At 65.0% G+C, this 46,092-nt stretch carries 43 protein-coding genes, 1 tRNA gene and 1 pseudogene; 33 read left to right on the top strand and 12 right to left on the bottom strand.

Annotated features, from left to right (window positions below; all coding sequences use genetic code 11):
• Nucleotides 1–1,634 (bottom strand): acetyl-CoA acetyltransferase (locus tag JO236_RS10715; RefSeq protein ID WP_293329469.1); only part of this gene is annotated, 1,634 nt, incomplete at its 3' end.
• Nucleotides 1,635–1,905: 271 nt separating this feature from the next.
• Nucleotides 1,906–2,793, bottom strand: coding sequence for an alpha/beta hydrolase family protein (locus JO236_RS10710; RefSeq protein WP_293329474.1), 888 nt, complete (start codon nt 2,791–2,793; stop codon nt 1,906–1,908).
• Nucleotides 2,794–3,129: 336 nt separating this feature from the next.
• Here JO236_RS10710 and JO236_RS10705 point away from each other — a divergent pair, with 336 nt between their 5' ends.
• The 12 genes from JO236_RS10705 to JO236_RS10650 all read left to right on the top strand — a co-directional run bounded on the left by JO236_RS10705 (nt 3,130) and on the right by JO236_RS10650 (nt 15,563).
• A complete protein-coding gene (locus JO236_RS10705; protein ID WP_293329473.1) occupies nt 3,130–3,567 on the top strand; it encodes a CAP domain-containing protein in 438 nt (145 codons plus the stop codon).
• A gap of 125 nt (nt 3,568–3,692) precedes the next feature.
• Complete coding sequence (locus tag JO236_RS10700; protein ID WP_293329468.1) at nt 3,693–4,172, top strand: DUF305 domain-containing protein; 480 nt, start codon at nt 3,693–3,695, stop codon at nt 4,170–4,172.
• A 419-nt stretch (nt 4,173–4,591) separates the two neighbouring features.
• The gene (locus JO236_RS10695; protein ID WP_293329467.1) at nt 4,592–5,362 is read left to right on the top strand and encodes an MlaE family ABC transporter permease; all 771 of its coding nucleotides are present in this window, start codon (nt 4,592–4,594) and stop codon (nt 5,360–5,362) included.
• The gene (locus tag JO236_RS10690) at nt 5,359–6,210 is read left to right on the top strand and encodes an ABC transporter permease (RefSeq protein WP_293329466.1); all 852 of its coding nucleotides are present in this window, start codon (nt 5,359–5,361) and stop codon (nt 6,208–6,210) included. Before JO236_RS10695 ends, JO236_RS10690 begins: the two co-directional genes overlap by 4 nt.
• A 3-nt stretch (nt 6,211–6,213) precedes the next feature.
• Complete coding sequence (locus JO236_RS10685) at nt 6,214–7,668, top strand: MCE family protein (protein WP_293329465.1); 1,455 nt, start codon at nt 6,214–6,216, stop codon at nt 7,666–7,668.
• Nucleotides 7,669–7,698: 30 nt separating this feature from the next.
• The gene (locus JO236_RS10680) at nt 7,699–8,727 is read left to right on the top strand and encodes an MCE family protein (protein ID WP_293329464.1); all 1,029 of its coding nucleotides are present in this window, start codon (nt 7,699–7,701) and stop codon (nt 8,725–8,727) included.
• Complete coding sequence (locus tag JO236_RS10675) at nt 8,724–10,115, top strand: MCE family protein (protein WP_293329463.1); 1,392 nt, start codon at nt 8,724–8,726, stop codon at nt 10,113–10,115. Before JO236_RS10680 ends, JO236_RS10675 begins: the two co-directional genes overlap by 4 nt.
• Nucleotides 10,116–10,117: 2 nt before the next feature.
• Nucleotides 10,118–11,530, top strand: coding sequence for a virulence factor Mce family protein (locus JO236_RS10670; RefSeq protein WP_293329462.1), 1,413 nt, complete (start codon nt 10,118–10,120; stop codon nt 11,528–11,530).
• Nucleotides 11,527–12,681 (top strand): virulence factor Mce family protein, encoded by a 1,155-nt coding sequence (locus JO236_RS10665; protein ID WP_416362212.1) that lies wholly within the window; start codon nt 11,527–11,529, stop codon nt 12,679–12,681. The genes JO236_RS10670 and JO236_RS10665 overlap by 4 nt, the downstream gene beginning before the upstream one ends.
• A 1-nt stretch (nt 12,682) precedes the next feature.
• Nucleotides 12,683–14,182, top strand: coding sequence for an MCE family protein (locus JO236_RS10660; protein ID WP_293329460.1), 1,500 nt, complete (start codon nt 12,683–12,685; stop codon nt 14,180–14,182).
• Nucleotides 14,146–14,841, top strand: a complete 696-nt coding sequence (locus JO236_RS10655; RefSeq protein WP_293329459.1) for an Mce protein — start codon at nt 14,146–14,148, stop codon at nt 14,839–14,841. The genes JO236_RS10660 and JO236_RS10655 overlap by 37 nt, the downstream gene beginning before the upstream one ends.
• A gap of 62 nt (nt 14,842–14,903) precedes the next feature.
• Nucleotides 14,904–15,563 carry a hypothetical protein gene (locus JO236_RS10650; RefSeq protein ID WP_293329458.1) on the top strand — a complete coding sequence of 220 codons (660 nt, stop codon included), beginning with the start codon at nt 14,904–14,906 and terminating at the stop codon, nt 15,561–15,563.
• Between the two features lie 30 nt (nt 15,564–15,593).
• Here JO236_RS10650 and JO236_RS10645 read toward each other — a convergent pair whose 3' ends face one another.
• The gene (locus JO236_RS10645) at nt 15,594–16,004 is read right to left on the bottom strand and encodes a hypothetical protein (protein ID WP_293329457.1); all 411 of its coding nucleotides are present in this window, start codon (nt 16,002–16,004) and stop codon (nt 15,594–15,596) included.
• Nucleotides 16,005–16,349: 345 nt separating this feature from the next.
• Between JO236_RS10645 and JO236_RS10640 the strand changes: the two genes are divergently transcribed.
• On the top strand, nt 16,350–16,787 hold the full coding sequence (locus tag JO236_RS10640) for a hypothetical protein (protein WP_293329456.1): 438 nt from the start codon (nt 16,350–16,352) through the stop codon (nt 16,785–16,787).
• Between the two features lie 68 nt (nt 16,788–16,855).
• Here JO236_RS10640 and JO236_RS10635 read toward each other — a convergent pair whose 3' ends face one another.
• Both JO236_RS10635 and JO236_RS10630 read right to left on the bottom strand, forming a co-directional pair.
• On the bottom strand, nt 16,856–17,242 hold the full coding sequence (locus tag JO236_RS10635; RefSeq protein WP_293329455.1) for a DUF732 domain-containing protein: 387 nt from the start codon (nt 17,240–17,242) through the stop codon (nt 16,856–16,858).
• Between the two features lie 428 nt (nt 17,243–17,670).
• Nucleotides 17,671–17,756 (bottom strand) — tRNA-Leu (locus JO236_RS10630).
• Nucleotides 17,757–17,841: 85 nt separating this feature from the next.
• On the opposite strand from JO236_RS10630, the gene JO236_RS10625 reads away from it, so the two are divergent.
• Genes JO236_RS10625 through JO236_RS10615 form a run of 3 tightly spaced genes read left to right on the top strand, consistent with a single transcriptional unit; the run spans nt 17,842 to nt 20,350 of the window.
• Nucleotides 17,842–19,170: a M20/M25/M40 family metallo-hydrolase gene (locus JO236_RS10625; RefSeq protein WP_293329454.1), complete on the top strand. Its 1,329-nt coding sequence runs from the start codon at nt 17,842–17,844 to the stop codon at nt 19,168–19,170.
• Between the two features lie 38 nt (nt 19,171–19,208).
• Nucleotides 19,209–19,742 (top strand): YbhB/YbcL family Raf kinase inhibitor-like protein, encoded by a 534-nt coding sequence (locus tag JO236_RS10620; RefSeq protein WP_293329453.1) that lies wholly within the window; start codon nt 19,209–19,211, stop codon nt 19,740–19,742.
• Between the two features lie 47 nt (nt 19,743–19,789).
• Nucleotides 19,790–20,350: an alpha/beta hydrolase gene (locus tag JO236_RS10615; RefSeq protein WP_293329452.1), complete on the top strand. Its 561-nt coding sequence runs from the start codon at nt 19,790–19,792 to the stop codon at nt 20,348–20,350.
• Here the strand turns inward: JO236_RS10615 and JO236_RS10610 are convergent.
• The 4 genes from JO236_RS10610 to JO236_RS10595 all read right to left on the bottom strand — a co-directional run bounded on the left by JO236_RS10610 (nt 20,347) and on the right by JO236_RS10595 (nt 24,632).
• Complete coding sequence (locus JO236_RS10610) at nt 20,347–22,119, bottom strand: PE family protein (protein WP_293329451.1); 1,773 nt, start codon at nt 22,117–22,119, stop codon at nt 20,347–20,349. The two genes, JO236_RS10615 and JO236_RS10610, sit on opposite strands and share 4 nt — an antisense overlap.
• 109 nt (nt 22,120–22,228) lie before the next feature.
• Entirely contained in the window at nt 22,229–23,314 is a 1,086-nt protein-coding gene (locus tag JO236_RS10605; RefSeq protein WP_293329450.1) for a quinone-dependent dihydroorotate dehydrogenase, read from the bottom strand.
• Nucleotides 23,314–23,520, bottom strand: coding sequence for a DUF5703 family protein (locus JO236_RS10600; protein ID WP_293329449.1), 207 nt, complete (start codon nt 23,518–23,520; stop codon nt 23,314–23,316). The genes JO236_RS10605 and JO236_RS10600 overlap by 1 nt, the downstream gene beginning before the upstream one ends.
• 53 nt (nt 23,521–23,573) lie before the next feature.
• Nucleotides 23,574–24,632: a YncE family protein gene (locus JO236_RS10595; RefSeq protein ID WP_416362211.1), complete on the bottom strand. Its 1,059-nt coding sequence runs from the start codon at nt 24,630–24,632 to the stop codon at nt 23,574–23,576.
• Between the two features lie 111 nt (nt 24,633–24,743).
• Here JO236_RS10595 and JO236_RS10590 point away from each other — a divergent pair, with 111 nt between their 5' ends.
• The 8 genes and pseudogenes from JO236_RS10590 to JO236_RS10555 all read left to right on the top strand — a co-directional run.
• Nucleotides 24,744–25,046, top strand: a complete 303-nt coding sequence (locus JO236_RS10590) for a hypothetical protein (protein ID WP_293329447.1) — start codon at nt 24,744–24,746, stop codon at nt 25,044–25,046.
• Between the two features lie 119 nt (nt 25,047–25,165).
• Nucleotides 25,166–25,870 (top strand): histidine phosphatase family protein, encoded by a 705-nt coding sequence (locus JO236_RS10585; RefSeq protein WP_293329446.1) that lies wholly within the window; start codon nt 25,166–25,168, stop codon nt 25,868–25,870.
• Nucleotides 25,871–26,008: 138 nt separating this feature from the next.
• The gene (locus JO236_RS10580; RefSeq protein WP_293329445.1) at nt 26,009–26,596 is read left to right on the top strand and encodes a DUF3090 domain-containing protein; all 588 of its coding nucleotides are present in this window, start codon (nt 26,009–26,011) and stop codon (nt 26,594–26,596) included.
• Nucleotides 26,580–27,395: an SCO1664 family protein gene (locus tag JO236_RS10575; protein WP_323802152.1), complete on the top strand. Its 816-nt coding sequence runs from the start codon at nt 26,580–26,582 to the stop codon at nt 27,393–27,395. The genes JO236_RS10580 and JO236_RS10575 overlap by 17 nt, the downstream gene beginning before the upstream one ends.
• A 176-nt stretch (nt 27,396–27,571) precedes the next feature.
• Nucleotides 27,572–28,372 carry a 3'(2'),5'-bisphosphate nucleotidase CysQ gene (locus tag JO236_RS10570; RefSeq protein WP_293329444.1) on the top strand — a complete coding sequence of 267 codons (801 nt, stop codon included), beginning with the start codon at nt 27,572–27,574 and terminating at the stop codon, nt 28,370–28,372.
• Between the two features lie 232 nt (nt 28,373–28,604).
• Nucleotides 28,605–30,542 (top strand): PE family protein, encoded by a 1,938-nt coding sequence (locus JO236_RS10565; RefSeq protein ID WP_293329443.1) that lies wholly within the window; start codon nt 28,605–28,607, stop codon nt 30,540–30,542.
• A 122-nt stretch (nt 30,543–30,664) separates the two neighbouring features.
• Nucleotides 30,665–31,903, top strand: a complete 1,239-nt coding sequence (gene mshC, locus JO236_RS10560) for a cysteine--1-D-myo-inosityl 2-amino-2-deoxy-alpha-D-glucopyranoside ligase (RefSeq protein ID WP_293329442.1) — start codon at nt 30,665–30,667, stop codon at nt 31,901–31,903.
• Nucleotides 31,900–32,040: pseudogene (locus JO236_RS10555) on the top strand (SDR family NAD(P)-dependent oxidoreductase); the annotation flags it as partial. The gene mshC and the pseudogene JO236_RS10555, both read left to right, overlap by 4 nt.
• Nucleotides 32,041–32,074: 34 nt before the next feature.
• Here the strand turns inward: JO236_RS10555 and JO236_RS10550 are convergent.
• The gene (locus tag JO236_RS10550; RefSeq protein ID WP_293329441.1) at nt 32,075–32,965 is read right to left on the bottom strand and encodes a PAC2 family protein; all 891 of its coding nucleotides are present in this window, start codon (nt 32,963–32,965) and stop codon (nt 32,075–32,077) included.
• A gap of 85 nt (nt 32,966–33,050) precedes the next feature.
• Between JO236_RS10550 and metH the strand changes: the two genes are divergently transcribed.
• The 8 genes from metH to JO236_RS10510 all read left to right on the top strand — a co-directional run bounded on the left by metH (nt 33,051) and on the right by JO236_RS10510 (nt 43,955).
• Nucleotides 33,051–36,644 (top strand): methionine synthase, encoded by a 3,594-nt coding sequence (gene metH / locus JO236_RS10545; RefSeq protein ID WP_293329440.1) that lies wholly within the window; start codon nt 33,051–33,053, stop codon nt 36,642–36,644.
• Between the two features lie 117 nt (nt 36,645–36,761).
• Complete coding sequence (locus JO236_RS10540; protein WP_293329439.1) at nt 36,762–37,043, top strand: phosphoribosyl-ATP diphosphatase; 282 nt, start codon at nt 36,762–36,764, stop codon at nt 37,041–37,043.
• Between the two features lie 2 nt (nt 37,044–37,045).
• Nucleotides 37,046–37,891 carry an ATP phosphoribosyltransferase gene (hisG, locus tag JO236_RS10535; protein ID WP_293329438.1) on the top strand — a complete coding sequence of 282 codons (846 nt, stop codon included), beginning with the start codon at nt 37,046–37,048 and terminating at the stop codon, nt 37,889–37,891.
• A gap of 105 nt (nt 37,892–37,996) precedes the next feature.
• On the top strand, nt 37,997–38,455 hold the full coding sequence (locus JO236_RS10530) for a DUF4126 domain-containing protein (protein WP_293329471.1): 459 nt from the start codon (nt 37,997–37,999) through the stop codon (nt 38,453–38,455).
• Complete coding sequence (locus JO236_RS10525; RefSeq protein WP_293329437.1) at nt 38,452–39,834, top strand: FAD-containing oxidoreductase; 1,383 nt, start codon at nt 38,452–38,454, stop codon at nt 39,832–39,834. The genes JO236_RS10530 and JO236_RS10525 overlap by 4 nt, the downstream gene beginning before the upstream one ends.
• A gap of 237 nt (nt 39,835–40,071) precedes the next feature.
• Nucleotides 40,072–41,502: an FAD-dependent oxidoreductase gene (locus JO236_RS10520; protein WP_416362213.1), complete on the top strand. Its 1,431-nt coding sequence runs from the start codon at nt 40,072–40,074 to the stop codon at nt 41,500–41,502.
• Nucleotides 41,503–41,539: 37 nt separating this feature from the next.
• Nucleotides 41,540–43,207 (top strand): FAD-dependent monooxygenase, encoded by a 1,668-nt coding sequence (locus tag JO236_RS10515; protein WP_293329435.1) that lies wholly within the window; start codon nt 41,540–41,542, stop codon nt 43,205–43,207.
• Nucleotides 43,208–43,307: 100 nt separating this feature from the next.
• Entirely contained in the window at nt 43,308–43,955 is a 648-nt protein-coding gene (locus JO236_RS10510; protein WP_293329434.1) for a heme oxygenase (biliverdin-producing), read from the top strand.
• Here the strand turns inward: JO236_RS10510 and JO236_RS10505 are convergent.
• Complete coding sequence (locus JO236_RS10505; RefSeq protein ID WP_293329433.1) at nt 43,943–44,845, bottom strand: PD-(D/E)XK nuclease family protein; 903 nt, start codon at nt 44,843–44,845, stop codon at nt 43,943–43,945. The two genes, JO236_RS10510 and JO236_RS10505, sit on opposite strands and share 13 nt — an antisense overlap.
• 73 nt (nt 44,846–44,918) lie before the next feature.
• Between JO236_RS10505 and trmI the strand changes: the two genes are divergently transcribed.
• Nucleotides 44,919–45,761 carry a tRNA (adenine(58)-N(1))-methyltransferase TrmI gene (gene trmI, locus JO236_RS10500; RefSeq protein ID WP_293329432.1) on the top strand — a complete coding sequence of 281 codons (843 nt, stop codon included), beginning with the start codon at nt 44,919–44,921 and terminating at the stop codon, nt 45,759–45,761.
• A gap of 6 nt (nt 45,762–45,767) precedes the next feature.
• On the opposite strand, the gene JO236_RS10495 is transcribed toward trmI, so the two are convergent.
• Complete coding sequence (locus JO236_RS10495; protein WP_293329470.1) at nt 45,768–46,061, bottom strand: DUF503 domain-containing protein; 294 nt, start codon at nt 46,059–46,061, stop codon at nt 45,768–45,770.
• Nucleotides 46,062–46,092 lie beyond the last annotated feature (31 nt).

Here is a 46,092-nt window from a genome sequence, read left to right as displayed (position 1 = left end):
GTGACCTCGAGCAAGTGCCCGTCACGGTTGACCGAAACGAATTGATAATCGTCGCGCAGCACCGCCGGACGATGCGAGAAGAGCTGCGCGGCTTTGGCCCCGGAGATCGTTGCGCGGTTGCCGGAATTCAACGCAGTCACGTAGAAGCGCTGGCCGATTGGCTCATCAGCATGCCTGAGTACATCCATGAGCTCGTTGTCACCGGAGGCGACCCGGGCGACGAACCGGCCGCCGCCGGATTCTAAGCGGCCGATGACTACCCCCGTCTTGCCGTTGCGTCCGTCCGTTACGGTGTAGGTCTCGACCTCCGCCCAACCCCTTGGCCGCGAGGCTCGCGGCGGGCTAGATGCCATATCGATATCCGCTTGCAGCTGCTCGCTGCAGTCCAGGCGCAAGGGGCTGGGAACAGTGCTGTATACGCCCACCGACGTCTTGGAAAGGACGCCGCCGTTTGCAGAGACCAATGCGTAGCTGCCCAGCTTGCAACGCACGCGGCTGACCGCCTCGGCGATGGCGTGCATCGAGTAGTTGTTACCCGCACCGCCGAAAAATGGAAGGCCACCGGTGAGCGTGAGGCCGCGGGGATCGTCGGGCGAGAGATCCAGAGGGTCGATCGCGTTGAAGACTGCGATCGGAAAGCACGAGTAGAAATCGAAGAAATCAACATTGTCGATGGTCAGCTTCGCAATTTCTAGCGCTCGACGCACCGCCAGCGCTGCGGATGGAGCCTCGCCGAAATGCTTACGCTCAAACAGATCTCGCTCTTGCAAGTTGGCCGCACCGTGTAGGTAGACCCATTTTCCCTGCTCGATGCCAAGTTCCCGAGCCTTGCGCTGCGATGTCAACAGCACTGCAGCGCCCTGATTGACCTGATCGCGCGCCACGACGAACCGAGGGTAGGGATCGGCAATCAGGCGGTTGCGATCGGTAACCGTCACAAGTTCCTCAGCCGAACGCTGTTCTGGTGCAGCCGAATAAGGATTTGCTGCGGCGACCGCGCTGAACGGCGCGAACATGTCGCCCATCGCCTTCGCATACTCGTGGCGGCTCATGCCCTTGGCCGCTCGGCGCGCATTCTCTAGGAGCGCGTACTGCGCAAGAGCTCCGTTGAGTCCATGGTTTGCTTGCTCCCGAGACACCAGCCCCCGAAGTCCAAAACCGCGGTCTTCATAGACGCCTTGGGGATCGCTCGGGGTGTCGGAGAAGTCGGGTTTGATTTCGCTTTGGGCGAGGTGACGGATGGTCGACATCGCCTCCGCCCCGACCAACAGCACGATTTCGGCTGATCCCGAGTATATTTCGTGACTGAACTCCGTAACCAGATGCTGCGGATACTGCCCACCGGACACCTCGAGGACCGCACGACGTGGCGATGCTCCGAGTCGATTTGCCACGGAGAGCGGAAACATCGTCGATTTTCCTAGGGGGGCCGAGGCGCGCGGCGACGAATTCTCAAACTGGGGCGTAGCGGCGACGGTGTCGATCATCGAGATAAGCGAGCGCGGGTCCACGCCGGCGTCGGCAATCGCGTCACGTGCGGCTGCGACCGCCAGGTCAATCGGTGAAAGGCCCCGATAGCCGACGTCGTCGATGCGTTCGGCGGCTTGTCCGACGCCGACAATGACGGGGGTCATCTGATCGTGTCCCGAATCTGTCTCCATCCAATCCTTCCGGTCCCCGGGGTGTGTTGGACACGTCGCCGACATCGGGCGACGGGGTCGGGGCCGCCGTTCACTCACGCTAATCCCCGCACAACGGTCTCAGAACTGGCGAAACCGGAAATGAGACTTTCGCTTACCAGTCGCCGACGCGTCGCTCAACACTGCAAGGCGTGACGACACGCCGACTCGAAAACGCTTGAGTCGTCAGGTTGTGAAATGGATTGTCAAGCGATCCAAGGTCGCGCTAGCGAATCGTGTTCGCCAGATCGCTCGACATCGCACCAAGCTGAGAGGCCCACGTTGGCCAACCGTTGTCACCGCCTGCTGGGAAGTCGAAATGCCCATTGCTGCCACTGACTTGTCGGTACTGGGCGTAGAACTGCCGACTTGTTCCTTGCGCAATTTCCGCGTACCCGAGCATTGCCGCTGGATCGCTCGCCGCATCGCCTTGTGGACTGAAAACCCACAACCTTATGTTGTTGTCGGCCAAAAGCTGGATATGCGCATACGGGGAATGCCACTTCCACCGGCCCAGCTGAGGAAGGCCCCACATGTTCCGGGTATCGACACCGCCATACTGCTGCAGGCCAGCAGTGATCGCACCGTCAACGCCGGTACGTTCCGGAGCCAGGAATCCCGACATCGACCCTGCGTAACGGAACCGCTCCGGGTGGAACGTGGCCAGCGCCAGGGCAGCATAACCGCCTTGCGCGGCCCCCACTACGGCATGGCCCCCAGGGGCGAGGCCCTTGTTGGCGGCGAGCCAGCCGGGTAGTTCGGCCGACAGAAATGTGTCCCATTGCTTGCTGCCGTCTTGCTCCCAGTCGGTGTACATGCTGTAAGCGCCGCCAGCCGGTGCTGCAACCGAAATGCCTTTGCCAGCAAGTGTGTTCATCGCATTGCCCGAGGTAACCCAGTTGCTAACGTCAGGGCCGGCGTCAAACGGGTCCAGCAGGTACACGGCGTGTGGGCCGCCGGCAAGGAATGCCACCGGGATGTCGCGGCCCATGGCCGCAGACGGCACCATCAAAGTCTCGTAGCTTGCGGCGCGCGCGGCGATGGTGCTCATGCACAAGTCGGCCGTCAGCACGACAACACTTAACAGCCGCAGCAGCGCGGAGGCTCCGCTCATCACCACCCCAATCGTCACCAACCCAATCGTCGCTGTAGCTCATTTTCGGAGATTCGTTCCGAAATGAGTTGATGTCTGGCGCGTAGTGAACCACGCCGAAGGTGTTCAAGCGGTCTTCGTGGGCCAGCGAAAACGCGCTTTTCGGGTATTAAGGAGCGATCCGTGCGACGGGAGTGCACGGGCCGGGACAACGCGTGCGGCCGACCGAGTGAAAGTCGGGTTTGCGCTGACGAGTCGACCGCCGCCGCAGACTTTGTGCGACCATGTCACGCCATGAAAACCATTACTAGGGCGGGGCCTCAGAGCGTAGCGACGATCGGAGCACTGCTCGCCGCTATGGGCGCGGTAACCGTTACGCCGACGGCTAACGCAGACAACGCCCGGCTCAACAATGGTGTTGTTGCGAACGTCTACACCATCCAACACCAGGCCGGCTGCACCGCCGACCTCAAGATCAACCCCCAGTTGCGGTTGGCCGCTCAGTGGCATACCAACGACGTGCTCAACAATCGTGACCTCGACGCAGACATCGGTTCGGACGGGTCGACGGTCCAAGAACGTGCCCATGCGGCGGGTTACAACGGAACCGTCGCTGAGACTGTCGCGATCCAGCCATCACTGGCCATCAACAATCTCGACATCCTGGCCAACTGGTACTACCGGCCCGACTACTACGCAATCATGTCCAACTGCGCCTACACGCAAATCGGTGTGTGGTCGGCAAATAGCACCAACCGCAGTGTCGCAGTAGCGGTCTACGGACATCCCGCATAGAGCCGTCGCCGGCAATGAGGATCCTCAACCTACTGGCCTCGGTCGCGCTTCCGGTCGTCTTATCGGCTTGCGGCACAACAACTCCAGGACGCGAGGCAGCTACCTCCGCGCAGGACGCTCCGGTCGTGACCGGCGAACCGGCTGGCTACAACGCCACGGACGAGGCCTTCGCCAATGGCATGCTCGCACTCGACCAGCAAGGAGTCGATATTGCAGCGCTAGTCGCTACCCGGTCAACAAACCCTGACCTCGGCGCACTTGCTAGCAAGAGTGCCGCGGCGCGCCAGTCAGACATGGCGATCCTGCGGCCTCTACACGTGCAATGGGTCGAAAATTCCGATACCCGGAGCGGCGATAGCGAGCCCGTCACCACACCGAGCGGGGCGCTCGACAAGACCGCTCTCGCGCCTCTAGAGACCTTGCACGCCAGAGCATTTGACGTATCATGGCTGCAATCGAGCATCAAAATTGACCAGGCCGCGATCGACTTGGGCCAGAGCGAGGTCGCGCACGGGAAAAATGTTGACGCCATCGGCATCGCCAAGACGCTTATCGTGTCCCGCCAGGCCGAAATCGACCAGATGAAGCACATGCTCGACAACTGATGTGCCGCGGTTGGAGTGGCGCGGCGCGGCCCAAGAGGTTGCGTACAGGTCCTTTAGCCATAGCTGTGACGGATACGCCCTCGGTTGCTTCGGACGCCGCGCAACTCGCTCTAGAAATAGGGTGGCAGCACTAGAAAGCGCGGGCGATCTTGATGTGGATTCGTGCGTGGGATCGCCCCGCGCTGAACTCATTCCAATTACGGGTGGGCAGAGACCACCAGCACTTATTCTGCCGGTACTCGGTGAAAACCCCGTTCCGTTGATGGTGATGCCAATGTTGCTTGCGGTTTGGCGTCGAGTGGTGTGGCATGAGTCACGGACATCTCACCGTGATGAGTCAACGGCCGGAAAAGAGCACAGACGAAGGGTTAAGCGCAGAGCATGGGCAGACCGCCTAAAGGGGCTACGGCGGAGCGCTGATGGTCGCCAGTACCGCTTTCTCCAAGCCGGTCCGTGAGATCGGCGAGTTCCTTGTCCTGGCGTGGGACACATTTGTACAGCTTTTCACTGCACGGTTTGCCTGGCGCGAATTCCTCGTGATGAGTTGGTTCGTCGCCCGCGTGTCGGCAGGTCCCGCAATCATGCTGACGATCCCCTTCAATGTGTTGGTCCAGTTCGTTTTCGAGGTGCTGCTGTTTGAGATTGGTGCCCCCGACCTCTCTGGCACCGGCGCCGCGCTCGCCGTGCTGACCCAGACCGGCCCGGCGACCACGGTGCTGACCATCGGCGGCGCCGGTGCAACCGCGATGTGTGCTGACCTTGGTGCCCGCACGATCCGCGAAGAGATCGATGCCATGACAGTGATGGGCATCAATCCCATACAGCGGTTGGTGGTGCCCAGGGTGGCGGCGTTGACCCTCAACGGGTTTCTGCTCAATGGCATTGTCACCATGTTCGGATTCATCGGCACCTACGTCTTTGCGATTTACGTCATGAACGTCACGCCGGGCGCCTTCGCCGGCAGCCTGACGCTTCTCACGAGCGTTGCCGACCCCATCATCGCTTCCGCCAAAGCCACCCTGTTCGGCCTGACCGCGGGGCTGGTCGCCTGCTACAAGGGCCTCACCGTGGACGGTGGTGCGCAGGGCGTCGGCAACGCCGTCAACGAGACGGTGGTCTATACGTTCATGGCGCTACTGGCCATCAACTCGCTGCTGACAGCCGTCCTGCAACCGTTTGTGATGCCATGAGCCAGGTTTCGAGCGCACTCTTTCCGCGGTGGCGGCGCACCGGACGCAACTGGGCAAGTGCGTGGAATCGCGCCGGCGAGCAGATCGGCTTCCACATCATCACCCTGCGCTACATGCCGGCCGCTATCTTCCGCTACAGGGACGAGACGCTGCGCGTCATCGCCCAAATGAGCCTCGGCGTCGGAGCGCTCGCCCTGGTAGGCGGCGCGGTCGTCATCGTCTTGTTCCTCACCAGTAACACCGGGGTCCTCGTCGCCGTCGTCGGCTACAGCGATCTGAGCAGTATCGGTATCGAGGCGCTCGAAGGCTTCTTCTCCGCTTACATCAACCCACGCCTTACAGCGCCCTTGATCACTGCTATCGGTCTGGCCGCGACCGTCGGCGCCGGCGCCACCGCACAGCTGGGGGCAATGCGGATCAACGAGGAGATCGATGCCCTCGAGGTCATGGGCGTCCAGTCGATCGCCTATCTTGTTTCAACCCGCGTGGTGGCGAGCATCGTCATCGGACTGCCGCTGTTCTGCGTGGGCTTGATCGGTGGTGTCGAGACGACCCGGGTCCTCGTTCTGCTTGCCTACGAGCAGTCAAGCGGCGTCTACGAGCACTATTTCAATACCTTCCTGCGGCCCACCGACATCGTGTGGGCGTTCATCCAAGTGACGTTGCAGGGGCTGACCATCATGTTGATCCACACCTACTACGGCTTCACCGCCTCAGGCGGTCCCGCCGGTGTCGGTGAGGCAACGGGACGTGCGGTGCGCAGCTCATTGATCGCAGCAACCTTCGTGACTCTGGTCGCCGGGCTGATCTTGTATGGGCGCTCCGGCGGCTTCCACCTATCGGGATAGCTAATGGATTCGAAACGACGCGTGGCGCGCCTACATCCCGCCTGGTGGACGTTGATCCTTGTCGTGGTCATGGTTACGACTTCTGTGTTGACTCTGCTGGCCTTCAACCGAGACCTTCAGCCCTACGCCAGGGTGACCCTGATGTCGGATCGCGCGGGCCTGGTGATGGAGCCGTATGCAAAAGTGAAGTTCCGCGGCGTCCAAGTCGGCCGAGTCTCGGCGATTCAGCCGGACAGCCCGGTGAGATTGCAGTTGGAGCTGTATCCGACTCAGCTGCAATACATTCCGGCCAACGTGCAAGCCCAGATCACCGCTCCGACCGTGTTCGGGGCCAAGTTCGTTGAGCTGATTTCCCCCGAGGACCCAAGCTCGAAAACCCTTGCGTCCGGCGCAGTTCTGACGTCACGCAACGTCACCGTCGAAGTCAACACGGTATTCGAGAACTTGGTGAGCCTGCTCAAGCAGATTGACCCGGCCAAACTCAACGCGGTTCTGTCGGCGCTAGCAGAAGGATTCCGTGGCAAGGGTGAAAAGATTGGCGAAGCCATTACCGATGCCGATCAGGTGCTGAAGGCAATCAACCCTCGAAGCACCACGATCCGCGCTGACTTTCGATCACTCAAGGGCTTCGCCGACTCCTACAGCGTCGCCGCGCCCGATCTGATCAAGGTACTGGACGCCGCGAGCACCACCAGTTCCACGATCACCGCGAACAGCGAACAACTCGACTCCCTGCTCATCGACGTTACGGGCTTGTCGCGCAGTGGTATCCAGTTGCTCGGCCCCAGCAAGGACAACTTCATCCGTGCTATCAACGTGCTCGAATCGACTACCCGACTGCTGATGAAGTACAACCCGGTTCTCACCTGCACGCTGGTCGGAGGGAAGATCGTGCTCGATAGCGGCCTGCTCGATGCCACCGGCGGCCACAACGGCAAGTCCCTCGTCTCGGACGCGGGCGTCTATCTCGGCGGCGACGTCTACCGATATCCCGAAAATCTGCCCATCGTCGGTATGAAGGGTGGGCCCGGAGGAGCTCCCAGCTGTGGGTCGCTCCCAGACGTTGCCAACAACTGGCCGGTGCGCTACGTCGTCACCGACTCCGGATGGGGGACCGGTATGGATGTTCGCCCCAATCCCGGCATCGGATTCCCGGGCTGGGTCAACTACTTCCCGACGACCCGAGGCGTACCGGAGCCGCCAAGCCTTCGCTACCAAGGCGGCCCAGCGCCGGGGCCCGTTCCGTATCCCGGTGCGCCACCCTATGGTGCGACGTTGTACGGTCCCGATGGCACACCGCTGTATCCCGGTCTGCCCCCGGCGCCCCCGCCCGGCCGTCCGCGTGAACCCGGACCGCCACCTGCGGGCTCGGAACCGTTCACGCCGGCCCATCCCGGGCAGGTGCAACCTACTCCGCTACCGCCGCCACCACCGCAGCAAGACCCACCGGCACCCTGATCACCCAGTAGCGACACAGAAAGAGCAAAGATGCGCGAGAACCTGGCAGGCACCATTTGGCGTCTGTGCATCTACTGCGTCGTCTGCCTTGTCGGAGTTGGGTTGGTATTCCTCGTCTTCGGTCAGTTTCGCTTCCAGAAGGAACAGACCTATTATGCCGAATTCGCGAACGTGTCTGGCTTGAAGGACAGGAATTTCGTCCGCATCGCCGGCGTCGAGGTCGGTCAGGTCAAGTCCGTCGACGTTCAACCCGACTCGACTGTGCGCGTGGAGTTCTCGACGGACGACTCGGTGGTGCTCACCGAAGGCACACGGGCGGTTATCCGCTATGACGACCTAATCGGTGGAAGATACCTGACCCTCGAGGAGGGGGCCGGGGGATTGAAACGCCTCCCTCCAGGCGCCACCATTCCGGTCAGCCGTACGCAGCCAGCGCTCGACCTCGACGCGTTGATCGGTGGATTTCGTCCGCTGTTTCGCGCGCTTAATCCCGACCAGATCAACGCATTGAGTGGTCAGCTGATAACTGCCTTCCAGGGGGAAGGCTCCACTATCGGGTCGGTGCTGTCCCAGACCGCGGCACTCACCAGCACGCTGGCTGACCGGGATCAGCTGATCGGACAGGTCATCACGAATTTGAACACTCTGCTCGGATCCCTCGGCGACCAGGGGCAACAGTTCGCGAAGACGGTCGACTCGCTTTCGCAGCTTGTTGAGGGCCTCGCGAACCGCAAGCAAGACATAAGCAATGCGGTCGCGTACGCCAACGCCGCCGCCGGATCGATCGCCGATTTACTTACTCAAGCCCGGCCGCCCTTGCAGAAGGTGGTGTACGAGGCAGACCGGACCGCTGGAATCGTGGCCGACGACCACGACTACGTTGACAACCTGCTCAACACCTTGCCCGATGCCTACCAAGTCATCGGACGTCAGGGTTTGTATGGGGACTTCTTCAGCTTCTACATCTGCGACATCATCGTGAAGGTCAATGGCAAAGGCGGCCAACCTGTTTACGTCAAGCTGGCCGGCCAGGACACCGGACGGTGTACACCGCGATGAATGCCACCAAAGACAATCGTCTCGTCATCGGGGCCGTCGGCATTGGCGTGGCGCTGGTTGCTATCTTGCTGTCTCTCAGTCTCAGCAAGCTGCCGTTTATCGACCGCGACAAGAACTATTCGGCGTACTTCGCCGAGGCGGGCGGCCTAGCGGCAGGGAGCGTGGTCGAGGTCTCGGGTGCCCGAGTCGGGTCGGTATCCAGCGTGACGCTCGATGGTGCGCGAGTGCTGGTCAACTTTAAAGTATCTCCGGGCATCCGGCTCGGTGACCGCACCGAGGCCGCGATTAAGTTGAAGACGCTGTTGGGCACCAAGCTACTTGCGGTCACACCCCGTGGGGAAGGGCAGCTCTCTGGACCCATACCACTCGACCGAACCACGCCCGCTTACCAGCTGCCCGACGCTCTGGGCGATCTTGCGTCAACTATCAACGGGCTAAACACCGATCAACTGTCGAATTCGTTGGCAGTGCTGGCCAATGAATTCTCTGATATACCAGCGGATCTCAAGGCGGCGGTGCAGGGTGTGGCGCGGTTCTCTCAGACATTGGACAATCGCGATAAGCAGCTGCGGGACTTGTTGAGTAACGCCCGCAAAGTGACGGGGATCCTGGCTGAACGCAGCGACCAGGTCGTCAGTCTGGTGCGTGACACCAATGCACTACTGGTGCAGCTGAATATCCAGAGCAGTGCGCTGAGCCACATTGCCGGAAATATCTCCGCCCTTGCGCAGCAGGTGAAGGGATTCATCGCCGAGAATCGCCAGACTCTCAAACCCACACTGGATAAGCTCAACACCGTATTGGCGATCGTCGACAACCGAAAAGAACGAGTTCAGAAGGCGCTCAAGGGTCTAACCGCTTTGGTTGGCGCGCTCGGCGAATCAGTGTCGTCAGGGCCGTTCTTTAAAGCCTATGTCGTCAACCTGCTGCCCGGCCAGTTCGTCCAGCCATTCATCGACGCAGCCTTCTCCGACCTCGGCCTGGATCCGGCTACCAAACTGCCGTCCGAGCTCAACGACCCGCAGCTCGGACAGCCTGGAACCCCGCCGCTGCCGATGCCGTTCCCTCGCACAGGGCAAGGTGGTGATCCCCGCACGACCATCCCGGGGGCCATTAGCGGCAGACCCGGCGACCAACTCTGCGGGCCGCCTGGTGTGCCGTTGCCCGGTCCTGGCTGCTATCCGCTGAATCTCGAACCGCCGGCGGCTCCGGGCGGACCACCGCCGGGGCCTCCCGCAACAACACCCCCCGGACCACAACACTCCGCCCCACCGCCGTCGGGACCGGTTGAGCAGCCGGCCCCCGGTGAGATACCGCCGGGCCAGGCCGCTCCGCTGCAGGGGCCGGCGCCCATCACCGCACCCCAATCACCCGCGGGAGGTGACTGACAATGAGATCACGCCGTACGAGAATCGCCCTGGGGATCACGCTAGTAGCGGTTCTGATCGGTGGCGTTGTCGCGGTGACCCGGTCAGCGATCGGTGCCGACCGCACGAACGTCGTCGGATACTTCGCTAATAGCAACGGCATTTACGCTGGCGACAACGTGGTGGTCCTCGGTGTGCCGGTCGGCAAGATCGAAAAAGTCGAGCCCGAACCAGGCCGGGTGAAGATCTCGTTCTGGTACGACAGCAAATACAAGGTCCCTGCGGACGCCAAGGCAGTGATTCTTTCGCCGTCGCTGGTGACAGTGCGCGCGATCCAGCTGGCGCCTGCCTATACCAGCGGCCCGGCGATGGCCGCCAACGCGGTGATCCCGCAGCAGCGCACCATGGTGCCCGTCGAGTACGACGACCTGCGTCAGCAACTCGAAAAGCTAACGCAGACACTGCAACCGACGCAGCGGGGCGGAGTAAGCACCCTGGGGGCATTCATCAACACCGCAGCCGACAACCTGCGTGGTAACGGCGCAGACATCCGCGACAGTATTGTCAAGTTGTCGCAGGCAGTTTCGGCGCTCGCGGATCACAGCGCCGACCTGTTCACCACCACCAAGAACCTGGCGACATTGGTCTCGGCGTTGCATGACAGCAGCGACGTACTGCAGCGACTGAATCAGAATTTAGCCACCACAACCGCACTGCTGGCGAACGACCCCACCGAGGTGGCCGACGCGGTGCGGGACCTTAACGATGTCGTCGGCGACGTCAAAAGCTTTGTTGCCGAGAATCGCGATGCTTTAGGTACGACGTCCGACAAGCTGGCATCGGTGTCGACGGCGCTCACACAGAGCCTCCCTGACATCGAACAGCTTTTGCACCTCGCGCCGACTACGTTCCAAAACTTCATGAACATCTACCAGCCCGCGCAGGCGCAGTTGACCGGTGCGTTGGCGCTGAACAACTTTGCCAGCACCACGCAATTCCTTTGCTCGGCGGTGCAGGCGGCCTCCCGCCTGGGCGCCGAACAGGCAGCCAAGCTGTGCGTGCAATATCTTGCGCCGATCATCAAGAACCGTCAATACAACTTCCTGCCGTTCGGCGAGAACCTCTTCGTCGGCGCGTTGGCGCGTCCGAACGAGGTCACCTACAGCGAGGACTGGCTGAGGCCCGACTACATTCCGCCGCCGGCGCCCCAGGGCCCGCAGCCCAACGAGCCGTGGCGCACTGTGCCGCCGCCGCCCAACGGGCCGCTGCCACCGGCCAATGGCATCTACAACTACTTCGGTCACGGTCCGGCCAACCCGAGCGACGGGCAACCACCTTTTGTTCCAGGAAAACCCGAGAAACCGATACCAACCGATCCGGCCACCGGCCTGCCCGGCATGATGTTGCCGCCGTCAGTGTTCGGAGGTGGACAATGATCCGATTCGGGTGCTGGCGAAATCTCGGTGCGGCTCTCATGACGGTGCTTGTCGTCACGGCGCTGTCGGGGTGCGGAGCGCTGCGCGACTTCCGGGGAGCGAACTCACTTCCACTTCCCGGCACCGCAGGCGGGGGTCCGGGCTCCTTCACCATCCATGCGCAAATGCCCGATGTGCGGAACCTCAAACAGAATTCGAAGGTTCTCGTCAACGACGTAACCGTCGGCAACGTGACCAAGATCGAACGCCAAGGTTGGCATGCCCTGGTGACGATGACAGTGGACGGCAGCGTCCGCCTACCTGCCAACGCCACGGCCACTCTCGGACAATCCAGCCTCCTGGGTTCGTTGCATATACAACTGGCATCACCGAAAAGCGTTGAACCTCAAGGAACTCTGCACAACGGCTCGGTGATTCCGCTTGCCTCAACGGGCGCTTACCCTTCTACTGAGCAGACACTTGGTGCGCTCGGCATGCTGCTCAACGGTGGCGGTATCGGACAGATCCAAGACATCACAACGGCTCTCACTACCGCATTCAGCGGTCGCGAACAAGACACCAGAAGCCTCATCGAGCAGTTGGACAAGTTCACCGCCTACCTCAATGACCAGGAAAACGACATCATTTCTGCGACCGACAGCCTCAATAGGGTGGCAGGTCAATTCGCGAGTCAAGAGCCAGTCATCAACAAAGCGCTGCAAACGATTCCGAATGCGTTGGCGGTGCTCAAAGACGATCGCCAAAACCTCGTCGATGCATTGGATCAGGCCGGGAAGTTCAGCGCACTAGCCGCAGACTCGGTGAACAAGACGAAAGAGAGCCTCCTCAAAGAACTAGGTGACCTCGGACCGGTGCTTCAATCACTCGCCGACGCCGGTCCGGCGCTGACCCGATCCCTGGACTTCTATGCGACATTCCCGTTCCCGAAGCCAACCCTGTCCAAATGGATGCGCGGCGAGTACGGCAACCTCACGGTCGTTCTAGACCTAACGCTGTCGCGGCTCGACGGCTCATTCTTCGTCGGCACCCGCTGGGAGGGGCAGTTGACCGAGTTGGAGTTGCAGTGGGGTCGCACGATCGGCCAAGTGCCTAGCCCCTATACCGCGCGTAATCCGCTGATTGCTCCCTACCACTTCGATCAGGGACCGTGACATGCACCTCACTCGGCAAATTAGAATCCAGCTCGCGGTGTTCACCGTGATCGCATTGGTCGCATTCACTGTCGTTGGTTTCAGTTACCTTCGCGTGCCAAGCCAATTTCTTGGCATTGGCCGGTACACCGTGAAAGTTCAGCTGCCCGAAGCTACGGGCCTGTATCCCGGGGGCAACGTCACCTACGAGGGCGTCGAGGTCGGCCGCGTCCAAGATGTGCGACTCACCCGTACGGGCGCGGAGGTGATCCTCAATTTGAAGTCGAGTACCGCGATCCCCGCCGAGAATCTCGGCGCCGAGGTGCACAGCATGTCCGCGGTCGGCGAGCAATTCGTCGCGCTTACGCCGGGCAGCGCAAAAGGACCCCGCCTGAAAGACGGCGACGTTATCCCCGCAGACCGCACTCACATTCCGCCGGACATCAACTCACTTCTGGCCGCAACCAATCGTGGGCTCAACGCGATCCCGCGTGACAACCTGAAAACCGTTGTCGACGAGTCATATACCGCCTTCGGCGGACTCGGCCCTGATCTGTCTCGGTTAGTGAACGGGCTGACTAACGTCTCCATCCATGCGCATAAGAATCTGGATTCGATCACCACCTTGATCGACCAATCGAAACCGATCCTAGACAGCCAGACCGACGCGTCGGATTCCATTCAGGCGTGGGCGTCGCATCTGGCGACTATCACTAAAGAGCTCCAGGACAATGACTCGTCCGTGCGAGGCATCCTGCAAAACGCTCCTGCGGCAGCCGAGGAGACCCAGCACCTGATTGACCGATTGCAACCGACGTTGCCCATCGTGCTGGCCAATTTGGTCAGCGTGGGGCAGGTCGCGGTCACCTACCGCGCCGACCTCGAGGGGCTTCTGGTGCTGCTGCCCGAGGCAACAGCAGTCGCTCAAGCCGTGACGTTGCCCGGCAGAAACCTCAAGAGCAGCTACCCCTACTTCGGTCTCAGTTTCAAGTTGAACCTGAACTGGCCACCGCCCTGCACCACGGGTTTCTTCCCCATCCAGCAGCAACGGCCTCCCTCGTTCGAGGATTACCCGGATCGTCCCCCGGGCAATGTCTACTGCAGGGTGCCGCAGGATTCCACACTGAATGTGCGCGGAGCGCGCAATACCCCCTGTGAGACCCGTCCGGGCAAGCGTTCCCCTTCAGTGAAGATGTGCGAAAGCGATGAGCAGTACGTACCGCTCAATGACGGCTTCAACTGGAAGGGCGATCCCAACGCCACGCTAACGGGCCAGGGGGTTCCCCAATTCGACCCGGGAGACGCCCCTCCGCCGCCGAGCGGCCCAGAAAGTCCGCCCACTCCTCCTGGTCCGTCGCCCGAAAGCGCGGCGCCGCCCCCGGTCGCCGCCGTGCCCTACGACCCGGCCACCGGTAGATATGTGGGCCCGGACGGACATGTCTACACCCAATCCGACCTTGCCACTGACGGCGGAAAGAAGCGGACATGGCAGCAAATGTTAACTCCCTCAACAGGAAATTGAATCAGACCGCCGGCGCTGATACAGAGTCGCCGGCAACCGATTCAGCGCTGAACGATGCGACGAAAGCACCGGAGAACCAAGGCGGCGAGCCGGTGGGTGTCGATGGCGCCGAGGATTGCGACGCGGCGATGGGCAGCGACGACGAGCATTCCAAATGCAGCCCGTCGACGAAGCCAAGTTCACGTGCGCGTCTTACGACGTTGATCAGCTTGGTGACCATCGTCGTGTCGGCGGTGCTCAGCGGGTGGTTAGGGTGGCGGATGTATCAGTCGCATCAGGCCGATTGCCAGCGTCAGCAATTCGTCGTGGTCGCGCGACAGAGTGCGCTCAACTTGACGACGATCGACTGGGAGCATGCCGACACCGACATCCAGCGCATACTGGATTCAGCGACTGGCAGCTTCTACGACGACTTCTCCAAGCGTCAACGGCCCTTCGTTGAAGTGGTCAAACAGGCACGGTCGAAGTCTGTCGGAACGATCACCGCGGCTGGAATCGAGTCTTACTCCGGGGATCAGGCCCAGGTCCTCGTTGCGGTGTCGGTCCAAACATCGAGCGTAGGTGCTACCGAGCAGGTGCCGCGCGCATGGCGCATGCGGATCACGGTGACCAAGGTCGCTGACGGGGCCAAGGTATCCAACGTTGACTTTGTGCGATGACTATTACGTGAAAGCCGGGAGGACAAATGAAGACTAGGCCGCGCAAGAAGGGAACAGCCGCCGTGCAGACCAAGATTGAAAACTCAACCGATCACGACATCGGGCCGGTCGCAACAAAAACGCGCGAGCGCGAGACTGACACGCAAGACCACGACAACGTCGACGAAGTCGATGAGACGGCGGGCGATTCTGAGAGCCAGAATCCCGAACTCGTTGAGCCGCCAGAGAAGCGGCGCCGGGTCCAATGGTCGCGAGTGGTGGCGTACGGACTGTTGCCCGGCCTCGCGTTGCTGCTTGCGCTCGCCGCGGGTTACCTGAAGTGGCAAGAGTCAACGATACACAGTGCGGAAGCCGCTCGTGCCGAGTCAGTCTCAGCCGCCAAAGACTCCACGATCGCCCTTCTGTCCTACAAGCCTGACACCGCCGAGAAGGAATTGGGTGCCGCGCGCGACCGGTTGACGGGCACCTTCCTAGATGCCTACACACAATTAACACACGATGTAGTGATCCCGGGGGCAAAGCAGAAGCATATCGCCGCGGTCGCTACCGTGCCCGCTGCCGCGTCGGTGTCGGCGACCGAAAACCACGCCGTGGTATTGGTTTTCGTGAACCAGGCGACCACCATTGGCGCGGATGCGCCGACCGACACGGCGTCGAGCGTGCGGGTCACGCTGGATAGGATCGGTGGCCGCTGGCTGATCTCCAGTTTTGACCCGGTGTGAGCCCTCAAGGGACAACTGCTGATGCAATCCTCAAATGGTCACCTGCTCCGGCCCAAAGTTCTGGCACACCTGATGCGGCTGCGTGAGGATGTCAACACATCCCTGGCCTGTGACGACGTACGCCGCGCCTGGCCGATATGTGTAGTAGACGACAGCGGGGATGTGGCCGCTGGCGTTTCCGCATTGCCCTGCCGAGTTGTCGCCCTGGATGAACAAACAAACGGTCGAGATGTTTTGCGTGGCGTCTAATGTGCACGGTCCGGGCTCCAGCGTCGCCATGACGAACGTTGCACCCATGTTTTGCACAACTTTTGGTGGCTTGAGCACGAATGTGCACTGGCCATCAGCCCTCGACGGCGATGCGATCGCGACATCAGAACAGCCGACGCCGGCGAGGACGGATATCGCCGTAACCACTCGGGAGGTAGCGTGCAGGCGCATCCCCGAATCGTATGGTGGGCACTGGCTGTGGGGACCCCGCACTGACGGCAATGACGTTTTCACTAGCCGTCAACGGTTGACGTTATGGCGGGCGCCGAAACTAACGTCGGCGGCCATGAGACTAGGTTGATCCATGCCGCTCATGCCATCACTGTGGTCTACCACTTCCTTTCTGCCTAAAGGAGCCACATGAGTAAAACACTCGACCTCGCAGACGCCGACTCAGCTGACGAGGATGTTGACGACGACCTGAACGCTACGAGTGAGGCCACTGCGCAAGTAGGCGCGGAGGCCTCGCCGAGGGCTGCGGCGCCGTGGCTGGCAATAATTGCTGGTGCTGCCGTTGTGTTGGCCCTGGCCGGCCTCACCGGGTGGCTTGGATACCGTCAATATGAGGTCCACCAAATCGACCGGCAGCGAGAGATCTATCTTCAAGCTGGCCGGCAGGGTGCCCTCAACCTGACCACGATCAGCTACGCCGAAGTCGATGCGGACATACAGCGCATTCTCGATTCGTCGACTGGTGCGTTCCACAACGACTTTCATGAGCGGTCAAAGCCGTTCGTCGATGTCGTGAAGCGCGATCGATCAAAGTCGGAGGGAACCGTGACACAAGCTGCCGTGCAATCCATGACATCCGACTCGGCGCGAGTTCTGGTGACAGTGCTGGTCAATACGACAACTGCGGCTGCGCCCCAACCGCATTCGAATAGCTTCCGCATGCGCATCGATCTGCAGCAGGTGGGAGACGACACGAAAGTCTCGAACGTCGAGTTCATCTGAGAGTGTGAGCGAGACAATGCGGGCCGCGTTAACCGCCCATTGTGGGGTTCTCCGAAGATCGACGGTGACTACTCGGGCGGCGGCTGGTAGCCCGCCGCTGAATTCCGCAGCTGCCAAATCAGGGCAGGACACAACAGGTTAACCGCATAGGAGACAAGGTAATTAGCCGCGAACCAGTCGCTTGGGGTCACGCTATGGCGTACATCATCGATCAGCTGGGCGTAGCCTTCCCCCCGACCGACGCTGTCGCAGATCCCATGGCCATAGCCGACTGCGTCATCGTTCGGAAAGTTGTAGTGTCGCCGTACCGCAACGTCGTAGAGATACTCGACTTCTGGCGACGGGGCGGCGTGCGCGTTTGGCGCGGCCTGTGCTGCGCCACCGATGGTCGTAGCCGTGATAAGCACGGCGACCACCCGCTTACCGCCTCTGGCCACCTCCCCGGCGGCGTTCATGCGTTCCCTTCTGGTGCTATCGACGCTCAGCATTATCCACCGAGCTAAACGCGCCGACCGCCGGCTGACAAGCGGCTGAGCCGGTCAAAAACCGAAATCTCGTTCTCGGTGCGAGAGTCGCGAGTTGCATGCGCTCTTTGGGCGAAAGGTATGAAAGTCACGTTTTCGTGAGCAATGCTCAGAACCTGTGGATGAGTCTCGGCGAGGCGGGGTAAGTGGGCGTGGCGAGTCCCCGATACTGAGTCCACATCGCCAACCTCAACATCCGCATCATCGCCCACCGCCACCGGCCACCTCATCCGCGAACTCACCCTCGACACCAGCCGCGACTACCAACCCCAAAAACCCAAAACACCCCCAGCCAACAACTGAGGGTGTTCACTATGTCGCGAGACATCTGACCTCGATGTCTCGCGACATCACATCTGTGTCCGAGGGGGGACTTGAACCCCCACGCCCATTAGTAGGGCACTAGCACCTCAAGCTAGCGCGTCTGCCATTCCGCCACTCGGACCGCACGAACCACATGGGTTGGCAGCTAAGGCTATCGGATCGCCCGGCAGGCGCCCAACCCAGCTCGCGGCGATCCAGCCCGAGCAGTGGTAGGAAAGGTGACTGTGAGCGATAACGTGGTCGAGGTTGTCAGCCGGCTGATCCGCTTCGACACCACCAACACCGGCGAACTCGAGACCACCAAGGGTGAGGCGGAGTGCGCGCGGTGGATCGCCGAGCAGCTCGCGGAGGTGGGCTACCGGCCCGAATACGTCGAATCCGGGGCACCCGGACGGGGCAACGTGTTCGTCCGGCTCTCCGGTCGGGAGGGTTCTCGTGGCGCACTGCTGATCCACGGGCATCTCGACGTCGTGCCGGCCGAACCGGCCGATTGGAGTGTGCACCCGTTCTCCGGCGCTATCGAGGACGGCTTTGTCTGGGGCCGCGGCGCAGTCGACATGAAGGACATGGTCGGCATGATGATCGTGGTCGCCAGGCACCTGAAGCGCGCGGGCATTGTGCCGTCGCGCGACTTGCTGTTCGCGTTCGTGGCCGACGAGGAACACGGCGGCGCCTACGGCGCACACTGGCTGGTGGACAATCGACCCGATCTGTTCGAAGGCGTCACCGAGGCGATTGGCGAAGTGGGTGGTTTTTCGCTGACGGTGCCGCGCCCGGACGGCGGCGAGCGCCGCCTCTACCTGATCGAGACGGCCGAGAAGGGCATGCAATGGATGCGGCTGACCGCGCGTGGCCACCCGGGACATGGCTCGATGGTGCACGAACACAACGCCGTCACGGCCGTCGCCGAGGCGGTTGCGCGGCTCGGCCGCCACCGGTTTCCGCTGGTGCTCACCGACACCGTCGACCAGTTCTTGGCTGCTCTCCGCGAGGAGACCGGACTCCCGTTCGCCGCGTCCGACTTGGAGGGGACGATCGAAAAGCTCGGGCCCATGGCCCGCATGTTGAAGGCCGTGCTGCACGACACCGCCAACCCAACGATGCTCAAGGCCGGGTATAAGGCCAACGTGGTCCCGGCGACGGCGGAAGCCGTGGTGGACTGCCGCGTGCTGCCCGGACGGCAGGCAGCGTTTGAGGCCGAAGTCGACGAGTTGCTCGGCCCCGATGTCACCCGGGAGTGGATCAGGGACCTGCCGTCGTATGAGACCAGCTTCGATGGCGATCTGGTCGATGCGATGAACGCCGCGGTGCTCGCGGTCGACCCCGACGGCCGGACGGTCCCCTATATGCTGTCCGGCGGGACTGATGCAAAAGCCTTCGCGCGCTTGGGTATTCGGTGCTTCGGGTTCAGCCCGCTGAGGTTGCCGCCCGACTTGGACTTCGCCGCGTTGTTCCACGGCGTCGACGAGCGGGTACCCGTCGAGGCGTTGCGGTTCGGCACCGAGGTGCTGACGCACTTTCTAACGCACTGCTAGATGAACCGAGAAGCCAGTCACACGAGAGGACTCTGACGATGACCTTGCCCACCGACCCCTACGATGCGCTGCCCAAGCTGCCGTCGTTCACCCTGACCTCGGATTCGATCACCGAGGGGCAGCCGCTGGCGACACCCCAGATCAGCGGAATCATGGGCGCGGGCGGAGAAGACGTCAGCCCCCAGCTGAGTTGGTCGGGCTTCCCCGAGGGGACCAAGAGCTTCGCGGTCACCGTTTACGATCCCGACGCGCCGACGCTGTCCGGATTCTGGCATTGGGCGGTGGCCAACCTGCCCGCCGACGTGACGGAGTTGCCCGACGGTGCCGGCGACGGCAGCGACCTGCCGGGCGGGGCCCTGACGCTGGTTAACGACGCCGGGATGCGCCGCTACGTCGGCGCCGCGCCGCCTCCCGGTCACGGGACGCACCGCTACTACGTGGCCGTGCACGCCGTGGACGTCGAGAAACTCGACCTCGACGAGGATGCCAGCCCTGCCTATCTGGGATTCAACCTGTTCCAGCACGCCATCGCGCGCGCGGTCATCCACGGCACCTACGAACAGAAGTCGTAGCGCTGCGGAGCCCGCGGGACAACCGGACCAAGCGCGCATGCGTCCTGGTGCTGCCGGGCGGCAAGGCGCGCAGCCACCGGGCGTCCCGGTGGTGGCAATTGGCCAACGTCCGGATGATGTTCATCACGCGTGCGTTGCGCCGTCGACTGGGTCCGGACGTCGAGGTGCGCCGGGTGCGGTACCGGGTTCGCGGCTGGAATAGCCCGCGACGCGATGCGCTGCGGGACGCCGAACAAGTCCTTGACAATGTCCGGCACCGATTCCCGCCGGAAAGCATTGTGCTGGTGGGCCATTCGATGGGAGGTCGGGTTGCTGCGCGGCTGGCGGCAGGCGGTGAGGTGGGCGCTGTGGTGGCGCTCGCACCGTGGTGGACCGGCGGTGCCGGTGACGCGATCCCTGCGGCCACCCGGCTGCTGGTCCTGCACGGCACCGCGGATACCTGGACCGATCCGATCAGCTCGCGCACGCAGACCCTGCGGGCCGGTCAGCGCGGAGTGCAGGCCCAGTGGGTGGGCATCGAAGGCGCGGGCCACTACATGTTGCGGCGATACGGTGAATGGCAGCGCCGTACAACGGATTTCGTTGCCGAATACCTCGGCAGGTTCTAGACCGGAATGATGGAGTTGCTGGTCAGCGGCTCCCCGGTAAGCGACGCCGCGACCTGCAGGGGCATATAGTTCAGCAGCGCGGGAACCAATCCGACGGAATTCATGCCGGCGCCGGTGGTGATGATGGGGATGTCGATACCGAGCACGTCGGCATTGATTGTCGCCGTAATCGGTTGCGGCTGAGCGAGAATCCCCTCGAAGGGCATGTGGACCACGATCGGTGTGCCGGTACCGATGGTGATGGGAGAGTTCAGGATGGGAGGAATAGCCGGAATGACCACCGTCTCGCTCAACGGGATGGTCAGATCCATGACGCTGTTGCCGTTGAGGAGTCCGTTCAAAACGTAGGCCGGCAGATCGAAGAACGCGCCGCCGATCGCTAATGGGCTGCCGGACTGCAACGCGAAGCCAATCTCGGTCAGGCCGCTTGCGAATCCATCCAACGTGGCGATCGGCGGACCGATGACCGCGAGCCCCAACGTTCCCGTTGCCGCGTTCTCCGCGTTGACGAAGTTCTGCGCCATGTGTTGCAAGGTCGAGCCCTGGGGCAATTGCGAGAGCATGTCCTGGGTCTGTTGTTGCATGACGGCGGTCAGGGGGACTAGGTCTCCGGCCGGACCGTGTATCACGAGGTCCGTCCCGTTTCTCAACTCGATCCCGCTGAGGAAGAGATCCACGAAGGCTTGCGGGAGGCGTTGCACCGCCCCGTGGAAGTCGCCCACCGACAGCTCATGGGAGGCCTGCGCGATATCGGAGTTGAAGGTGGGCAGCGTCGTCCCCAAGTCCTGGACGGCGTTGCCTAACGCCGTGTTTTGCACCTGGCTGTACTGGGCTTGTCTGGAGTTGTACCACTGCAGGGTGGCCCCGGGGTTGAAGCCCTGGGCCAACTGCATGGTGTTTTGGACGTCCCCCGGCAAAAGCGCGAGTCCGCCGGGGAAGTTGGCGGCGGCGTTCGCCAAGTTCGCACCGATCAGCTCCGCGTAACCCGCCTGGTTGATCGCGATCCGCTGCAGAATCGGGAAGGGGTGCGCGGCCAGGTCGCCGGCAAGGGCGCCCAGGTTGGCGCCGGTGTTCATGAACAGCGCCGGCCACGGGTCGTGGACCGAAACCGGGTGCGCCGGGGACGTGAACAGTCCCGAGAGCAGACTGCCGAGCTCCTGCAGCCCGCCGGGCAGGGAGCCGAGTCCGCCGGTCAGGGATTGCAGGCCAGCCGCGAACTGAGTCTCCACCAGGGTGGCGTAGCTGCCGTCCTCGAAGCCGGCCAATGCGCCGTTGACGGCTTGGCCGAACGCCCCGAACGGGCCGGTCCCGCCAGTGCCAAAGAGCGCGCCGAGCCCGCCAAAAATCCCACCGGTGCCGCCACCGCCGAGAATGCCTAACAACCCGCCGCCACCGCCGCCACCGCCACCAAGGACCGGCAGCGGCAGGATGCTGTCCGCGGCGTTGACCGCGCCGCCGATCGAGGAGGCGCCCGCCACGACGTGCTGCGCGTTGCCGATTTCTGTCGCGAGGTAGGACGCCGCACTACCGCTCAGCAAGCTCACGAAGTCGGCGTGGAACGCCGCCGCTTGGGAGCTGAGAGCCTGAAACTGCTGGCCATAGCTGCCGAACAGCTGCGCGATCGCCGCCGACACTTCATCGGCTGCCGCAGCCTCGACGCTGGTCGTGGGGCCCGCCGCGGCGGCCGTGACCTCCCCCAGAGTCGACCCGATCCCGGCCACGTTCCCGACCGCGGCGCTCACTACCTCCGGCGTGATCACAAACGACATGATGTTGCCCCCTCGACTTCACCCCCGCGAGATATCACCATCGTCGCAAACAAGCGTTGTACACGTGCGCAAAATCGGACTTTTATTTCTCCAGCACAAAGGCGCCCAGCTACCCCGGCGCAGCGCCCGATTTGGGGGCGGCCGACCCGACCGCAGCGCGCAGCGAGGGGTAACCGCCCTCGTGCAGCCGACGGGCGATGCCGTCGTGAATGTGCTTGGGCCACAAGGCGCCACCGTAAATGAATCCGGTGTAGCCCTGTAGTAGCGATGCACCCGCGGCGATGCGATCCCAGGCGTCGTCGGCGGTCTCGATGCCGCCGACGCTGATCAGGACCAGCCGATCGCCGACCCGGTTGTAGAGCCGGCGCAACACCGAGGCGGCGCGGCGCGCCACCGGCGGCCCCGAAACGCCGCCCTCACCTAGCTCATCGGCCCCCGGCGTGGCCAGGCCGTCGCGGGACACCGTGGTGTTGGTTGCCACGATGCCGGCCAGGCCCAGCTCGACGGCCAGGTCCGCGATGGCGTCGACGTCGGAATCGGAGATGTCGGGCGCGATCTTCACCAGCACCGGCGTCTGTGGGGCTTCGGCCAGCACCGCCTCGAGGATTGGGCGCAGTGACTCGACCGCCTGCAAATCCCGCAGTCCCGGGGTGTTTGGTGAGCTGACGTTGACCACCAGATACGACGCCAGCGGACCGACCAGCCTGGCGCTGGCCCGGTAGTCGTCGACGGCGTCGCCGACCGGTGTTTTCTTGGTCTTGCCGATGTTCACGCCGATCGGCACCTCAGGTCGGTCCCGGGCCAGCCGGAGGGCCAATGCCCCGGCGCCATGGTTGTTGAACCCCATCCGGTTCAACAAGGCACGGTCCGCGGACAGCCGGAACAGGCGCGGCGAGGGGTTGCCGGGCTGCGGGTGCGCGGTGACGGTCCCGACCTCGGCATAACCGAACCCCATCGCGCCCCAGGTGGCCAGCCCGGTTCCGTCCTTGTCGAAGCCGGCGGCCAGGCCGAGCGGTCCCGGGAAGGTCACGCCGAACAATGTGCAGGCCAGCGCAGGATCGGTGGGGCCCAGCAGCCGTCGCAGCAAACGGCGCGTCCAACCGAGAGCGGTGACGCCACGCAGCAGCGCGAAAACCAGGGTGTGGATGCGTTCGGGCGGGACCAGGAACAGCAGTCGGCGCACCGGACCGTACATCACAGGCCTGGTTGGTCGGGCCGCTGGTTCTCCAAGCGAGATTTTCTGCGGCGCAACAACACTCGCCTGCTTCCGTCGGTGTAGAGGCGCACCCGGGTCAGTTCCCAACCGCGATATTCGGCCTCGATCGACAACCGGATGGACGCGCTGAGCCGAGTCACTTCCGGCGGCAGACGCAACGGCGCCCACTCGTATTCGTCGGACATGTCGCTTTCCCAGCTCGCCGGCAGCTGACCTCTTCGCGGGACGGGCCGGTCTGTCACCGGATACCCACCGCGTCCTCGATGACCTGGACCCCGCCGCCGGACCCCGACACCACATACAAGGTGTCCGACAGTTCGTCCAGGGCCAGCGAGTCGGGTTGCTGCACAGTTGGGTAACGCACCTTTTCGACGGGAATTCCGGTGGACAGATCGTAACCAATTACCGTGTTCGAGTCGGTTAGGGATACCCAGGCCATGCTGCGAGACCCGGCCAGGCCGTACGGCGATTGTCGCACCGGGTAGGCCTCCCGCAGGATCAGCGGGTTGACGCCGTACACCAGCAGTTGGCCGCCCCGAGTGTCGGCGACCAGTACCCGGTTCAGCGGATCGGCGGCCAGGGTAGTCGCGCCCTCGCCGGCCCGCAGTGCCTGCTCGGCGTGGCCGTCGGCGCCGATCGTCGTCACCGAGGTCTGCCCGCGATCCAGAACGACGGTCGTATTACCTTGTGTCGCAAGGGCATCAACGCGGGCAAAGATCTTGTTGCGATTGGCTATGCGGGCTGGGACGGCGTGGTCGTCGGCCAGGGTGTAGACGGCCCCGTCGGCGCTGCCCAAGACCAGCTTGCCGTCGGCTCGTCGCGCGATCGCGGTGAAGTCGGTGTGTTCCGCGCCGGTCACGGCCACCTGCGTGGCGCGAGCGGCGTGCAAGTCGACCACGAAGTAGGACGCCCGGGCCGCGAGATAGAGGGTGCCGCGGTCGTCTGCGGTGAGCGCGGTGGCTGGTCCGGGCAAAGTGATCGTGCGCGTCCCCTGCGCCTCACCGAACAGGTCGATGCTCGCGGCGGCGCCCGGACACAGCACCGCCAGCTGGCGGGTGTCGGCATCGAATACCGCCGCTTGCGCGTGACAGGTGAGCGGTCGTAGGAAGCCGGAGGGAACCCGCGACGTCGGTGGCGACACGGCCGGGCCAGCGGGTTCTATCGTCGGCGGGGTGCTGTCGAGTGGGTTCGACGAACACGCCGGCGTCAACACCAGCGCCAGCGTCGGCACCAGTGCCAGCAAAGGCCTTAGGCCCGGGAAATGGCGTCGAGATGGTCTTTTAGGTGCAGGCAGCAACGGTCGGCCCTCGTATGTGGGACATCAGGTCCGAATTCTAAGGAACGTTATTGCATTCAATCTCGCCATGTTGCCCACCCAACGTGATTCACCGGGGGTATCGTCACGAATATGACCGTCACCGCTGACCGGCATGTCGCAGACAGCGAGTTTGCTATCGAAGACATATCCACGGGGATTTTCGCCAGCGGGTACGGACAAGTCGGTGACGGGCGCAGCTTCTCGTTCCACACGGAGCACCGGTCTCTGGTCGTCGAGATTTACCGGCCGCGCCTTGCCGGGCCAGTCCCGCAGGCTGAGGACGTGGTCGCGAAGGCGATTCGCAGCCTGGTCGACATCGACCTCACCGACGAGCGCAGCCTGACCGCCGCGGTGCGGGACTCGGTCGCGCACGCGGTGCCTGTCTCGCGGTAGCCGGCATCCTGCAATTCAGCCTGCAATTCAGCTAAGTCACCGCCGCCGGCCGTAACAGGTACGGTCGTCGTCGTGTCCGCGGTACTGATTCTGTTCGCGACCAGGATGGCCGCCGTGCTATGACCGTCATTCTGCTGCGGCACGGCCGGTCGACCTCTAACACCGCGGGCGTTCTGGCCGGCCGGTCCGAGGGCGTCGACCTCGACGACAAGGGGCGCGAGCAGGCCGCAGGGCTGATCGACCGGCTCGCCGACCTGCCTATCCGCGCGGCGGTGTGCTCACCGCTGCTGCGCTGCCGGCGCACCGTCGAACCGCTGACCGCAGCTCTGTTCCTGGACCCCATCATCGACGAGCGGCTCGCCGAGGTCGACTACGGAGAGTGGACCGGCCGCAAAATGGGCGAGCTGGCCAACGAGCCCTTGTGGAGGGTGGTCCATGCCCATCCCAGCGCGGCCGTATTTCCTGGCGGTGAGGGTTTGGCGCAGGTTCAGGCTCGGGCGGTGGGCGCCGTGCGCGAGCACGACCGCAGGCTGGCCGAGGAGCACGGCGGGGACGCGCTGTGGTTGGCGTGCAGCCACGGGGACGTGATCAAGTCGTTGATCGCCGACGCGTACGGCATGCACCTGGATAGCTTTCAGCGCGTCAACGTCGACCCGGCGTCGGTCAGCGTCATTCGCTACACCCAGCTGCGGCCGTTCGTGTTGCACGTCAACCACACCGGCCCGCGATTGTCGGCAGCCTTGCGTGCGGCACCCCCGAAGGCTGAGGCGGCGAAGGAACAGCCGCCCTCCGGGGATGCCGTCGTCGGCGGCTCCCGCGATTAGCCCGCTGACCCCCCTGGCCGAGCGTGCGTGCCTGTACACGACACGCCGAGAATCTCCGACATTCCGTGCACCTTCGCGCGGCATCCGTGCGGCCACGGATCCACGGCGACGCCGACCGCACGGTATTTTGGAGATGCCATGGCCCGCGCAATTCATGTTTTCCGCACACCCGACCGCTTCGTGGCCGGGACCGTTGGCCAGCCCGGAAATCGCACTTTCTACATCCAGGCGGTGCACGACGCCAGGGTGGTGTCCGTGGTGCTGGAAAAGCAGCAGGTTGCGGTGCTCGCTGAGCGTATTGGCGCGCTTTTGGTGGAGGTGAATCGCAGGTTTGGTACGCCCGTACCGCCCGAACCCACCGAAGTCGATGACCTCAGCCCGCTGATCACTCCGGTCGATGCCGAATTTCGGGTTGGGACTATGGGTCTGGGCTGGGATTCGGAGGCGCAGACCGTCGTGGTCGAGTTGCTGGCGGTCACCGATGCCGAGTTTGACGCGTCCGTCGTGCTCGACGACACGGAGGAGGGGCCCGACGCGGTTCGGGTTTTCCTGACGCCAGAGTCGGCGCGGCAGTTCGCCACTCGTTCCAACCGCGTCATCTCGGCGGGCCGTCCGCCCTGCCCGCTGTGCGACGAACCGCTCGACCCCGAGGGCCACGTCTGCGCGCGCACCAACGGTTACAAGCGCAGCCTGCTGTCCGGGCCCAGCGATGACTCCGACGGATGACGAACGTGAGGTGCTGCGGGACGGCGAGCTGACGGTCCTCGGACGCATCCGCTCGGCCAGTAACGCCACCTTCCTGTGTGAGGCCACGCTGGGCGAAGACAGCGTGCATTGCGTATACAAGCCCGTCGCCGGCGAGCAGCCGCTGTGGGATTTTCCCGACGGCACCCTGGCCGGCCGCGAACTCGGTACATACCTGGTGTCGTCATGGTTGGGCTGGAATATTGTGCCGTACACCATCATTCGTGATGGACCGGCAGGGCCGGGCATGTTGCAGCTGTGGATACGGCAGCCCGGTGATGCGGTGGATTCCGATCCCGCACCGGGCCCCGACTTGGTCGACCTGTTTCCTGCGGGCAAGCCGCGGCCGGGCTATCTGCCGGTGCTGCGCGCTCACGACTACGCCGGCGACGAGGTGATCCTGATGCATGCCGACGACATCGCGCTCCGGCGGATGGCGGTGTTCGACGTGTTGGTCAACAACGCCGACCGCAAGGGCGGCCACATCCTCTCCGGGCTCGACGGCAACGTCTACGGCGTTGACCACGGTGTTTGCCTGCACGTGGAGGACAAACTGCGCACGGTGCTGTGGGGGTGGGCCGGCAAGCCGATCGACGACCCGACGCTAAAAGCCGTGGCCGTGCTCGCCGATGGCCTTGGGGGCCCGCTGGCCGACGAGCTGGCCGGGCAGATCAGCCGTGCGGAAATCAGGGCGCTGCGCCGGCGCGTGGTCGCGCTGCTGGACAATCCGGTGATGCCCGGGCCGAACCGGCACCGTCCCATACCCTGGCCGGCTTTCTGAGGGCCATAACAACTCTCCCAGCGCAGACCTTCGAATCGGGCGAAATCAGTTGCGTACAGCGGACCGTCCAAAGTCTCGGTCGTGTCGGCGATGTGGGAGTGGTCGATCTCTGTGCATCATGATGCGCATCGTCCCCAGAGTCAGTCCAGTTGGTCACTGTCGGCGATACTTAACCGATGAATCCGGACGCAGACGACGTGACTGATGCGGCGCTGGCCGCTGATCTCGCCGTTGACGCCGGGAAACTGCTGCTGCAAGTACGCGACGAGGTGGGCTTCGGTCATCCCTGGGCGCTCGGCGACGCGGGTGATTTTTATGCCAACGAACTCCTGCTGCGGCGACTACGGGCCGAGCGGCCGGATGACGCGGTGCTCAGCGAGGAAGCCTACGACGATCTGGTGCGGCTGAATTCCGACCGGGTCTGGATCGTCGACCCGTTGGATGGCACCCGTGAATTCTCGACACAGGGACGCGACGACTGGGCGGTACACATCGCGCTTTGGCAACGTCCGGGCGGCGAGCCAAACAGCAACAGGCCCGAGATCACCGATGCCGCGGTGGCGCTGCCCGCGCGCGGAAATGTGGTGTACCGCAGCGATACAGTCACGACAGACGCTGTGCCCGCCGGCGTTCCCGACGTGGTCCGGGTGGCCGTCAGCGCCACCCGACCCCCGGCGGTCCTGCACTGGATACGCCGGACGGTGGCCATCGAATTGGTGCCGATCGGCTCAGCGGGTGCCAAGGCGATGGCGGTGATCGATGGCCAGGTCGACGCCTACGTACACGCGGGTGGCCAATGGGAATGGGATTCGGCGGCGCCGGCCGGAGTGATCCTGGCCGCCGGCCTGCACGCGTCGCGGCTCGACGGTTCGCCGCTGCACTACAACCAGCCCGACCCGTACCTGCCCGACTTTCTCATGTGCCGCGCCGAGTTGGCACCTGTCCTGCTCGACGCGATTCGACAAGCGAGGCGCTGATCTCTGGGCTCAGGTCCGAATTGCGGTCCCTTTGCGGACATCACCATTGCCCCAGCGGCGTTGGCACCGTTGTGTGATTCTGCCGAATTTGGCTGGCACGCGAAGTCGTCGTGCGGGGCCGTCGCGACCGGGTGTCGGCGGCCGCGACGGGCAGCGGGAATCGGCGTATCGTGTGCACATTCGTCATGTCGGGACGTGGCTGGGTTAACGATGACCTGACAGGAGAATGACGATGTCGTATTTGGTGGCGGTCCCGCAGTCTTTCGCCTCGGCGGCAACAGATCTGGCGGGCATCGGCTCGGCGCTGAGTGCCGCGCGTGTGGCGGCGGCGGTTCCGACCACCGCGATCGTGGCCGCCGCCGGTGATGAGGTGTCGGCGGTGATCGCGTCGCTGTTCTCTGAACATGGGCAGGACTTTCAGGCGCTGGGCGCTGCGGCGGCAGCGTTTGAGGGCCAGTTCGTGCAGGGGCTGAACGCCGCCGGGGGTGCCTATGCGGACACCGAGGCCCAGAGCGTGTCGCCGCTGCAGACCGTGGAGCAGGACGTGTTGGGGGTGATCAATGCGCCCACTAATGCGTTGTTGGGGACGCCGTTGATCGGCAACGGTACCGATGGGGCGCCGGGCACCGGGCAGGCCGGTGGGCCGGGCGGGTTGTTATTCGGCAACGGCGGGCAGGGCGGTTCGGGGGCGCCGGGACAGCCCGGCGGCAAAGGCGGTAACGCCTGGCTGTTCGGTGACGGCGGCCAGGGTGGTGCCGGGGGGGCGGGCGTCCCCGGTTCGCCGGGTGCCGCGGGCCCCAACGGTAGCAACGGCGGGGCCGGCGGCATTGGCGGCAACGCCGGGCTGCTGATCGGCAACGGCGGACAGGGCGGGGTCGGTGGGGCCGGCGGCAACGGCGTCACCTCGCAATTGGTGCACGTCGGCCTCAACGGCGGCAACGGCGGCACCGGCGGCACCGGTGGCAACGCCGGGGCCGGCGGCAACGGCGGGCTGTTGTATGGCAACGGCGGTGCCGGCGGCGCGGGCGGCGTCGGCGGCACCGGCGGGGCGGCCCAGGGCGGCACCGCCGGCGCAGACGGCACCAGCGGCAGCATCAACGGCGTGGGCGGCGGCGACGGCGGGGACGGAGGAAACGGCGGCAACGGCGGTGGCGGCGGGGCTGGCGGCCACGGCTCAGCATTGTTGGGCCAGGCGGGAGCCACCGGCGCCAACGGCAACGGCGGCGGCGGGGGCGCCGGTGGCCAGGGCAACCACGGTGGTGACGGTTACAGCCCCAATAGCGGCGCCGGCGGCTCCGGTGGCTCCGGCGGCAAAGGCGGTGACGGTGGCCTGGGTGGCAGCGCCGGTGTCGGCGGCGTCGGCGGCGTCACGGGCACCGCGGGCGTCGGCGGCAACGGCGGTAACGGCGGTAGCGGCGGCAGCAGTGGCGAAAGCGGCATCGGTGGCACCAACACCGGTGGCGGCGGCGGCGCCGGCGGCACCGGCGGTAACGGAATCACCGGCGGCCATGGCGGCACCGGCGGCGACGGCGGTAGCGGCGAGAGCACCGCTGTCGCCACCGGCGGCGGTGGTGGTGGCGGCGGGTCCGGTGGCAACGGCACCACCGGCGCCGGCGGGACCGGCGGCAACGGCGGCAACGGTGGTGATGCCAGTGTCTTCTTCAACAACACCAACGTCGGCGCGGGCGTCGGCGGCGGCCAGGGCCTAGGCGGCGGTGCCGCCGGCGCCACTGGCGGCCCCGGCGGTGGTGGCGGCGGGGGCTCCGCCGCCAGCACTGGCACCACCGGGACCCACAGCGGCGGGAGCGGCGGTTCCGGCGGCGGCACCGGGGGCGGCCACGTCGGGGCCGGTGGCCAGGTCGACGGCGCCGCCAACGGCACCGACGCGGCCGGTGGGGGTGGCGGCGGCGGGGGCGGTATCAGCGGCGGCACCGCCGGCGGCGGCGGCAACGGCGGCAGCGCCGAAACCGTCGCCACGGGCGGTGTCAGCGGCGGCGGTGGGGGCGCCGGCGGCAAAGCCGGCCAAGACGGCGGCGGTTCCGCCGCCGGGGGCACCGTCAACGTTGGCACCGGCGGCAGCGCGGGCACCGGCGGCGGTGGAGGTGGGGGCGCCGCCGTAAGCGAGACCGCGGGCAGCGCCACCGGCGGCAACGGCGGCAACGGCGGCTAGCACCGACGAAGGTCGGCGGCCGTCCGCGGGTCGCCAGGCTTCACCCCGCCTGCCCGGCTCCTCCTCCGCCCGCTATGCGGGCTGCTGGGACCGCCCGGATCGCCACGCCTAGAGTCGTGCACATGCAGTCGTGGTCCGTCGCACCGGTTCCGGCTCTGTCGGGCCGCGGCCCGGAGCTACGGCTCTACGACACCGCCGACCGCCAGGTGCGTCCGGTGGCCCCGGGCCGCACCGCCACTATGTATGTCTGCGGCATCACACCCTACGACGCCACCCATCTGGGCCACGCCGCAACGTATCTCGCGTTCGACCTGATCCACCGGCTGTGGCTGGACCTCGGTCACGATGTGCATTACGTGCAGAATGTCACCGACGTCGATGATCCATTGTTCGAGCGCGCCGACCGCGACGGCGTCAGCTGGCGCGACCTCGCCGATAACGAGGTCGCGTTGTTCCGCCAGGACATGGCAGCGCTGCGGGTGCTGCCGCCCCGTGAATACATCGCGGCCAGCGCGGCGATCGCCGAAATGGTTGAGCTCGTCGAAAAAATGTTGGCCTCCGGGGCCGCCTACGTCGTCGACGACGAGTATCAGGACATCTACTACCGGGCCGACGCCACGCCGCAATTCGGCTACCAGTCGGGGTACGACCGCGAGACCATGTTGCGGCTATTTGGCGAGCGGGGTGGCGACCCCCAACGCCGCGGCAAGACCGACGAACTCGACGCGCTGCTGTGGCGCGCCGCAAGGCCCGGCGAGCCCAGTTGGCCATCGCCTTTCGGTCCCGGCCGGCCGGGATGGCACGTCGAGTGCGCGGCGATCGCGCTCAGCCGCATCGGTAGCGGACTGGACATCCAGGGCGGGGGCAGCGACCTGATTTTCCCGCACCACGAGTTCACCGCCGCGCACGCCGAATGTGTCAGCGGCGAAAGGCGTTTCGCGCGCCACTACGTACACGCCGGGATGATCGGCTGGGACGGGCACAAGATGTCGAAGAGCCGCGGCAACCTGGTGCTCGTATCGGCGTTGCGCTCCCAGGGCGTAGATCCGTCGGCCGTTCGGCTGGGTCTACTGGCCGGGCATTACCGCGCCGATCGTTTTTGGAGCCAGCAAGTGCTCGACGAGGCAATGGCCCGGCTGCAGCGCTGGCGCGCCGCGGCCGCGCTGCCCGCCGGTCCCGACGCCGCCGACGTAATCGCCCGGGTACGCCAGTATCTAGCCGATGATCTCGACACCCCCAAAGCGATTGCCGCACTGGATGGTTGGGTGACCGACGCACTGGAGTACGGTGGCCACGACGCGGCGGCACCGAAGTCGGTGGCAACCGCGGTGGATGCGCTGATGGGAGTGGACGCGCAATGACTCAGCTCCAAGGACAGCTGCAGGGCAAAGTCGTCTTCCTCACGGGCGGTGCGCGGGGCATCGGCGCCGAGGTCGCCCGGCGGCTGCGTAACAAGGGCGCCAAGCTCCTGCTGACCGATGTCGACAAGGCGGGGTTGGACGCGCTGGCTACACCCAAGGCCTGGACAAGTCCTAGCGCCCGAATCCCGGACGGCGCCGTCGCAGGTACCGCTCGAACTCGGCGGCCAGCGCGTCGCCGTCGATCTTGCCCAGCGCCTCATTCATGTCGACCTCGGCGTCGCCGCGCTGCTCCAGCGACTGCACGTATTCGGCCAGGTCGTCGTCCTCGGACGTCATCTCGGTGATCGCCTGCTCCCACTCCTCGGCCTGAGCCGGGAGGTCGGCCAACGGGACTTCGATGTCGAGCACGTCTTCCACGCGGCGCAGCAATGCCACCGTGGCCTTGGGGTTCGGCGGGTGCGACACGTAATGGGGGACCGCCGCCCAGAACGTGACCGCCGGAATCCCGGCGGCCACACAGGCATCCTGGAACACCCCGGCGATCCCGGTCGGGCCCTCGTAACGGGTTTCCTCCAGGCCGAACCGCCGCGCCGACTCGGGGGAGTAGGCCGCACCCGAGACCGGGACCGGGCGGGTGTGTGGGGTGTCCGCCAGCAGTGCCCCCAGGATCACAACGGTGTCGACGGCGAGTTTGTCGGCGATGGCCAGCAACTCGGCGCAGAATGTGCGCCACTTCATATTCGGCTCCACACCGTGCATCAGCACGACGTCCCGGTCGCTGCCCGGGGGGCGGCAGTGCGAGATCCGCATCGCCGGCCACACCAGCTCCCGCGTCACCCCGTCGACCTGGCGGATCACCGGGCGATTGACCTGGTAGTCGTAGTAGGCCTCGTCGTCGATCTCGATGATCGGATCCGCTTCCCAGATGGCGTCCAGGTGCTCCAGCGCGTCGCTTGCCGCGTCACCGGCATCGTTCCAGCCCTCAAACGCCGCCACGACGACGGTGTTGTGCAGTTCGGGCAGGGCTGAATCGCCCTCAGGCTCACGATGCGACGGAGTCACAGAATTAGGGTACGGCTACCTGGATGTCTGCCGCGCAGATGCTCGCCGGGCCGAGCGGTTTGCATAGAACCACTATCCTTGTGGGGTGACTGCCGCCAAGGAACATCGCTACGACACGGATCTGCTCGATACTTTGGCGGCACGCGTGGTGGTGGGCGACGGCGCGATGGGCACCCAGCTGCAGGCCGCAGACCTGACGCTGGACGACTTCCGCGGACTCGAAGGCTGCAACGAGATCCTCAACGAAACCCGCCCCGACGTGCTGGAAACGATCCACCGCGGCTATTTCGAAGCCGGCGCGGACGCCGTGGAGACCAACACCTTCGGCTGCAACCTGTCCAACCTGGGCGACTACGACATCGCCGACAAGATCAGGGACCTGTCGGAGAAGGGCACCGCGATCGCGCGCCGGGTCGCCGACGAGCTGGCCACTTCCGAACGGAAGCGCTATGTGCTGGGGTCGATGGGGCCGGGGACCAAGCTACCAACCCTCGGGCACATCGAGTACGCGGTCATTCGCGACGCTTACACCGAGGCGGCCCTCGGCATGCTGGACGGCGGCGCCGACGCGATCCTGGTGGAGACTTGCCAGGACCTGCTGCAGCTAAAGGCTGCTGTGCTGGGCTCACGGCGGGCCATGACGCAAGCCGGTCGGCACATCCCGGTCTTCGCCCATGTCACCGTCGAGACCACCGGCACCATGCTGCTGGGCAGCGAGATCGGTGCGGCGCTGACCGCCGTCGAGCCGCTCGGCGTGGACATGATCGGCCTGAACTGCGCGACGGGGCCCGCCGAGATGAGCGAGCACCTGCGGCACCTGTCACGGCACGCCCGCATCCCGGTGTCGGTGATGCCCAACGCCGGTCTGCCGGTGCTGGGCGCCAATGGCGCCGAATACCCCCTGCAGCCCGACGAATTGGCCGAGGCGCTGGGCGGGTTCATCGCCGAGTTCGGGCTGTCGCTGGTCGGGGGTTGCTGCGGCACGACCCCAGCCCACATCCGCGAGGTGGCCGCGGCGGTGGCCGAGTTCAACGACGGCATCAGGCAGCGCGGCGAACGGCAGGTGACCTACGAGCCGTCTGTGTCGTCGCTCTACACCGCCATCCCGTTCGCGCAGGATGCCTCGGTCCTGGTGATCGGCGAGCGCACAAATGCCAACGGCTCCAAGGCCTTTCGTGAGGCGATGATCGACGAGGACTACCAGAAGTGCCTGGACATCGCCAAGGACCAGACCCGCGACGGTGCGCACGTGTTGGACCTGTGTGTGGACTACGTGGGCCGCGACGGTGCGGTCGACATGAATGCGCTGGCCAGCCGGCTGGCCACCTCGTCGACACTGCCGATCATGCTGGACTCGACCGAAACCGCGGTGCTGCGAGCGGGTTTGGAGCACCTGGGCGGACGTTGCGCGATCAACTCGGTCAACTACGAGGACGGCGACGGCCCGGAGTCGCGCTTCGCCAAGACCATGGAGTTGGTCGCCGAGCACGGCGCCGCCGTGGTCGCGCTGACCATCGACGAAGAAGGCCAGGCCCGCACCGCCGAGAAGAAGGTCGAGATCGCCGAGCGGCTGATCGACGACATCACGAGTAACTGGGGCGTGGATGAATCCTCCATCCTCATCGACACTTTGACCTTCACCATCGCCACCGGTCAGGAGGAGTCGCGCAAAGACGGCATCGAGACCATCGAGGCGATTCGTGAGCTCAAGCGGCGACATCCGGACGTGCAGACCACGCTCGGTTTGTCCAACATCTCCTTCGGTCTCAATCCCGCTGCGCGCCAGGTGCTTAACTCCGTGTTCCTGCACGAGTGCCAGGAGGCGGGTCTGGACTCGGCGATCGTGCACGCCTCAAAGATCCAGCCGATGAACCGGATACCCGAGGAGCACCGCAAGGTCGCCTTGGATCTGGTCTATGACCGCCGCGCCGACGAGTATGACCCGCTGCAGGAATTGATGCGCCTGTTCGAGGGTGTGTCGGCGGCGTCGTCGAAGGAATCCCGCGCGGCCGAACTGGCCAGGCTGCCGCTGTTCGAACGGCTGGCCCAACGCATCGTCGACGGCGAACGCAACGGCCTGGAAGCCGATCTCGACGACGCGATGGCGGAAAAGCCGCCGCTGGCGATCATCAACGAGAACCTGCTGGCCGGCATGAAGACCGTCGGCGAGTTGTTCGGCTCCGGACAGATGCAGCTGCCGTTCGTGCTGCAGTCGGCCGAGGTGATGAAAACCGCTGTGGCTTACCTGGAACCGCACATGGAGAAGTCCGAGGACGACTCCGGTAAGGGACGGATCGTGCTGGCCACCGTCAAGGGCGACGTGCACGATATCGGCAAGAATCTGGTCGACATCATCTTGAGCAACAACGGCTACGAGGTAGTCAACATCGGCATCAAGCAGCCGATTGCCAACATCCTCGAAGTGGCTGAGGACAAGAGCGCCGACGTGGTCGGCATGTCGGGGCTGCTGGTGAAATCCACGGTGGTGATGAAGGAAAACCTCGAGGAGATGAATACCCGGGGCGTCGCCGAGAAGTTCCCGGTGCTGCTGGGTGGTGCGGCCCTGACCCGCAGCTATGTCGAGAACGACCTCGCCGAGATCTACGAGGGCCAAGTGCATTACGCGCGCGACGCCTTCGAGGGCCTGAAGTTGATGGACACGATCATGAGCGTCAAGCGCGGCGAGGCGCCAGACGTCGATAGCCCCGAAGCGGTGGCGGCCCGCGAGAAGGAAGCTGAGCGCAAGGCCCGTCATGAGCGTTCCAAACGCATTGCGGAGCAACGCAAGGCCGTCGAAGAACCCGTCGTGGTGCCCGAACGCTCCGACGTCGCCGCCGACATCGAGGTGCCGGCGCCGCCGTTCTGGGGGTCGCGGATCGTCAAAGGTCTGGCGGTGGCCGACTACACCGGCCTGCTCGACGAGCGGGCGTTGTTCCTGGGCCAGTGGGGGTTACGCGGCCAGCGTGGCGGTGACGGTCCGTCGTACGAGGAGCTCGTCGAGACCGAGGGCCGGCCACGGTTGCGCTACTGGCTGGACCGGTTGTCCACCGACGGCGTCCTGGCGCATGCGGCGGTGGTGTACGGGTACTTTCCGGCGGTCTCCGAGGGTGACGACGTCGTGGTGCTCACCGAGCCCAGCACGGACGCCCCGGTGCGGTTCCGGTTTCAGTTCCCGCGCCAGCAGCGCGGCCGGTTCCTGTGCATCGCCGACTTCATTCGGTCGCGGGACCTGGCCGTCAAGCGGGGCGAGGTGGACGTGCTGCCGTTCCAGCTGGTGACGATGGGTCAACCGATCGCCGACTTCGCCAACGAGCTGTTCGCGTCGGACTCCTACCGCGACTACCTCGAGGTGCACGGCATCGGCGTGCAGCTCACCGAGGCGCTGGCCGAGTACTGGCATCGGCGTATCCGCGAGGAACTCAAGTACGCCGGCGACCGGGCGATGTCGGCCGAGGACCCCGAGGCCGTCGAGGACTATTTCAAACTCGGATACCGGGGTGCCCGGTTCGCCTTCGGTTACGGCGCGTGTCCGAACCTGGAGGATCGCGCCAAGATGATCGAGCTGCTCGAGCCCGACCGCATCGGCGTGACGCTGTCCGAGGAGCTGCAATTGCACCCCGAGCAGTCCACCGACGCGTTCGTCCTGCACCACCCGGAAGCCAAGTACTTCAACGTCTAGCCCCCATTCGGGTCGCGACCGTGCGTGTTTGCACACGACACGCCGCTGCTCCTTGGCAATCTGCGCACCCTCGCGAGGGCCCCTGGGCGAAACTGCCGTGACTTTGCTCGCCGCCCCGTGACACAATCGCTGGCCGTGAAGACCTTCGAGGATCTGTTCGCCGAACTCGGCGATCGCGCCCGCACCCGGCCGGCCGGCAGCGCCACCGTCGCCGCGCTGGACGCCGGGGTGCACGCCGTGGGCAAAAAGATCCTGGAGGAGGCGGGCGAGGTGTGGCTGGCGGCCGAACACGAACCGGACGACGCCCTCGCCGAGGAGATCAGCCAGTTGCTGTACTGGACTCAGGTGTTGATGATCTCGCGTGGGTTGTCCCTCGACGACGTCTACCGGAAGCTGTGAGCATGTTGCGGGTCGCCGTCCCCAACAAGGGCACGCTCAGTGAGCCGGCCACCGAGATCCTGTCCGAGGCCGGCTACCGGCGACGCACCGATCCCAAAGATCTGACCGTCATCGATCCGGTCAACCAGGTCGAGTTTTTCTTCTTGCGGCCCAAAGACATTGCGATCTATGTCGGTTCGGGAGAACTCGACTTCGGCATCACCGGACGCGATCTGGTCAACGACTCCGACGCGCCGGTGCGCGAACGCCTGGCGCTGGGCTTTGGGTCATCCAGCTTCCGTTACGCTGGTCAGGTCGGCCGTGACTGGACGACGGCTGATCTGGCCGGAAAGCGGATCGCCACCGCCTACCCCAATCTCGTTCGAAAAGATCTGGCCGCCAGAGGTATTGAAGCGACGGTAATCAGACTCGATGGGGCCGTCGAGATCTCGGTGCAACTCGGGGTGGCCGACGCCATCGCCGACGTGGTGGGATCCGGACGCACCCTGGGTCTGCATGATCTGGTGGCGTTCGGCGAGCCGCTATGCGATTCGGAGGCGGTGCTGATCGAGCGCGCCGACTCAGCCGGCAGTCCCGCGCGCGATCAACTCGTCGCTCGGGTCCAAGGCGTGGTGTTCGGCCAGCAGTACCTGATGCTGGATTACGACTGCCCGCGTGCGGTGTTGGACAAAGCCACGGCCATCACCCCGGGTCTGGAGTCACCGACCATCGCCCCGTTGGCCGACCCCGAGTGGGTCGCGATCCGCGCACTGGTGCCCCGCCGCGGCGTCAACGAGGTCATGGATGAGCTCGCCGTCATCGGCGCCAAAGCGATTCTGGCTTCGGACATCCGGTTCTGCCGATTCTGATCTCTTTCTGGGTGCCGGGCCGTTAGCTGTGTTAACGTCCGGCGGGGGCCGACGCGGATAGTACCCAGGAGGATCGCCGTGGCACATCATCTCCTCGTCCTGCTAATGGCTCTGCTGATCGGCGTCATCGCCGGCTTGCGTTCCCTGACGGCACCCGCCGTGGTCGCCTGGGGCGCCTTCCTCCTTTGGATCAACATGAATGGCACTTGGGCCAGCTGGATGGGCAACCTGATAACCGCCGTCATCCTGAGCCTGCTTGCGGTGGGCGAACTGGTCAACGACAAGCTGCCGAAGACGCCGCCCCGCACCGCGCCGCCGGTGTTCGCCGTCCGGATTCTCATGGGCGGGTTCGCCGGTGCGGTTCTGGGCACCGTGTGGGGTTACAAGTGGGGTGGAATCGGCGCCGGTGCGGTCGGTGCCGTGCTGGGCACCCTGGGTGGTTATCACGCGCGCAAAAGCCTGGTGGCGGTGGCCGGCGGCAGGGACCTGCCGATCGCGCTGCTCGAGGATGCGGTCGCCGTCTTCGGTGGCTTCGGCATTGTCGCCGCGACGGCCGCTCTGTGACAGAGCATTTCGACGCGATCATCGTCGGCGCCGGTCAGGCGGGACCACCGCTGGCGGGTCGGCTGACCGCCGCCGGGCAGCGGGTCGCGATCGTGGAGCGCAAACACATCGGCGGCACTTGCGTCAACACCGGCTGCATTCCGACCAAGACACTGGTGGCCAGCGCGTTTGCCGCGCAATTGGCCCGTCGCAGCGCGGAATACGGCGTCGGGACCGGACCGACCACCGTGGACATGGCGAAAGTCAAGGCGCGCAAAGACGGCATCATGCTAGAGGACCGCGCCGGTGTCGAGGCCTGGCTGGACGGTATGGAGCGCTGCACCGTGGTCCGAGGCCACGCGCGATTCGAGGATGCCCACACGCTGAAGGTCACCCAACACGGCGGGGACCATGCGCTACACGCGGACCGGATCTTCCTCAACGTCGGTGGCCGCGCGGTGGTGCCCGACATCCCGGGGCTCTCCGACGTCGAGTTTCTGACCAATGTATCCGTCCTCGAACTCGACACGCTGCCAGAACATCTCGTGATCGTCGGCGGCAGCTACATCGCGCTGGAGTTCGCGCAGATGTACCGCCGTTTTGGCGCCCGGGTGACGGTGGTGGAGCGCGGTCCGCGGCTGGCCTCCCGCGAGGACCAGGATGTCTCGGCCACCATTAAGGAGATCCTGGAGGCCGAAGGGATCGACGTGGTCCTGGGCGCCGACGATGTGCGAATCAGCAAGCACGACAACGGGTTTGAGCTTACGCCCAGTGCCGGTGCCAACCCCGTTCCAGGCAGTCATCTGTTGCTGGCGGTGGGGCGCCGACCCAACACCGACGACCTGGGTCTGGACGCGGCCGGCGTGCAGACCGATGCCCGTGGTTACGTCGTCGTCGACGATCAGCTCAAGACCAACGTCGACCACATTTGGGCGATGGGCGACTGCAACGGCAAGGGCGCCTTCACCCACACCTCGTATAACGACTTCGAGATTGTCGCGGCCAACCTGCTCGACGACGACCCGCGTCGGGTCAGCGACCGCGTCACCACCTACGCCCTCTACATCGACCCGCCGCTGGGCCGCGCGGGGATGACCGTCGACCAGGTCCGCGCGTCGGGCCGCAAGGCGCTGGTCGGCAAGCGGCCGATGAGCAGGGTCGGCAGAGCCGTGGAAAAGGGTGAGACACAAGGCTTTATGAAGGTCGTGGTGGACGCCGACACTGATCAGATTTTGGGCGCCGCCATCTTCGGCGTCGGCGGCGACGAGGTCATTCACGGCATCCTGGACGTCATGTCGGCGAAAGCGCCATACACCACGTTGGCCCGGACGATGCATATCCACCCCACCGTCAGCGAGCTCATTCCCACGATGCTGCAGGAGATGTCGCCCCTCGACTAGTGGGGGTCGTGGGACTGCAGCCAGTAGGACACGCCACCCTGGCGTACCCAGGCGTCGTGCTGCTTGCCCAGCGGGGTGATTAACGAGTCTTACTGTTACCTTACGGTACTCTTATTTTTCTTAATATTGGTGTACGGTCGCTCGTCAGGGGCTCGCCGAGCCTGTGCGGTGGGGTCATCACCCGGCTTGTTTGGTGGTCCTAACGCCGCGCCTATGCGATATCGGAAGGGGCCGTGGATGAGCGAGGTCGGTGAGCACGCTTGTGTGTTGGGTGCGGGTATGGCGGGTTTGCTTGCCGCGCGGGTGCTTTCAGAGTCATACAGGTCGGTGACCGTGGTGGAGCGCGACCAGTTGCCCGATCATCCTCGTGATCGCAGAGGTGTTTCGCAGGGGCGCCATCTGCATACCTTTTTAAGCCGCGGCACACTGGTGTTAGCGGAATTGTTTCCTGGAGTGCTCGAGGAGATGGCTGCCGCCGGCGCGGTCGTGGTCAACGACGGCGATCTGTCGCGGATCTATGCCCGTGTGGGGCGCTGCGAGTTGAAACGTTCGGGGAGATTAGCCGATCCAGGGGTCTTGACGTTGTGTCTGGCGAGCCGGCCGTTCGTTGAGTTCCACGTGCGCCGGCGCGTCGAAGCCCTGGCGAATGTGGCGTTTCTGGACGAACACGAGGTTATCGACCCGCTTGTCGTCGCCGATGCGGTGACCGGGGTGCGAATCGTCAACCGCACCAACGGGATGGTGACTGCGTTGGATGCAGATCTGGTGGTCGACGCCACGGGCCGGGCTGCACGGACTCCGGCATTTCTCGAAGGCTCGGGCTATGGTCGGCCGGCGGAGAAGCGGTCTCCGAGCGCGGTGGGCTATTCGAGCCAACGGTTCGCCCTCCCTGAGGGACGCCTGAACAAGCAGTTGGTTATGTCCAATCAAGGGCCCAGCCAGCCTACGGCGCTGTTGTTGGCCTGCGAGCACGACACGTGGATGCTCGCGGTCGGCCGATCGACCCACGTGGGCGGGGCGCCGGCTGACTTCGCCACGATGCTGGCCCTGGTCCAGAGGGCCCTACCTTCGGCGATCGCCGACGCGTTGGGCGGTGCGCAGCCCGTCGGCGAGATCGCTATGTTGCGCAACCCGGCTGCGGTGTGGCGTCGCTACGACCGGATGGCGCGATTCCCGCGCGGATTGTTAGTGATGGGCGATGCGCTATGCAGCCTCAACCCAATTCACGGGCAAGGCATGACGATGGCCGCACTGCAATCGCTAACGCTGCATGATTGTTTGCGTTGCGGCGATCGCGATCTGGCCCAACGCTTCTTTCACGCAGCCGCGCAAGACATCGGGCCCACGTGGGCCCGCAATCAGGCCATCGACCGTGTCCCGGCTAACCGTAAACAATCGGTGCGCCAGAGGCTGCTCGACCAAATCGTCAGGGCGACTTTGACCGCCGCGGCCTACGACACAACCGTGACCGAACGCCTTCTGCGCGTCTCTCACCTCATCGATCCACCCGCCCGGCTCGGCGATCCCGCGCTGCTGCCCCACATCCTCGCTGCCAATCTCCGCCACCTGTGCACGCTGACCCGAAGGCAGCTCGGCAGACCGTCCCGCCACGACCTCGTCAGCACCCGCCACCGCGGCCCAGGCACCACCGCCGCTGCCAACACCTAAACCGGTGACCAATTCAGCCCAAGAGGTGGACTCAACCATGTCGCACAAACCGGTGCTCGTCGTCGGGGGCGGCCCCGTCGGGCTGTCCGCTGCCCTGGAGCTTGCCAGGTGCAATGTTCCCAGTGTTGTTGTCGAGCAACATGATTCAACATCGTGGCATCCCAAGACCCGCAACTTGAATACGCGCACTATGGAGATCGCGCAAGGATGGGGCAGTGCGGTGTATCAACGCCTGCGCGGCATCGATACCCCGCCAGGCTGGAAAAGCCCGGTCAGGTTTATGACCTCGGTTGTTGGCCACCAGGGCGGTCACATCGAGACGCGAGGTTTCGAAGGTCCCGGGCCGACAATCAGCCCGGCACTGCCGATAATGTCGTCGCAGGAGCTCATCGAAGCCATCCTGCGTGACGCGGCGGAGGCGACGGGAATCGTCGATCTCCGGTTCGGTCACCAGGTCACCGAGGTGGTGACCGGGGGCGGTGACCACGACACCGAAGCGGCCGTGGCAGTCCGAGTCAACGCGACCGGCGACAGCTACAGGCTGGTCGGAGAGGCGCTGGTCGCCGCCGATGGCGTCCACAGCACGGTGCGCACTCAACTAGGCATCGCCTTGCAGGGCGAGCAGGGCCTCCATCACTTCGCCAACTGTTACTTCCGGAGCGATATAGAGCGCCATGTCGGCCAGCGCCGCGCCGTGTTGTTCTTCGTCGCCAACGCAGACGCCGTCGGCGCGTTGCAACCACTCGACGCAAATGGCCGCTGGCTGTGCCAGATCGGGGTGCAGCCTGACGAGTGGGTTCGCGAACTCTGGGACGCCGAGCGAGTGCGGCGGTGGGTCCGCGGCGCGGTCGGCGTGCCCGACCTCGACGTCGAGGTCAAGGGCGTTGGACTGTGGCAGATGAACGCCACGGTCGCCGATCGCTTGGTCCAGGGCCGCGTGGTGTTGTGCGGCGATGCCGCCCACCAGTTCCCGCCCACCGGGGGACTGGGAGTCAATACCGGACTGCAAGGCATGCACAACGCCATTTGGAAGCTGGCCTTGTGCGTGCGCGGCCTGGCCGGCTGGTCGTTGCTCCAGACCTATGAGGACGAACGTCGCCAACCCGCGATCACCACCCTCACCCAGTCTTTGGCGAATTACCGCAATGTCGGACGTATCGCTGCGGCGGCCTACAACCCAGCAGGCAGCGACCTCAGCCCCGAGGAACTCCTGCGGGAGACTCGACGCTACGGCAATCACCTCGGCATCGAGTTCGGCACGGTATACCGGTCGGCCGCGGTCATCGACGACGGCACAAACCCTCCCGACGTCGACGACGACTATTGTGACTACGCGCCCTCTGCGACACCGGGCTGCCGGGCCCCACATGTCTGGCTGGGCAACGAACGGGAACCCGTCTCGACGCTCGACCTGTTCGGCGCAGGCTTCACCGTGCTCGCGGGCCCAGATGGGGGAATCTGGCGCAAGGCAGCCGCCGGTGCTGCTCGACAGCTTGGAGTGCCGATCGCCAGCTATGTCGTCGGCGATCCCGGCCTGGCCGATCACACCAACACCTTCTTCGGTCACTACGAAATCAACCACGACGGGGCGGTCCTCGTGCGCCCCGACGGATATGTCGCCTGGCGCAACGCAACCGGACACTCCAACGGCGCCCCACTTATCCAAGCGGTCGAACAGATCCTGGATCGCCGCTCAGTGGGGTAATCGCTCGGGTCGTCCGGGGTCAGGGGGAGTCGTGGTGACAGTCCGTGATGAGACATGACCTAGTTTTTCTAGGCCTGATGGTGTGCCTAAGATCAGCGCAATGCCACCGACCGCCGAGGCTATCCGCCCCTTCTCCGTCGCGATGAGGGAAGGTTCTCAGGCTGAGCACGACGCAGCGGAGGCGTCGCCGTTCGTGTCGGAACTGCTCGCCGGCCGCGTCAACGAGCGGGGCTACGCCGACTACCTGAGGCGATTGCGAGTCGTCTACGGCGCGCTGGACAACGCCGTGCGGGCTCGCCGCGACGACCCCTTGGTGGCGGCCGTGTATGACCCGGCGCTGGAGCGCGTGCAGGCGATCGACGACGACTTGGAGCATTGGGCGCCCGGCGCCTCGCGCGAGGTCGAATCCCCGGCCGCCCAGGCCTACCGGGAGCGGATCGGCGATGCCTCCTGGGGCGGCGCCCTAGTGGCCCACCACTACACGCGCTACCTCGGCGATCTCTCGGGCGGTCAGGCCATCGGCAAGGTTCTAGCCCGCACATTCGACCTGGGTGGCAGCGGCCTCGCCTTCTACGAATTCCCGGTGCGGCCCAAGCCCTACAAGGACTCCTACCGGGCCCGGCTTGACAGACTCGACCTCGACGCCGAGGAGATTCAGCGCGCGGTCGACGAGGTCAAAGTTGCGTTCGGCCTGAACCAGGCGCTGTTCGACGAACTTGCCGACAACCTGCGGGCCTACCGGCGCTGAGCGGACGCCTCCGCGGCGCGCTCGGGCGGGTGCACCATCGTCTCGGTCAACGTGTCAGGCGGCCATCCGGGATAGGGCGGCGGCGTGCCCCCGAACACCGGGCAGAGCTGCTGGTGCGAACACCATTCGCAGAGCCGGGACGGGGTAGGGCGGAAATCGCCTGTGGCACCGGCAGATTGGATTGCCCGCCAGATCGCCATCAGCGTCTTCTCGAAACGCAGCAGCTCGTCGCGGTCCGGGGAGTAGTCGAGCATCTGTCCGTCGGCGAGGTAGATCAGCCTCAGCCGGGCGGGCAGCACACCACGCGACCGATACAGCGCCACCGCGTAGAACTTCATCTGGAACATGGCCTTGAACTCGGCCAGAGCCCGCGCGGCCGGTGGCGCCTTGCCGGTTTTGTAGTCGACCACGCGCAGCTCGCCCGTAGCCGCGAGGTCGATCCGGTCGATGTAGCCACGCAGCAGCGTGCCGTCGGTCAGTTCGACCTCCACGCGCTGCTCGCAACTTTGCGGGTTGAAACGGGTCGGGTCTTCCAGCCGGTAATAGCCGGATAGCAGCGCGCGGGCCTCCTCCAGCAGCTGGGTTCGTTGGCCGGGTTCCAGCTCCGCGGCCAGCTCTGGCTCGCGGGCGATCACCTGGTCCCACGCGGGTTCTACCAACGCCTGTGCGGTCTTGGGTCCGCGCGATTCCGCGGGCAGGCCGTAGAGCCGCTCGAGCGCGGCATGCACCAGCGAACCGCGCAGCTGCGCCGTCGACGGTGCCTCGTGTAGCCGGTCAATCGCGCGGAACCGGTACAACAGGGGGCACTGCTTGAAGTCCGCCGCCCGCGACGGCGACAGTGCCGGTCTCTTCGTGGCCCGGGACACCGGTGTCTCGAGCTGATCCGTCATGACCGCAGCTTATTACCGCCTGCCGACAGACCCGAGGACCCGACATGGCGAGTCGGCTGGCACGCTGGACGGCGTGTCAGCAACCGGCCCTTTCACCGTCGGCGAACGCGTCCAGCTCACCGACGCCAAGGGCCGGCACTACACGATGTCGCTCACTCCCGGCAGCGAGTTCCACACCCACCGCGGATCGATTCCCCACGACGCGGTGATCGGGCTGGAGCAAGGCAGTGTGGTCAAATCCAGCAACGGCGCACTGTTTCTGGTGCTGCGCCCCCTGCTGGTCGACTATGTGATGTCGATGCCGCGCGGGCCGCAGGTGATCTATCCCAAGGACGCCGCCCAGATCGTGCACGAGGGCGACATCTTCCCCGGTGCGCGGGTGCTGGAGGCGGGAGCCGGCTCCGGTGCGTTGACCCTGTCGCTGTTGCGAGCGGTCGGCCCGCGGGGTCAGGTGATCTCCTACGAACAGCGCGCCGATCACGCCGAACACGCTCGCCGCAACGTGGTGACCTTCTACGGCGACGCGCCCGACAACTGGCAGCTGATCATCAGCGACGTGGCCGAGTCCGAGCTGCCGGACGGCTCCGTCGACCGGGTGGTGCTCGACATGTTGGCGCCCTGGGAGGTGCTGGACTCGGTGTCGAGGCTGACGGTCCCCGGTGGTGTGCTGGTGATCTACGTGGCCACCGTCACCCAACTGTCCAGGGTCGTGGAAGCCGTGCGGGCCCAGCAGTGCTGGACCGAGCCGCGATCGTGGGAGACGCTGCAGCGGGGCTGGAACGTCGTCGGGCTCGCCGTCCGGCCGCAGCATTCGATGCGCGGACACACCGCATTCCTTGTGACAGCACGACGACTGGCACCGGGTGCAGTGGCCCCGGCACCGCTCGGCCGCAAGCGCGAAGGCCGCGACGGGTAGAGCGCGTTAGTCCTCGCTCCTCCGCAACGCCCTTCGCGCCGACAGCAACTCGAACTCGGGGTGTGCGGCCACCAGGCGTTCGGCAGCATTCAGGACGTCCACGACATGACCGCGGTCGCCGGAGACCACCGCGACGCCGATGCCGGCGCGGCGGTGCAGATCATGCGAACCCGTCTCGGCGGCCGACACGCTGAGTTTGCGCCGCAGCTCGGCGACGACGGGGCGTACCAGCGAGCGCTTCTGCTTCAGCGATCGCACGTCGCCGAGCAGCACGTCGAACTCGAGCCAGCCGATCCACATTCCGGGGGTCAGGGTGTCTTCAAGAGGTGGG

The sequence above is a fragment of the Mycobacterium sp. genome, assembly GCF_019247635.1.
In the GTDB taxonomy this organism is placed as follows: Bacteria; Actinomycetota; Actinomycetes; order Mycobacteriales; family Mycobacteriaceae; genus Mycobacterium.
Note: the sequence above shows the minus strand (reverse complement) of the source record. Positions and strands in the feature narration are given on the sequence as shown.

Coding starts and splice junctions, on each gene's coding strand:
- JO236_RS10710 (WP_293329474.1), bottom strand. CDS start 2,793: ATGAGCGGAGCCTCCGCGCTGCTGCGGCTGTTAAGTGTTGTCGTGCTG.
- JO236_RS10705 (WP_293329473.1), top strand. CDS start 3,130: ATGGGCGCGGTAACCGTTACGCCGACGGCTAACGCAGACAACGCCCGG.
- JO236_RS10695 (WP_293329467.1), top strand. CDS start 4,592: ATGGTCGCCAGTACCGCTTTCTCCAAGCCGGTCCGTGAGATCGGCGAG.
- JO236_RS10690 (WP_293329466.1), top strand. CDS start 5,359: ATGAGCCAGGTTTCGAGCGCACTCTTTCCGCGGTGGCGGCGCACCGGA.
- JO236_RS10685 (WP_293329465.1), top strand. CDS start 6,214: ATGGATTCGAAACGACGCGTGGCGCGCCTACATCCCGCCTGGTGGACG.
- JO236_RS10680 (WP_293329464.1), top strand. CDS start 7,699: ATGCGCGAGAACCTGGCAGGCACCATTTGGCGTCTGTGCATCTACTGC.
- JO236_RS10675 (WP_293329463.1), top strand. CDS start 8,724: ATGAATGCCACCAAAGACAATCGTCTCGTCATCGGGGCCGTCGGCATT.
- JO236_RS10670 (WP_293329462.1), top strand. CDS start 10,118: ATGAGATCACGCCGTACGAGAATCGCCCTGGGGATCACGCTAGTAGCG.
- JO236_RS10665 (WP_416362212.1), top strand. CDS start 11,527: ATGATCCGATTCGGGTGCTGGCGAAATCTCGGTGCGGCTCTCATGACG.
- JO236_RS10660 (WP_293329460.1), top strand. CDS start 12,683: ATGCACCTCACTCGGCAAATTAGAATCCAGCTCGCGGTGTTCACCGTG.
- JO236_RS10655 (WP_293329459.1), top strand. CDS start 14,146: ATGGCAGCAAATGTTAACTCCCTCAACAGGAAATTGAATCAGACCGCC.
- JO236_RS10645 (WP_293329457.1), bottom strand. CDS start 16,004: ATGCGCCTGCACGCTACCTCCCGAGTGGTTACGGCGATATCCGTCCTC.
- JO236_RS10635 (WP_293329455.1), bottom strand. CDS start 17,242: ATGAACGCCGCCGGGGAGGTGGCCAGAGGCGGTAAGCGGGTGGTCGCC.
- JO236_RS10620 (WP_293329453.1), top strand. CDS start 19,209: ATGACCTTGCCCACCGACCCCTACGATGCGCTGCCCAAGCTGCCGTCG.
- JO236_RS10610 (WP_293329451.1), bottom strand. CDS start 22,119: ATGTCGTTTGTGATCACGCCGGAGGTAGTGAGCGCCGCGGTCGGGAAC.
- JO236_RS10605 (WP_293329450.1), bottom strand. CDS start 23,314: ATGTACGGTCCGGTGCGCCGACTGCTGTTCCTGGTCCCGCCCGAACGC.
- JO236_RS10600 (WP_293329449.1), bottom strand. CDS start 23,520: ATGTCCGACGAATACGAGTGGGCGCCGTTGCGTCTGCCGCCGGAAGTG.
- JO236_RS10590 (WP_293329447.1), top strand. CDS start 24,744: ATGACCGTCACCGCTGACCGGCATGTCGCAGACAGCGAGTTTGCTATC.
- JO236_RS10585 (WP_293329446.1), top strand. CDS start 25,166: ATGACCGTCATTCTGCTGCGGCACGGCCGGTCGACCTCTAACACCGCG.
- JO236_RS10580 (WP_293329445.1), top strand. CDS start 26,009: ATGGCCCGCGCAATTCATGTTTTCCGCACACCCGACCGCTTCGTGGCC.
- JO236_RS10575 (WP_323802152.1), top strand. CDS start 26,580: ATGACTCCGACGGATGACGAACGTGAGGTGCTGCGGGACGGCGAGCTG.
- JO236_RS10570 (WP_293329444.1), top strand. CDS start 27,572: ATGAATCCGGACGCAGACGACGTGACTGATGCGGCGCTGGCCGCTGAT.
- JO236_RS10565 (WP_293329443.1), top strand. CDS start 28,605: ATGTCGTATTTGGTGGCGGTCCCGCAGTCTTTCGCCTCGGCGGCAACA.
- mshC (WP_293329442.1), top strand. CDS start 30,665: ATGCAGTCGTGGTCCGTCGCACCGGTTCCGGCTCTGTCGGGCCGCGGC.
- hisG (WP_293329438.1), top strand. CDS start 37,046: ATGTTGCGGGTCGCCGTCCCCAACAAGGGCACGCTCAGTGAGCCGGCC.
- JO236_RS10530 (WP_293329471.1), top strand. CDS start 37,997: ATGGCTCTGCTGATCGGCGTCATCGCCGGCTTGCGTTCCCTGACGGCA.
- JO236_RS10520 (WP_416362213.1), top strand. CDS start 40,072: ATGAGCGAGGTCGGTGAGCACGCTTGTGTGTTGGGTGCGGGTATGGCG.
- JO236_RS10515 (WP_293329435.1), top strand. CDS start 41,540: ATGTCGCACAAACCGGTGCTCGTCGTCGGGGGCGGCCCCGTCGGGCTG.
- JO236_RS10510 (WP_293329434.1), top strand. CDS start 43,308: ATGCCACCGACCGCCGAGGCTATCCGCCCCTTCTCCGTCGCGATGAGG.
- JO236_RS10505 (WP_293329433.1), bottom strand. CDS start 44,845: ATGACGGATCAGCTCGAGACACCGGTGTCCCGGGCCACGAAGAGACCG.
- JO236_RS10495 (WP_293329470.1), bottom strand. CDS start 46,061: ATGTGGATCGGCTGGCTCGAGTTCGACGTGCTGCTCGGCGACGTGCGA.